The organism is Hungatella effluvii, assembly GCF_003201875.1.
GTDB classification, from domain to species: domain Bacteria; phylum Bacillota; class Clostridia; order Lachnospirales; family Lachnospiraceae; genus Hungatella; species Hungatella effluvii.
This window is the reverse complement of record NZ_QJKD01000007.1, coordinates 1-57,671: the sequence shown is the minus strand read 5'-3', so window position 1 is coordinate 57,671 and position 57,671 is coordinate 1. Positions and strand designations below refer to the sequence as shown.

Genomic DNA, 57,671 nt, shown 5'->3' with positions numbered 1-57,671 from the left:
ACGCCTGTCACCGGAGTAGGGACCATGGTTTCCTCTTCTACCGTTACCATGCAGGAGGCTGTTTTGCCGCCATCCACGGTAGTGGCTGTGATGATAGCCTCACCGGGAGAAACAGCGCTAATCAATCCGTTGTTATCAACTTTTGCGATATCCGGAGCGCTGGAACTCCAGTTAACTGTCTGATTTGTGGCATCTTCAGGCTTAACAACAGCGGATAATTGTGCTGATTCCGGACTTTTGTTCGTGTAGAGAGTCAGAGCTGTATGATTCAGTTCCACGCCCTTCACAGGAATACTATCTGCCCACTCCCGCGAAACATGAATCATATAGGTACGTTTGTCTGCATCACTGTTTTTCACTTCCACAATGATGACAATTGCTCTCCCCTCCACTAATTCAATATCCCCTGAAGCTGCCCCGCTGTTGACAGGGATTCCATTTACGGTAATCGTTTCCTTATTGTGGGCATAAGGGGTTAAGCTCACACGCTCCACGCTGTTGTCAACAAGTACCCCATAGATATTCCTTCCCGGAAAAAAATCAGGATTAAGAGTACCGCTATTTATCGTCAGGTCAGAAAGTGCCGCCCCGTAAACCACCCGCTCTTTTGGCCAGTTTTCCCCATCATAGCCCGTGGCATTGTAAGGCACAAAAAGAATCAGGTTAGGGATATCATCAAAAGCGTTCTTATCTAATGTTGGCGCAACAACGTTTGAGAGAGTCAGTGAGGTTATTCCAGTGCATCCCGAAAATGCTCTTTCGCCAATGGAAGTTATATTGCTTGGAAGCTTTTCCAATGCCAGACTCGAACATTCGTTAAATGCATATTTACCGATGGTCTTCACCTGGTCAGGAAGCTCTGTGAGATTCAGCTTGCGGCAGCCGCTAAAAGCCAACTCATTGATTTGGGTCAGCTGGTCAGGAAGAGAATCCAGTTCAAGATTGATACAGCCGCTGAACGCCGAATTCCCAATCTCTTTTACAGTATTAGGAATCGTCAACAAACTTAGGTTTTCACATTGAAAGAATGCAAAACTCGGGATTCTGGTCAGACCGTCAGGCAATGAGGACAGCTCCAGATTTTTGCAGTTTGAAAATACACCAGTCTCCATGCCGGTCAGATTGTCCGGGAGGGAGGTCAAAGCCAGTTTCGTACAGTTCTTGAACGCTTCTCCTCCAATCGTGGTTATTTGATCTGGCAATTCGTTCAGTAAAAGATTCTCACAGCCCATAAATGCCGAATGTTCAATTGTTTTAAGACTGTTGCAGCCTGAAAAATCCAGGTTACTGAGATTTTTGCAGTCCATAAACGCTTTTTCTTTAATCTTTGTCACACCATCTTCTACAACAACCGATATGATGTCGGCGCTGTCTATATTGGGATTACTCTGCCATCCTGTGGTACCCTCATCATTGGAAATATTCAGCTCTCCGTTATTTTCATCAAAGGAATATCCATCTCCACTAATAGCATATGGGGCCGCCATCAGCGGCTGGGCAGCATTACTGTCTGTTGCTTTGGGGATATTCTGTCCTGAGAAGTCAGGGGTGTCTTCCTGTTCTTTGTTATCTGTTGTATGTATCCCCCGCTCATGCGGGCAATCCAGTTTATAACAGTCCTGCGTATGTTCATGTGGGATATCCGCATCACTTTTGGATGCTGTCTTCTCTTCCACCAAACAGACATATTCTTTTGTGTAACACTTCTTTGTATGAATGTTGTGCCTGCATGTCTTTCCCTCTGTAAAGCCACAGTCAGCAGTGTCTTCCTGGTGATTTGCATAAGTTGGCTTTTCTTCCGCAAGAGAAGTCACTGGCAGTATTCCTGCCAGCATAACTGCCGAAAGCAGCCATGCAATCATTGGTTTACACTTCATTTATTAATCTCCTTTCATCTTTTTATTATTTCATTATATCATATTTCGATATGTTTTTCTTGGATAATATAGAAATGAAAAAAAACACTACAAAATCAATAAATATGGCCTGTCTTCTCTCCAAAAATGGAAACATTAAATTTACACCCTGTAAATATGGATTACGAAACAGCTCCTTCTTGAATTTCAGGTACTTGATTCCAAATAACTCTCCCGACCGGTGTACTTCCGCCTCCAGCAACACTGCAATAACTGCGTACTTCGATACGCTATCCGTCAATTTCGCATTTACGATCTCCTGCTCCGATACTGTAAATATATCATGCAGGCTTATAAAGAAGATATCGGGAAGTATTACAACATGACATACACCGTCTTTGAGGATGAGCGCTATTACATCTGCCATGATGGAAGAGAGCTGCGGGAAGAATCCAACGCAAATATCCAGAATGAGGAAGGGATTTTGAAACGGCAGATCCGTTCGATCCAGACAGAAGGACAATCGGCTAAAGGGATGCAATGAAATTTCGGTTTTTAGAATAACTTATTTTGTTGTTTACGGCCTGTTTTGCCCCAGCGCTCAAAAGTCCCGGGGTAAGTATCTGCCGCTATTGACAATCTGTTCCCTTATTCTGTATAATTGTAAAAATGCAGGGACAGATAAACGAGACAGAAAACGAGTAAAAAGAAAAGAAATTTGGAGGAATGATTCATGATTTATAAAACACACGGCGTATGTTCACAGGAAATTAATTTTGACGTACAGGACAACAAACTCACCAATGTCCGCTTCATCGGCGGATGTTCCGGAAATACACAGGGCCTTGGCCGTCTGATCGAGGGCATGGACGTAGACGAAGCGATCAAACGTCTCGACGGCATTCACTGCGGCCCCAGACCTACCTCCTGCCCGGATCAGCTGGCAAAAGCACTGAAGCAGTATAAGGAATCCCTTTCCTGATGCGAATCCGGATCTGACGCCGTATACAGTTCTACATACGCAACCAGAAATACCGAAAAACAGAGAAATCGCACAGATAATCAGCACTGTATGCAACAGGCCGCAGCGGTCATCCGTATAATGGATGACCGCTGCGGCCTGCCTTTTTTCCATCTTTATCCAGTTCTTCATAAATATTTAAGAAATGGGACGTTCTTGCACTGCCGTTTTTTCTGTGCTACGATATACTTTCGAAAGAAAGGAGTTTTTATCTATGGCAATACCCAAAAAGAGTTCCATCCTGTCGGCGGCTCAGGAGAGTATACGCAAAAATCTGAAATTCGCCACTCTGTCATTTCTGTTTATTATCGCTTACGTCAATGTGTTCCAGAAAGTATTCGGAGCAGAAAATTCCATTGTCGGAGTTATCTTTGCCATCATGATGTCGGCCTCCATGGTCCGCGACTTAACCTCCACACCATTTAAGCATCTGCTTGCGCAGTCTGCGGTCCTGGTGCTGATGGCAGCTGCCGCCTGTCTGGTTGTCACATTAAATCCATGGATCGCTCTTCCAATCAATTTTATCATGATTTTTTTAATCCTGTATCTCTATACGTATGAATACTCCGGACATCTGTATTTTCCTTATATTCTGTCCTACCTGTTCCTGATTTTCATATCCCCCTCCAGCCCGGAACAGCTTCCAAAGCGGATTATGGCCATGGTGACGGGAGCAGTCTGTATCATCCTCTATCAGCTGGTCATGGGACGGAATCGGGCCGCGGAGACGGTTTCCGACGTACTTCTTACGCTGATCGGGGAGGCAAAGCAGTATATATCCTGTCTCTTATCCGGCAGCGAAACACCGGAAAGTCTGGAAGATGTCCGAAAGAATATCCGCCGCCTCAGCCGCATGGTCTACGACAGAAGGCGTAAGGAGCTGTGTATATCCGATGCCAACTTCGCCGTGGTCGATTCCGGGCGCGGCCTGGAATACCTGCTTATTCTGCTGTCTCAGACCGAACATCCGGAAAAATACCAGGATATGCTGGAAAAGACGCTGGTCCAGCTGGACCACTTTGAGGCCTATGTAAATATGAAGACCACGGCTCCTCACCTCATTGCGCGAGATGATTTTATTACGGATGAGAAAGACCTGCATCAGGCAGAATTTTACGACAGCCTGGAGTACATCAGAAATCACCTGGTCCATATGGCGGATCCCGATAAGAAGTCAAATTTCCGTCCGACCCTGCTCTCTCTTTCCATCCGAATTCAGGCCGCATTAAAAATCAGTAAAGTACGCGTCATCTACGCCCTGCGGGTTGCGCTTCTGCTGTCACTCGCAACACTGCTGGTTAAGAGCCTGAATCTTCCTCACGGAAAATGGCTTCTGTTTACCCTTGCCTCAGTCTCTCTCCCTTATGCCGATGATGTGGGGCAGAAGGCCGGGAAACGTTTCTTCGCTACCGTGGCAGGAGGCGTATTCAGTGTGATTCTCTATTCCCTGGTTCCGTCTCCGGCCGGCAGGACCGTCATCATGATGCTGTCCGGCTATTTAAGCTTTTATTTCTCAGATTACACGGGAACATTTACCTGTTCCACCATCGGAGCGCTGGGCGGCGCGGTGTTTATGAGCGCATTTGGCTGGGCGCCTGTAGGGCGGATGCTGCTGATCCGTCTGGCCTACGTGCTGGCCGGAATCGTGATCGCCTACGCCGCCAACTGCCTTCTCTTCCCCTACCACCGCAGCACAGCCACTGAGACACTGCTGAAAAAATACGATTACGCCTCTAAGCTGCTGTCAAAGATCTGCCACCAGGGCGTAACCGACACGCAGTTTTACTACCATCTGGTTATCCAGTCCCAGCTGATCGAGGAAAAACTGTACCAGAATACCTCCGGCGAGGAACGGGAGCTGCTGCATGACAAAATCTCAGAATGCCGGGCGCTGGTGCGGGCGGCTCACCGGAGTTATCCGCAAACGGAAGGCTTAATTCCACAATAAATAAAAAGTATTTGACAAAGTCAACTATTAAGAATATAATTTGACTTAGTCAAATACTTTTTATTTGCTTATTTTTAAGTTTTAATTGAAAGTTAGATTGAAAATTGAAAGGAGCGCTTCCCATGCCAGATTCTCTCGCTTATTATATTACTGCCCTAAGAAAAGATTTAAATGCCTATTCCGATGCTAGACTCAAGCAGTACGGTCTTACGGATGGCCTGTTTTATTATATTATTTACATTGGTAAAAATCCCGGTTGTTCACTCAGTGATGCCGCCCATTTTCTCAGGGCAGACAACGGGCATGTGACCCGGTGCATTGGCAAACTGGAACAGTTAGGCTACGCAGTCCGCACCCGCGACACCGTGGATCACCGGCATTACCATTTAACGCTTACAGTGCAGGGGGAAGTCATTTTCAAGGAACTTCACACTCTGCTTCATGACTGGGACGAGATCGTCTGCCGGAACTTGAACGACGGGCAGAGAGAACAGCTTTTGGAATTGCTCCGGCGCGTCTGCAGCCGGGAAGGCAGTAAAGGGGGGCAGAACCATGTATGAGACTATTAACAGCCCTTTTAAACTGGGAAATGTAACCCTGAAAAACCGAATTATCTTCGCCCCCACCTCCATGGGCCTTAAGGAAGAGGAGTACTTAGAAAAACTGGGCGCCATCGCCCGGGGCGGAACAGCCATGATCATCATCGGGGATGTGCCTGTGCTGAAGAGTCCATTTCTGTCCCTGTACAGCAGGAAAGGATTTCTCCGTTACCGCCGGATCACGGAAACGATTCACAAAAACGGCGCCCTGGCGGCCGCCCAGCTGCACATGTCGGACTCGCAGTTCCGCAGTCTGATCAAATATCTGCCGGGCATGATCACCGGAAAGATCAAACCGGATGAGATGAGAGTCCTTTTAAACGATACGGTATCCGGCTATATAACCGGCCTGACCGACAAAAGAATTGCCGAGATCACACAGGGCTTCGGCAAAGCGGCCGTTTTAGCAAAGGATGCCGGGTTTGATGTCATTCAAATCCACGGCGACCGGATGTGCGGAAGTTTTTCTTCCTCCATTTACAATCAGCGCACAGACCGGTATGGAGGAAGCGCGGAGAACCGGGCACGTTTTGCCTGTGAAGCAGTCGCCGCCGTCCGGAAAACACTTCCCGATATGACCATCGATTATAAGCTGGCAGTCCGCCAGGAAGATCCCCATTATGGGAACGCCGGAGTGCTGAAGGAAGAGCTTCCGGTCTTTGTTCCGCTTTTAGAGCAGGCTGGCGTGAACAGCTTTCACGTCACCCTGGCCAACCATTCCGACCTAAGCGATACCATACCGCCGGCCTCACATCCCTATTTTCACGGTCAGGGCTGCTTTTTACCCTTCTGTGATGAGGTCAGCCGTCTGACCGATTTACCGGTCTGCGGAGTAGGGCGGCTCTGTTCTCCTGATTTCGTGGAAGAACAGTTGAAATCAGGACGAATCCAACTGGCCGCCATGAGCCGCCAGCTGATCGCAGATCCCGAATGGGTTAAGAAAACCTCTTCAGGTGCCGGTTCCCGGATTTTCACCTGCACAGGATGCAACCGGGAGTGCCTGGGAGGTATGCAGGCCCATAAAGGAGTGCATTGTATTCGGGATCGCATAAAAACTGCTAATGAATCACTCTGCCATGAAAGGAAGGTCTTACCATGAAACAGTGAACATACTCATGTATAAATACACGAGCTTCCTGTTTCAGCGCCAATTGCCCTTCTATCTAACAGGTCTTATGCCAGCTCCACAGGCGTTGATTATTCTGTTCGGACCGTCCCGGCCCTACAGGTTATGATTACTTCTATGCTGCCTTTAGATATATCTCATACCCTCTGTTTCTGATATTGATCGCAGCGTTTAAATCTCTGTCCATGCTCATTCCACAGTTGCACTCATAACGGCGGACCGATAACGGCATCATCTTGACCGCGCCGCAACGGCTACAGGTCTTCGAGGATGCATACCACTTTTCGATGCGGATCAGACGCTTTCCTCTCTCCTCCAGTTTGTACTTTAGCATCGTAAGAAATGATCCATACCCGTTATCCATGGTCGCTTTTCCGTTCCCGAACCCTCTGTTTGCCAGCGCCCTCAAGCTTAAGTCTTCCACACACACTAAATCGTACCGATTGGCTATCTCAGTTGATTTTTTGTGCAGATAATCTTTTCTCTGATTGGCTGCCTTTTTTGCAATACGGGCAATTTTCTTCTGCTGTTTCCGGTAATTTACTGACTGCAGCAGCTTCGCTTTCAGCTTCCTCTGCGCCTTTGTCAGCTTCTTCTGGTTCTTTCTATAATAATGAGGCATGCCACAGCACCTGCCTTCTGAGTCCATATACAATCCGTCCGATTTATAGTCCAGTCCAATCACTTGCTCTGGATTAACTGCCTGCGGCATAATCGCAGCCTCATACTCGTAAAGGACTGACACATAATAACTGCCGTCACTTTCCCTTGATACCGTGGCCTGTTTCAGACGCCAGTCTTCCGGTGCCCTTCTGTGCACAACTGCCCCCACCTTCCCAAGCTTTGGCAGCTTGATCTCACCAGCCAGTACGGCAATATTTCCATTCGTATAGTTCGTAGTGTAGGACATACGGCTGTGATGCCTGCTCTTGAATCTGGGATAACCGCCCTGTCTCCTGAAAAATCTCTGGTACGCCGAATCCAGCGCATAGATGGCATTCGTCAGGGCAAATTTATCCACTTGTTTTAGCCATGGCTGCTCCTGTTTGAGAATTCGGTTGCAGTCGTTATTGCAGACAGTCTTATTCCTGTATGCCTTGCCCTGCTGATAGTTCTCCGACTGCAGGGCCAGATAATGATTATAAACAAACCGGCAGCTTCCAAATGTATCCATCAAAAGCTGTTCCTGTTCTGCAGTCGGATAGACACGATACTTATAAGCCCTGTTCATCCTCTTTCCCCCCGTTACCGTTCTTTTTGGGAATCAATATAGTGTTTCACCTGTTCATGGCTTCTGTCACTGACAGTCACTGCGCAGTAAGATGGATTCCAGAGATGGCCTCCCCACAACTGTTTCTTTCATTCCGGATGGTCTAAGAACAGCCTTCTGGCCAGGTTTCCCTTCATGATTTTGACCATGTCTGATATCAGGAACTGTGGGCGGCAGTCCAGGAGCAGATGAATGTGATCCAGCATAACCTCCATCGCCAGGATCTGAAAAGAATACTGGTCCGCCAGTTCTGTCAGCATCACCTTACATTGAATATCGATTCCATCTGTTAATACCTTCTTCCGATATTTGGTACACCAGATAAGATGGTACTGTAAAGAATATACATATCCACGACCATATGTTAATTTTGTTTCCTCTGATATTTCATATACTTTTTCCATAAATCAATTATATCATATGTGCATGAATTGTGCAATAGAATCTTCGAACATATGTTCTGTTTTTGTATAGAAAAATGTCTGACTATTTCAAGTACTATTTCAGATGATTTACTATGTTACAGTCAGGAAACTGACAATGGATTTTTTTAGAGCCGTGCCGACAGACACATATACTTACATGCTGCAAAAGCGAATCCGGAACAAACCCTGCCGGTTAACTCACGATTTAAATCACGAGAATGCACCGGCAAAATTTTCAAAACTCTATGCCTGTCTCTCTTACTTAAGTATTCTGATCATCATCCCGGCTCTTGCTGCCGGAAAAGATTCTTTTGTCCGTTTTCATCTGAACCAGGGATTGGTTCTGTTGATCGCAAACATTCTGTTCGGCTGCATCTCTTTTATTCCGCACATGACTTTAATTGGCGATCTTTTAAACTGCGTCGTTCTGATTCTGGCTGTTATGGGAATTGTGTCCGCCTTTCAGGGGCAGAAGAAGAAGCTGCCTGTTATTGGCAGTATTCAGTTGATTCGGTGATGGTAAATATAAAAATAAAATAGGAAAGGCCGGCATCCATATGGATACCGGCCCCATGCCTACAGATTCTCTGCAAACGTCCTGACCTGTGCAAGCGCCGCGGACTGATAGATACTTCCCTTCTCTACCATACCAGGCGCCGTAAAAGCTCCTTTATTCTCCCACTTCAGGTAATCGCAGATGTCCTTTAACTGGGCCTGGGCTGCGTTATAGACCCCCGGTGAGCCGGAATCCAGCAACATGGCCGCCGAAGTGATGTGAAATCCCGTTTTGGCACACGCATACATCCGGTCGATAAAACACTTGATCTGCGCCGAGATATCGAACCAGTAGATGGGCGATGCCAGCACCAGCATATCCGCCTTATGTACATCCAGCAAAATCTCATTCATATCATCATTCTGCACACAGACGCCGTCATGGGTAAAACAGTACTCGCAGGCCAGACAGGGGCCTACCTTCAGCCGGCTTAACTTCCGCACGGTCACCTCGTGGCCGCTCTCCTTTGCGGCCTGGGCAAACGCATCTGCCAGTATCTCTGTGTTACCGCCTTTTCTCGGGCTTCCAGTTACTACTAAAATGTTCATATTAAAGCCTCCTTCTCCGCTGACCTGCCACGATGCTTCTATGATTAGTATAGGTGGATTGGGGCTGTTTTTCAAGTGTTTTTAGGTGTCTTATTTATTCATTTCCCGACAAGGGACCTTCTCCGAAATAGTATTGTCCGGAAGATCCGATTGTTCTCATAAACGTTCTTATATAGTTGGTCAATTCTTCCTCCACCCCCATGCAGAGATGCATATAATCCACTCCCGGATTTTCATTTATCTGCTTCTCGATTGACTGGATCCCTATGCCAAATGCATCCGTACACACATTCACCTTATTAATACCGCATGCTACAGCTTTCTTTAAATTCTCTTCTCCTGCACCTGAACCGCCATGCAGTACAAGGGGCATGTTAAGAATCTTTTTTAAAAGACGTATTCTTTCAAAATCCAGTTTAGGTGTCTTTCCTTTCGGATAATTCCCATGCGCAGTTCCTACTGCCACTGCAAGTGCATCGACACCGGTTCTGTCTGCAAACTCTTTCGCCTGACCAGGCTCCGTATAGAGCCCGCCATTTTCGTCATCACCGTCCGCGGCCTGGCCGACATGGCCCAGCTCTCCCTCCACGCAGATCCCTAATGGATGCGCCATTTCACAAACCAGACGGGTCCTGGCTATATTCTCCTCATACGGAAGCGCGGAGGCATCTATCATAATGCTCGAAAATCCCCGTTTCATGCACTCACAGATAAAGGTGAAGTCCTGTCCATGATCCAGATTTAAAGCTACAGGTACCAAAGCACGCCCCGCCAGCCGCCGGATCATGGGTACCATATCTTCCGGATGTGCGTGATTTTTCATCTGTCCCATTCCAATGTTAATGATAACCGCAGAATGTTCTGCCTGGGCGGCATTTACTGCAGCCCGTACCATCTCCATGTTGATACTGTTCATCGCCATAACCGCATATCCATGAATATGAGCATGCTCTAAAATAGGTTTCATTGATACATACATCGTTTATCTCGCCTTTCTTCTGTCATTTTTCCCCACATAGCATCCGGATTCCATACAATACGTCCACACACTGCTATCCGGCCCGTTTAACCGCTCCCCCGCCTCTTTCTTTATCGCTTCCATCTCCTGATAAGTACCGATTCTACTCACGGTATCATAAGATTCCATACATCTAAGAGCAGTAAACGCAGCCATATCAAGCGCCTTTTCCGGCGTACAGCCCCGTCTAAAAGAGTTTAAAAATCCGGCTATCGCCGTATCGCCTGCGCCTGTAGCAGAACGAATCTTTTCAGGCTTATAAGGCGTGCACCACAGTTCTCTGCCATTCCATGATTCCCCCCAGGGACAGTGTTCTCCGGTCTTTAATACCATACCTCTTTTTCCGCATTTTAACAAAACTGCCTTAGTCCCCATTTCCAGCGCACGGTCCGCAATGGTAAGAATAAACTCCTCACCCAACACCTCCGTCATATCCCTTCCCCGATATTGCGCTGCCATCTCCTGATATGTCCGGTGCATAAACAGAAAGACTGCCTCTTCTATACTTGGCATAAAAATATCAATATACGGGAGCGCCTTCTCCAGAATCGGCAGCCAATCCGTCTTACCAGCATTCGTATTTAAATCAGGAAGACTCATGTCAACCGATATTCCCAGCCCATACTGTTTCACCTTTTTCAGCATCCGAATAAATTCTTCTCCATTCCGATCATACAGAGTTTTCATAGAAGTAGGATATCCAAAATGAAACCAGTCCGCCTCCTTCAGCAAATCCCCCTGAATATCATCCGCCACAAAGGTCTGGGAAGCCCCTCTGCTGTGAATTGTACTTTTATCTCTTCCCGGAACCGCCAAAGCGATACTCGCGGTGGAAGAGATACCCCCTGCCTCCATAATAAGTGAAGGAACGCCTTCCTTTTTCATCATTTCCCGGATCAGGAATCCTGCTCCATCGTCCCCTGTCTTACTTATGAGAAACACCGGTTCCCCCAACCGATGCAGAGCAATTCCCGTATTCCCCACTTCGCCTCCCATGTAGATACGCATCCCCTGACACTCCGTTACCTTTCCCTCTGCCAGCAGCATATCAGATGTTACAGCGTGCGGAAATACCGGCAGAATATCCAGTACAAGAGACCCGGCAACCACAGTTCTTTTCATCCCTTTACACCTCCTGCCGACAGGCCTTCCACAAACTGATTCTGGTTGAACAGAAATATGATGACCAGAGGTATCAGCGCACATACTGCTCCCGGAATCAGGAATTCATAATTATTTCCATAAGAGCTGATTAAAGAAGCAAGTCCCACGGGAAGTGTGTAGGCAGAATCCGTGGTAAACACAATGAGAGGCCACAGAAATGCGTTCCAGTTGCGCAATGCCAGCAGAATGGTCATTGCGCCGAAGGCCGGGCGCATCAGAGGAGTCATAATCTTAAAATAGATGCCAAACTCAGTACAGCCGTCTACTCGGGCCGCATCCATATAATCCTTACTGATTCCGGATACAAACTGCTGGAAGAAAAACATGGCCGTAGGCTGAATCAGGAAGGGGAGAATGGAACCAGTCTTTGTATTGATCAGCTTCATGTTTATAATCATGCGATATAACGGGATAAGAAGAATTTCCAACGGTATCATCATGACAATCATAGTAAGAGTAAACAGAAACTTTTTTCCCTTAAATTTATACGCTCCCAGCGCATACCCTCCCATAGATGAGAAGAATAAGGAGAGCACCGTCGATACAGCCATAACCAAAATACTGTTCCCATACCATTTTAAGTAAATTCCAGACTTTGTTGTCACTGTATAGATATAATTCTGTATAGAGAGATTATCAAACTGCCAGACCATGGCGATTCCATTTTTAAAAAGTGCACTGGTAGGCTTTAAAGAGGCTATTACCATAAAATATATGGGGAATAGCATCATCACTGCCAGCAGGAGAAACAAACTTCTCACCACAAACCGTATAATTGTTTTTTTCATTTTAAATCCCCCTAATCGTCGTCTCTGAAAAGCCCAAATCCTTTAAGCTGTAAGAGGTTAATAATGAGCACAATACCAAGAAGGACGAATCCGATTGCAGAACCGAATCCCAGATTTCCATACGTAAAGCCCTGTTGGTACAGATATCTGACAATTGTCATCCCCAGGTTTCCCGGCATGGATTCTTTCCAGAATACGTAGCTCTCCCCGAAGGTACGGTACCCTTCGAAGATCAGTATGGTAAAGACGTAGATAATAATTGGTTTTAGCAGGGGAATCGTAATATAAAGCAGTTTCTTAAATTCACCGGCCCCGTCAATCTCGGCCGACTCATAGACATCCCTTGGAATTGTCTGGAGGCCCGACAGGAAATAGATCATATACAGCCCAGCGCTTTTCCAGGTGCTTAAGACCACCATCAGGGTAATACTCCATTTATAATTCAGCATGAAGTTCTGTGACTCGATTCCAAACACATTTAACAGTGAGTTCATAAACGCATTGCCGGAGTCGGAAAACAACATCCGGAATACGATACCTGCCACAATCGTCGAGGCCAGTGTTGGAATAAAAAATACCGCCCTGAAAAAATTTTTTCGCTTAAAAAGTCCTGTGTTGAGTACAACTGCCAAAATCAACGGAAACACAGTAAGTACAACACATTCGACGGCCGTCACAAGTGTTGTTGTCTTAACCGCCGTGAAAAAATCTTTATTCCATAAATTTTTATAGTTGTTCAGTCCCACCCAGGTAAAGCTGTTAAATCCCTTCAGTTTCTGAAAGCTCATTAAAAAGGAGCTGATAATCGGATATAAATTAAAGATCAGGAACGACAGAATGAATGGGATAAGAAATATGTAAGGCGCCGCTTTTTTGCTGTATGCAAGCTTTTTTAAGTATTTCACAACATCATCTCCTTTTAGAAACAGGTGCCGCCAGTCAAATCAGACGGCACCTGCCCGGATACTTTACTTCTGGGAATTCAACGTGTCAGCCGCCCTGTCCAGAGCCTCTTTCGGCGTCGATGTTCCGGCTTCAAAAACAGAATACATCACATCGGAGGATACAATATCAAAGGCTTTTGGAACCATTGGATTATTATGGATCGCGTTGGAATTCTTTAAAGAAGCCGCCACATTACCAAATACATTCTCGTTATTGAAGAATTCCCGATTTACGGAAAGAGCCTCATCCTCCCATACATCGCTTCTGAATGGCGCGAATCCCAGCTGCAGATAGCACTCCTTGTTCGCATCATAGCTCAATTTGCAGAAATATAAAAACTCTTTTGCCAATTCCTGATTTTCGCACTGATTGGTAATAACGGTTCCCGTTCCACCGGTACAAGCACTGGTATACTGCTGCCCCTCTTCCCATACAGGCATTGGTCTTACGGCCAGATGACCGCTTAAGTCAGGCATATACTCTTCAAGCCTCGTCATATACCACAGAGGCATAATCAGGGCACCCATACCGTCATTGTTAAAGAATTCATAGAAATTCTCTGAGGTATTGGAACCGCCCGGCATCGTAACTGCAATTCCATCATCCAGCCAGGATTTTAAATACTCCAGAATCTCCACATTAGTCTCATTATTGATGATGACGTTTCCTTCTTCGTCGAAGAAATCGGATCCTTTCTGAAGTACCATGGACTGGAATGGGTACATGTCTGTAGTTTCAACAGCCGTCATTGGCTTTCCAGTCTTTTCAGCCACGGTCTCCCCCGCCTTAACGAAATCGTCCCATGTTACTATGGAGTCGATATCTACACCTGCTTCTTTCATAATTTTTGTATTGTAAAATACAACATTGGCGCCAGCCTGTGTCGGAGATCCGTATAGCTCCCCATTATAAGAATACATATCCAGCTTACTCTTAATAAACTTGTCTTCCTCATCCTTCACCAGATCTGTGAGAGACACAAATGGTATTTCATCAAAATCATAATACACACCAAAGTGAATGATATTAACATCACAGAAATCGGGTGCCCCCTGCCCCGTCTGCAGCGCTACCAGAAGCTTACTCTGCCTGTCTGACCCACCGACACTGACCAGATCCACCTGAATAGGTTTATCCGGGTTTTCTTTATTCCACGCGTCTATTCGGGATCTGTAAAATGCCTCATGAGCAGATATACACCAGAAACTGAAATCGACGGGTTCTGCCTCCGTTTTAACAGCTTCCGCTGTTGTCTCTTCTCCTGCCTCCTGAGTTGTCTCCTTCGCAGCTTCAGCCGTCGTCGGTTCCACCGCCTTTTCCTGGCTTCCACAGCCGCTTAAGATTCCTGCTGCCAGCATTGCTCCGCACACCAGTGTCATTAATTTTTTCATATCTCCTTCTCCTTTCATTTGTTGTATACATCATTGGATATTTTAATTATTATCACATTTACACAACTTTGTCAAATGTATTTTTACTTTTTTATACATTTATTCTATCATATCTTATTATTTAGCGGTAATACCAAATAATGGAAAGAATTTCTCTTGCTTTTTTTTCATCTATGCTATATGATTATTAATCATGAGGATATATGTTGTATACATTGTTGTTTTTATTTTATCTTTTAATAGCCACTAAGTGCTCATAATAAGGAGGGAAACATGAAAACTGAACGTTCAGAAAGCGAAAAAGGCCGAAACACATTAAAATACAGCACTTACGAATTTATCAAAAACAAGATTATCTGTTGTGAATATGAACCGGGGACATTTCTGAATGAAGAGATACTCTGTGAAGAAACAGGGGTCAGCAGAACCCCTGTCAGAGACGCGCTCGGAAGACTGGAACAGGAAGGGCTCGTTAAAATACTTCCCAAAAAAGGAGTTATGATCTCTAATTTATCCATTAATGACATGAACATGACATATGAATTCCGTCTTCTTCTGGAACCATATATCCTAAAGAATTACGGGAATACCCTGGATACGGATGAGACACTGCGCTACTATCAGCTTTTTTCTGATACAAAGCTTTTAGAAGATAAGTCCCTCTCCGCTACGGCAGATGACGATTTTCATATGTGGATTGTGAACGCCTGCCCCAACACTTATTTTAAAAACAGCTATATTGCTATTCACAATCAAAATCTTCGCTACCGTACCCTGTCTGGTATTCGTTCGAGAGAAAAGGCAGCGGATGAGCAGACTGACCATTTGACAGTTTTAAGCGAATGTCTGAAAGGCAACTGGAATGAGGCTGCAGAAGCCATGCGCCAGCACATTTTAAATTCCAAAGAGACATCATTCCGCCTCTTATTCAGCCAGAATCTGGGAGGAACCTTATGAGCACACTGCGCAACCCGCTGCTGCCAGGCTTTTATCCGGACCCCTCAGTATGCAAAAAAGGGGACGACTATTATCTCGTCACCTCATCCTTTGAATATTTTCCGGGAATTCCAATCTTTCATTCCAGAGATTTTGTCCACTGGCATCAGATTGGACATGTCCTTACCAGAAAGAGTCAGGCAAATTTAGACGGGCTCTGCCCCTCCAGAGGAATCTATGCTGCTACCATACGCTATCATGAAAAGACTGATACATTCTATGTAGTGACTACCCTGGTGGGCAATGCCCCTTATTACGACAATATTAATTTCTATGTCACCGCCTCTGATCCGGCCGGCCCCTGGTCTGATCCTGTGATCATAAAGGGAGCAGAAGGAATCGATCCGACACTTGTATTTGATGGAGATGAAGTCTATTATCTTGGCAACAGAAGGCCAAATCCAGACATCCCGGAATGTGAAAGCCGCCATATCTGGCTTCAGCGCCTGGATCTTCCTACAGGAACACTCGTTGGAGAACGAGTCACCCTTCTGGAGCACGGAGCTCTGTATGATGCCGTGGCTCCCGAAGGGCCGCATCTGTATCACATAAAAGACTGGTATTATCTGATCATTGCCGAAGGCGGTACTGACCATAACCACTGCAGCACCGTATTCCGCAGCCGCTCCATCTTTGGCCCCTACGAATGCAACCCTCGCAATCCCCTGATTACTCATCGGAACCTGAAACGCGATTATCCAATTAACAGCACTGGTCATTCTGATATTATAGAACTGAACGACGGATCATGGTGGGCTGTTCTCTTGGCTTCACGTCCGGATGGCGGCGATTACCGTAATCTGGGACGTGAAACTTTTGCAGTTCCTATGGCATGGGAAGACGGCTGGCCTGTATTCAGTCCTCAGACAGGCTGCGTGGAATTCTCCTATCCAGGGCCTGATCTTCCAGAATGTATCTGGGAGCCGGAACCGGCATGCGATCATTTTCTCACACAGGAGTTAGGAACGTGTTGGAATCTACTAAGAACTCCGGATTATAAAACCTTCAGCCTGAACGATCGGCCCGGCTTCTTAAGGCTGTACCTTAACTCTCACACGCTGACAGAGCCCGCCAGTCCAGCGTTTATTGGAAGACGTCAGCAGCATATGTGCTTTACCGCGAGAACTTATATGGAATTTATTCCAGCCGCTAAAGGCGAAGCCGCAGGAATAACCATGTTTTATAATAACCAGTTTTATTATTCCCTGATGCTCCAAAGCACAGAGACCGGGATCTCCATTGTCCTGGCATGCCAAATCTGTGGTGACAATACCAGACTGTATTCAGCTCCATACGAAAAAGGCTGCGTTTATTTCAAAATTCATATGAGATATCAGTCCATTGATTTTTATTATTCTCAAGATGGTCAGACATGGATACAGGCCGGAACTACCGTATCCGGTACAATCTTAAACAAAGAGACTGCCGGGGGATTTACCGGAACCTATATCGCGCTTTATGCAACGGCAGATGGGAAGGACTCTCAAAATCATGCTGATTTTGACTGGTTTGAATATACCGGAGAAACAAACTGAAAGCCGGCGGGACAGTGGCGTACATTCCTGTACTTTCACTGCCCTGCCGGCTTTCAGTTCCTATGTTAAGCAGGATTCGTCTTATGCCGTCAAAATCTCCACCAACGCCCCCTTAATCTCTCCATCAATCTCCATTGCCTGCAGCTCCGAAAGAAAGACCTTCAAACTCTTCCCTTCCCTGATCCGCTTAAACAACATTTCCTTTGTCTCAAACTCGATCTCCGCCTGATTCAGAAACTCAAAGACAAGTTTCTCCACCGGGTTTTCAGAAAGCTTCATGTTTGTCTCAAACCTTACAACCAGCGTTTTTGCTGCGCTAACCTGATCGATCTCCAGGGTCAGTGTTCTGCTGTCCGCATCATAGGACTTTCTGTATACGGTTTCCTCTCCATTCAGACTCACACAGCACTCTGTATCCGTCACCGCGGCAAACTCCAGAACGAAATTTCTTTTCTCAGGTATTAATTCCAGCGCTCCCCTGGCCGAATCGATGGTAAAGGTCTGTTTCTCCCCCTCCCAGTCAAGCTTCATCTCCGTCGTCACGCATACGCCCTGCTCGTAATCACACGTCTCATTGTCATCCTCATACAGCGTAAATGCGCCATCCGCGCCTCCAAAGATCAGGATTCGCAGAGCCTCCGGGTTTTTCGTCACATCGGCGGCCCCGGTGCTGTCCGTCATGGGAATCACACCTCCGGCCTTCACCAGTACCGGAATCGTCTCCAGCGGCCGGTAGAGTTCCATGACTCTTCCGCCTTCATACACCATATGATTAAAGAAATCAATATAAGTTCCTTCCGGAATCCATACACGCACCTTTGCCTCGTTAATCTTCCGAATCCTGGGCGCGGTGATGGGCGCCACGATCATCTCGCTTCCGAAGTAATACTGATTGGCCACCTCGTAGGCCTCCGCCGCTTCCGGATGCCGATAATACATCGGCATAATCATCGGCTCTGCCGACTCACTCGCCCGGTAGTTCATGGTATAAAGGTAAGGCATCAGACGGTGGCGCAGGCGCAGGAACTCTCCCATCACAACCTCCGTCTCCTTCTTAAACCGCCACGGCTCTTTCCCGTTAAACTCGCTGCAGGAACTGTGAAGCCGCATAATTGGAGAAAATACGCCGAACTGCGTCCACCGCGCCTCCATCTCATCGTCTTTATAGCCCCGCATGTGGCCTCCAATATCATGACTCCACCAGCCATAGCCTATATTGGATGCATTTGCCGTAAAATACGGCTGGAACTCAAGAGATTCCCATGTGGTGATCGTATCTCCGGAAAATCCTACCGGATACCTGTGGCTTCCCGGACCCGCATATCGGGAAAATGTCATCGGGCGTTTTCCTTCCCTCTTACTGTCCAGAAAATGGTAGTGATTCAGCATCCAAAGCGGATCCAGCCCCGGAATCCTGCTGTTATTCCCCTGCTGCCAGTCCACCCACCAGAAATCCACGCCCATTTCCTCATAAGGATGGTGCGCATACTCAAGATAAGCCTCCAGAAAAGCCGGATCCGCGATATCAAAGTTAATCGGATCTTCCTTTTCCCAGTCCACGCCCAGCGCTCTGGCCATATCCGGATACATTTCCTCAAAGCCCCGGACGCCTTCCGCCGGATGGACATTCAGAGTCGTCCGCATCCCGCGTTTATGCAGCGTCTGAAGAAAACGCTTCGGATCGGGAAACAAACTACGATTCCACGTATACCCGGTCCATCCGCTGCCATATTTCGGATCGATATCCACCAGATGCCAGTCCATATCGATGACAGCCACCGTAAATGGAATATCTTCACGCTCGAACCGATCCATTAAAGCCAGATACGATTCCTCCGTATACTTATAGTACCTGCTCCACCAGTTCCCGAGGACAAAACGAGGAAGCATGGGGGATCTGCCGCTGAGATGGTAAAAGTCCTTCAGGCATTCCAGATAGTCATGGCCGTAACCGAAGAAATAGATGTCCTCGCCCCTGCCGCATCTCGGCTCTACCCAGCCGTCCTCTGTCAGGAGCATGCTTTTTCCATCATCAAGAACAGAATATCCAAACCGGGAAAGAACTCCGTGCTCCAGTTCCGTAGAGCCATCCACCTCGTCCAGCGTTCTTGCTGTCCCCTTCAGATCATGAATTTCCTCAGAGTAATGCCAGATGCTGTGATATGCGCTTAAGTTTCCGATCACCTGGATGCTCAATCCATTTTTAGAGAATTTTTTCTCATCATAAATCAGATGAATCCGCTTTGTCAGGATCTCAATTCCGTCTTCCGTCTTAATGACCCGGTACTGGGTTGGTTTAAAATCACGGTTCCACGCCATCTGTGAGGGACGGTCTTCAAAATGGCCGTTTTCCTGATATTCCAGCCGGATCAGTCCGTCCGTCAGCACGCTGATGCGGTAGCAGTCTCCCAGCACTATATTTTCCCCGCAGGCCGCAGGGTTTGTCTTAACCTTAAAAATATCTCTCATCACCATATTCTCCTTCTGCCATTAACCATTCCTGTCTTTAACCCTTCACTGCCGACGCGGCAATTCCTGCGATAAACTGTTTCTGGAAGAATAGGTAAACCGCCAGAACCGGTATGATTGAAATCGTAGTAGCTGCAAACAGTGCGCCGTAATCTGTGGAATACTGCCCGTTAAACATCTTAAGACCAACGGACAGAAGCTGTTTCCTGCTGTCATCAATAACCAGATACGGCCAGAGGAAATCTTCCCACGCCCATAAAAACTGGAATATCGCAATACTGGAAATCCCGTTCTTTGACATGGGGATCACAATCTTATGGAAAATATAAAACTCATTCGCACCGTCAATTCTGGCGGCCTCCAGTATTTCATTGGGGACGGATGCAATATGCTGTTTCATCATGAAGATACCGAAGCCGGAAAATGACGCAGGTACAATCAGAGCGGCATAGGAGTTCATCCATCCAAACGCCTTGATCATGGAATATCTCGGAATGATGGTGACACACCATGGAATCATCATGGTCGCCAGCACAAGGCCGAAGAGGGCGTCTCTGCCTTTAAACTTATATTTGCTGAGTACAAACCCGCACAGAGTGCTGGTATAGATCACGATCACCGTGATGGCCAGCGTAATAAAGATACTGTTTGCAAAGAATCTCATGAAGTTAAAATGAGCATTCATGGACACGTAATTCCCCGCCGTAAACAGCTTTGGCAGGAAAGTCTGATGCAGGGCCACAATTTCACTGTTTTTCTTAAAAGAGGAGGCCAGCATCCATAAAAACGGATACACGGTCACGACTCCCAGTACCAGTAAAACAAGATTCAGTACGATACTGCTTACCTTCTTTTTCATGACATCTCCTCCTTATTCCGAATCCCCGGATACCCGGAATGACAGCCAGGTAAATACCGCGGTGATGACAAACAGCACAAAGGACATCGCGGATGCATATCCGAAATTATACTTCACGAACGCCTCATTATAAATAATATAAGAGGAGAGGTAGGTGGCTGTTCCCGGACCGCCTTCCGTCAGGATCAGCACCTGTACATACGCCTGGATATAGGAAATGATGGACGTAATCACCACAAACAGCGTCATGGGCTTCAACAGCGGAAGCGTTAAATACTTGAAGGTCTGCCAAGAAGACGCCCCATCCACTCTCGCCGCCTCCATGGCATCGCTGGGAAGGGAGTAGAGACCTGCCATAAACATGACGACCGCATAGCCGAAATCCTTCCAGATCGTCATAATCATAATGGCAAGCAGCGCCGTCTTCGGATTCATCAGCCAGTTGATATCAAGTCCCAAAATCTGGTTGATGGCACCAATCTGCGGATTATACAGGAATTTCCACACAAATGCCACCGCCACCATCGGCGTAACCACCGGCATGTAATAAATTGCGCGGAAAAAGCTTTTGTGCTTAATCAGGTTTGAGTAGATCGCTATAGCAATAGCAAGGCCCAGCCCCACCCGGAAAAAGATAACTACAACAGAAAATATCAGGGTATTGAGCATGGATTTGCCGAAAAGAGCGCTGGTAAATACACTGATATAATTTTCTATACCATTGAACCGGTAAATACCGCTCAGCGGATTCCATTCGTGAAAGCTGCCTGCAAATGCGATCCCAATCGGCACCAGTAAAAATACCGTGTAGAACAGAATCATTCCGGTTACTGTGATATTGCGGAGCAGGATCTCACTTTTGCTCTGCAGGGGATTTGTTTTTCGGAACATGATTTTCCCTCCTCTTAACAGGGGGATGCCGCCGCATTTCCTGAACTGAATAGCGAAATGGAAAGCGGCATTCCCGGTGACGGCGTCTTACTCCGCGTATTTATAAAGGCTTTCTACTGATTCAAAACTGCTGTTCTTCATATCGTTATGTATGGTCTCTTCCGCCTCGGCCAACGCATCGTCAATGGACATGCCGTTAAAGAATACATTTTCACCGGCGGTCTTTAAAGATGTCTCCATGGTCGCCGGCATCGGGCCCGGCCAGATGTAACGGTCGATGTGATCGGCCAGAACCGCCATGGACGGATTGGCCAGAATCTCCGCATCCTCAGCCAGTGATTTCTTCGCCGGGAAGGTGCTCATGGCAATGTTGAACTTCTTCTGAATGTCATTGTTCGCCAGGAAATACTTCACAATATCCTGCGCAACGGCCTGCTGATCCGCCGGAGCATTCTTATTGATACCAAAGGTAGACTCGCCGTTATACCGGTTATAAGCATATGGATTTTCCTCAAATACCGGGATTTCAAAGACGCCAAAGTTGATATCCGGGAAGTTTGTCTTTAACGTGTTGTTAAAATGGCCCCACTGGATTGTCATGGCTGACTGTCCCTGTCCAAAGCTGTCCGCGCCCTCTGCTCCGAAATCCTTGGAACCGACTCCGTCAACCTCGTATAAATCCACCAGAAGCTGCATAACCTCCTTCATGGCGTCATTATTGACAGTAGCTGTCTTTTTGTCATCTTCGAATAAATCCTGGCCCAGCTGGTAATTCAAGCCCAGAAGGTAATTCTGATGGAAGGTTCCGTTAAAGTTTAACCCGGCCTGTACAAAGCTGTTTCCCTCTTTGATGGTCAGCTTCTTCGCCACTTCCCGCATCTCATCCCAGGTCTTTGGATAATCCGCGTCTGTGAGCCCCGCGGCCTCCCACATGTCCTTGTTGTAGTAAACAGAGCCTGTCATGATGCCGTAATCAATATAGTAAACCTCGCCGTCGATGACATGGGCGCTCACGCCGTTAAAATCCGCATCCAGATCGTCTGACGATACTTCATACGGGGCCATATAGTTAATCAGGTTTTCATGCTGGCTGTTATGTACATTGAAAATTGCAGGTCCGTTTGCACCGCCAAGTGAAAGAGGAAGTTTTGTCCAGTAGTCGTCCCATGGATTGTTGACCAGTTTGATGGAAACATTGGGGTGAATTGCTGTATAACCGTCGATCAGCTCTTGAAACAGATTGTCACTGCCCCATTCCCAGAATTCAACGGAAATGTCTTTTCCATCGTTAATTGGCTGCGACGGATCATACTTTACCGTATCGCCAAACGGTTCTGTCGGCACGTTTACTGCTGCGCTCTCCGCAGCCTTTTTTTCGCCCGAGCTGCCGCATCCCGTAAGACTTGTCACCATCATCGCTGCAGCCAGGCCGGCTGCTATCCAGCATTTCTTCATTTTAAACTCCTCCTTGTTCTTTTCGCGCGGTCTCCGTTTCAGTCTCTGGTTTCTGAAAATGGTAATCGCTGCAATTGGTTTCGTTAAGGTTTAGCGTTAAATCTAACATGAGAATACCACTCGAACGAGGTACTGTCAATATTATTTTTGTATTTTGTTATTTTTAAATAGTTTAAACCCATTTAAACTATGCATTTATACTAAAGTGAAATAAAATACAATTGCGTTTTTTAACTTCATAGTGTATAATATATTTAGCGCTAAATATAACTTAAGAAAAGGGGGAGAAAAACATGACTTTAAAAGATATTGCAGAAAAAGCCGGTGTCAGCATGATGACCGTGTCCAACGTAATCAACGGAAAGCACAGCCGCGTTTCTGCCGCAACCATAGAAAAAGTAAATTCCATTATAAAAGAATACAATTACGTTCCGAACCTGTCCGCAAGAAGCCTGACGATTAAATCTTCCCATATTATAGGAGTCATTGTTCCTTTGGATGACAAGGAGGACAACGGAACTTCGGTTAGCTACTTTGACAATCCGTACGTCAGCTCCATGATCGGCGTGATTGAAAGAGAGCTGCGTGACAACGGATACTTCGTCATGATACGCGCAGTCCGGTCTCAGGATGATTTGTCTATATTGATGCGCAACTGGAACGTTGACGGCGCAATCTTCCTCTATCCCCGCCTGGGAGACCGTTTTGAGGATTCCATCAACGCGATTGTTGCAGAGAATCATCTTCCCGTAGTCCTTTTCGATGCGAGAACAGACAATCCGGAGGTCATCAATGTCTGTTCCGACGACCGAAAGGGCTGCTACCTCTCGACTCGCTATCTCATTAACCGCGGACATAAAAAAATTGCCTTCGTGGCAAATTACGAAGGCAATCCTCTTTTAACAGACCGTTTCGAAGGCTACCGGGCCGCCATGGAAGAAAGCGGACTTGGTTGTGATCCGGACTGTATTTTTTCCTATTCTCCCTCATACGAGGAAGGGGTCGCCGCCGGCAAGGCCATCGCGGCAAGCGCCCTTAAGATCACCGGGCTTGTCACCACGGCTGATATCTGCGCCATCGGCATCATGGAGGGCGCCAGACTGGGAGGGTTGCGGATTCCCACAGACCTCTCCGTCATCGGCTACGATAACCTGGCGGTCTCCACCTACACGACACCAAAACTGACGACCATATCACAGAATGTAATTAAGAAAGCGGAAACAGCCATGGAGCTGCTGCTGGAAAAACTGCGTACAGGGTATGTGGAACAGCCGCATGTCCAGCTGGATGTGGAGCTGGTGGAGCGGCAGTCTACTCTGTCGCTGCTGTAGTGCCTGAGGGCAGCTGGCAATCAGCCGAGCCAAAAAAACAGGGAGCCTTATGCTCCCCGTTTTCTGTCCATCACCTTGCAGTACGCGACGGCCACGATCGTACTGGCCAGCGTAGCCACAATTGCCGGTCCTACCACTGCCGCCGGATTCGTGCTCCCATACTGACTCCGGTACGCAATCATGTTGACCGGAATCAACTGAAGGGATGAGATATTAATAATTAAAAATGTACACATTTCATTGCTGGCTGTTCCCAGCGGTACGGCGCGTGGTAACTTCTGCATCTGACGTTTCTTATAGCCAGCCAGACTATTTTTTCCTGACTCTGTCTGTTCTTCCTCCCGCCGCTCCTCCTCCAGCTCCTGGAGGGATTCCATGGCCTTTAACCCGGCCGGCGTAGCGGCCCAGCCCAGGCCCAGGATGTTGGCAATGATATTCGTGGCGATGTGATCCATGGCGGGATGATCCTTCGGTATTCTGGGAAAAAGAAAACGAAGCACCGGCCCCATCCTCCGGGACAACCGTTCAATCAGGCCAGACTTCTGCCCGATCTCCATGATCCCGGTCCAGAAGGACATCACTCCCAACATTGTGATACACAGCATGACGGCTTCCTTTGCCGACGAGAGCGCCCCATCGGTAACCGCGCTTAAATTTCCATGGAACGCCGCCCATAAAACGCCTACCACCATCATAAACGCCCAGAGATAATTTAACATACTAATTCAACCGCCGTGGTGATTTTATTGCTATTTTATGATTTTCGAAATTGTTTTATAACCGAATATTATTTAACTTTTTTTCATTAACCTTTAACTATAGAATTTCTGTCCAATATATCAACTTTTTTATTGATACATCAATTCCTATACAATTCATAATATACTTTTTTTCCATTTCTTATCATTCTAACAATTCTTCTTTCTCTCAATCTGCTTAATGCAACAGATGCTCCTGCTATAGTACCGATTCTGGTTATCTGCGTTACCTGTTTCGCTGTAATAAATCCATTTTCTTTAATATATTGATATATCAATTTATCAGTTTTATTAAGAACTGGATCCGACTCTGCATAGTCATTGAAATCCATTTGTATAGGCATTTCTTTATACTCCAAATTTAAGGAATACTTTGTCCAACGTCGTTTTTTTTAGCAATCAGCATATTCTTTTCAATTAATACAGCTAACTTTTTCCCTACATCTACAGAATGCTTATTTAGAATTGATTGTAATCGTTCATTAGTAACCTGTTGCTCCAGATAAGCGGTTGCAAGTATGTTTTCCAGTATTACCCTAAAACTAACCAAACAAAAAAGCCATGGAACCTTATCTCTCCATGGCCTTTACTTTCACTACTAATACCTGTTTTCTTTTATTCTCCCATCAAGTCCCTCATTACCTCATCCACCGTTTCAATCCGCTCCGCCCGAAATGCATTGCTTCCGCAGAACACAAGCCCTTCATCCGTATTCCCTTCCGCGGAATTCACCAGTGCCTTGGTGATACAGTAGGGAATCGTCTTCTTATCGCATTTCTCGAGACACTGATAGCAATGTTCCAGCTTAAACGGAGTCTGCCCGACACCGCTTAAGAATGCGTTATTGATCGCCCGTCCAGGCATGCCTACGGGACTCTTTGTGATTACGATATTTTCCTTTGAGGTGTTAAGATACGCCTGCTTAAATTCGTCCGGAGCGTCACATTCCTCTGTGGTCACAAAACGCGTCGCCACCTGGACGCCGTCAGCTCCCAGCTCCATCTGATGCATCACATCCTCATGGCTGTAGATTCCGCCCGCCGTCACGACAGGAATCTCTGTCTGGTACTTCTCGGCATACTCTCCTACCAGGCGGATAATTCCTCTGACCTCTTCGTCGTAGGCAGCCTGATCATACGTGTGCTCTACATCCGCAGTATCCACGCCCAGTGTCTCCAGTGATTCACGGGAAAAGCCCAGGTGACCTCCCGCAAGCGGCCCCTCTACCACGACCATATCGGGAACGCGGTGAAACTTACGGTCCCACATCTTTAAGATTACCATGGCAGACTTGACAGAGGATACGATCGGGGCGATCTTTGTCTTTACCTTTTCCCCGGCCGCGCCCATCTCTGCCGCAGCCTCGGCCAGATATGCCGGAAGGCTAGCGGGAAGACCGGCTCCGGAGATAATAATGTCCGCTCCTGCCTTAACCGCTTCCTTCACATACAGTGCATAGCTTTTCGTCGCCACCATGATATTAAATCCAATCACGCCTTCCGGAGAGATATCCCTGGCCTTCTTAAATTCTTTTCCAATTGCCCTCAAATTCGCTTCCAGCGAATGATCTGCAAAATCCGGTTCCCTAAATCCGATCTGCGCGGTAGAAATGATTCCCATGCCCCCTGCCTTTGCAACTGAGCCCGCCAGTGAGGAGAGGCTGATTCCAACCCCCATCCCGCCCTGTATAATCGGTTTTGGAACTACAAGTTCTCCTATTACCAATGGTTTTAAATTTCCCATCACATTCTCCTAAATCTGTCATATCGCCCAGAGGCAATTTCTTCTTTTGGCATTGCAGCGTATTTTGCAAAAAAAGCCTCCATGGCACTGTCCATTTCCTTTGCCAGATCTGTTAAATTCTCCGCTGATGCCGGTTCTTCCTCAGCTATAATTCTTTCGATCAGCCCCAGTTCCATCAAATCCCTGGCAGTGATCTTCATGACACGCGCCGCATCGCTGGCCTTCTTGCTGTCCTTGTAAAGAATGGAGGCAAATCCCTCCGGAGACAGAATCGAATAGATTGCATTTTCCAGCATCCATACCTCATTGGCCACAGCCATAGCCAGCGCTCCGCCGCTTCCGCCCTCTCCAATTACAATAGAGAGCATCGGAACGGTGATATCTGCCATTTCAAATAAATTTCTGGCAATTGCCTCGCCCTGGCCGCGCTCTTCCGCCTCCAGACCGCAGAACGCGCCCGGCGTATCCACAAAACAGATGACAGGGCGGCCGAAAGTCTCCGCCTGTTTCATAAGGCGCAACGCCTTCCGGTAACCTTCCGGAGACGGCATTCCGAAGTTGCGCTTAATATTGTCTTTCGTGTTTTTTCCTTTTTCCTGGCCAATGACCGTCACCGGCATACCGTGGAAAAAGGCTAATCCGCCCACGACGGCTCCGTCGTCGCCAAAGTAACGGTCTCCGTGGAACTCCATAAAATCATCAAATACCGCATTGATATAGTCGCTGGCAACAGGGCGTTCCGCACTTCTTGAAAGCTGTACGGTATCCCATGGACTCTTTTTATTCCTGCGGTTTTTCGTCTTCTTCTCTTTTCCACTGAGTCCAGCGGGCTGGGAACAGTTATCCACAAGGAAAGATGTGTTTTCACCGTTATCTTCCTGTTTATGTGGATGATGGAGCTTTAAAATAGCGGAAATTGTGGATTTCATGTCCTCGCGCTTTACAATTTTATCCACAAAACCGTGATCCTGTAAGAACTCAGAGCGCTGGAATCCCTCCGGCAGCTTCTGGCCAATGGTCTGCTCAATCACTCTGGGGCCCGCAAAGCCGATTAAGGCTCCCGGCTCTGCAAGAATGATATCCCCCAGCATTGCAAAGCTGGCGGTCACGCCGCCGGTCGTAGGATCGGTCAGAACACTGACAAACAGCTGGCCTGCGTTGTGATGGCGCTTTAATGCCGCGGAGGTCTTGGCCATCTGCATCAGAGATACGATTCCTTCCTGCATTCTGGCGCCGCCGGAACAGGCAAAAATAATAACGGGAAGCTGTTCCTTTGTGGCTCGCTCTACCGCTCTCGCAATCTTTTCTCCGACAACGTGGCCCATACTGCTCATAATGAATCTGGCGTCGCAGACGCCTAAGACTGCCGGCTCGCCGCCTATGGTACATTTTCCGGTTACAATGGCTTCATTTAACTTTGTTTTTTCCCTGGCGGCCTCTATTTTCTTTTCGTATCCGGGGAAATCCAGGGGATTGGCAAATTCCATCTCTTTATCCCATTCCTCAAAGCTGCCCGCGTCCGCGGTCATCTCAATTCTGCGATAAGCGTGGACACGGAAATAACCTTTGCATTTCGGACAGATATAAAAGTTGTTTCTGACATCCTCCGCGTAAATAGGCTGACCGCATTTGTTGCACTTTCTCCACAGACCCGCCGGGATGTTCGGTTCGTCTGCCTTGTCGGGCGTTTTATATTTGCTGTCGATTAGTGTATAGGTTTTTTTGAACATGTCTTTTAACATGGTTTTGCTCCTTTAAGAAAGAAAAAATGAGGGGGGATGGGGGTGGCCGTAAGGAGAGGGATAGGGGGAGATGCAGCCGCAGTGGACAGCCATGGAACACCTTTGGCGTCCCATGGCTGCCGGGCATTCGCCCCATACCCAGATGAAACTCCGCATTCCAAGATACAAGCGAGCTTGCATCTTGGAATACGAAATTTCATCTGGGTGCACTGCTCATTGTTAACGCACATATTCCGCGAAATACTTTGGAATGAAATCTGTATCAATGTCGCCATCCTGATATGCTTCATGACTCAAAATATCGAATTGAAAGTCTACGTTTGTCTCGATTCCCTCTATAATCAATTCTCCCAGCGCACTTCGCATCTTGGCAATTGCCTCTGTTCGGTTTTTTCCATGGACAATCAGCTTCATCAACATGGAATCGTAGTTTGCCGGTACTCTGTAGTCATTGTAAATATGCGTGTCAACACGGACTCCATTGCCTCCCGGCACGTGAACATTTGTGATCAGACCCGGACACGGCATGAAGTTCTTTTCCGGGTTCTCGGCATTGATTCTGCACTCAATGGCATGGCCCGTAATCTTTACATCTTCCTGGGATACGCTTAAAGGCTCTCCTGCCGCCACACGGATCTGTTCTTTGATTAAATCCAGTCCGGATACCAGTTCCGTTACCGGATGCTCTACCTGGATTCTCGTGTTCATTTCCATAAAATAAAAGTTCTTGTGCTTATCCAGCAGAAATTCAATGGTTCCCGCATTCTCATAGCCTACAGCCTTCGCCGCCTGTACCGCCGTCTCCCCCATCTTCTTACGCAGCTCTTCTGAAATAGCTGCTGACGGGGATTCCTCCAGCACCTTCTGGTGGCGTCTCTGAATAGAACAGTCGCGTTCTCCCAAATGGACAACATTTCCCAACTTATCCGCCATGATCTGAAACTCGATATGTCTGGGCTTCTCGATATATTTCTCAATATACATTGTGTCATCAGAAAATCCCTTGATCGACTCCATCTGGGCGTTCTGGAAATTTGCATCGAAATCTTCCGGTCCTCTGGAGATACGCATACCCTTTCCGCCGCCGCCTGACGATGCCTTAATCATCACCGGATATCCGATCTTTTCCGCTACGAGACGGGCTTCCTCCACCTCGTGAACAGCCTCCTTACCGCCCGGAACGACCGGGACTCCGGCCTCCATCATGGTCTTTCTCGCCTCAGATTTATTGCCCATTTTATTGATAATGTCAGCGGATGGACCGATAAATGTTATATTGCATTTTTCACACAGTTCGGCAAATCTGGCATTTTCCGAGAGAAAACCAAAGCCCGGATGGATGGCATCCGCTTTCATCGCCACTGTAGCGGTCAAAATCCGCTCCATATTTAAGTAACTCTGGGTGGATGGCGCGGGACCGATGCAGATGGCTTCATCCGCCAGAAGCGTATGCAGACAATCCCGGTCTGCCTCGGAATAGACCGCCACGGTCTTGATTCCCATTTCCCTGCATGCCCGAATAATACGCACCGCGATCTCGCCGCGGTTAGCAATTAATATTTTATCAAACATATGACGACCACCTATCCAATCATAAATGTCAGTTCCGCGGAAGCGGCAATTTTTCCGTCAACCGTTGCTACAGCCCTGCCGATGCCTACCGGCCCCTTGCGCTTGATAATTTCACATTCCAGACGCATGCGGTCGCCGGGAACCACCTTATACTTGAACTTCGCCTTGTCAATACCTCCAAAGAATACCAGCTTTCCCTTATTCGCCTCTTCGCTTAAAATAGCGACGGCTCCTACCTGTGCCAGCGCCTCAATTCTCAGCACGCCCGGCATAACCGGTTCCTGGGGGAAATGCCCCTGGAAATACGGCTCATCAAACGTAACACATTTATATCCTACGGCGCGGACGCCCGGTTCCAGCTCTTCAATGCAGTCTACCAGCAGAAACGGATGTCTGTGCGGAATAATTGCTTCAATTTCCTTAATACCTAACATGACTCTCTCTCCTCTTTATGAAAAAAGAGCCTCAACCATTTTTAACCCAGTCATCATTTAAAAATCGGCTGAACCTCTCTTTAACTTTTTCTTTCCTGTCAATCACAGCCCTGTATCACTTCTTATCGGATTCTGAACAGGGGCTGGCCATACTCCACCACATTTTCGTTGGTGACCAGAACAGCTTCCACAACGCCGTCAAACTCGCTCTCAATTTCATTCATCAGCTTCATGGCCTCGATGATTCCAAGGGTCTGCCCCTTCTTTACCGTGTCCCCAACCTTGACAAACGGCTCAGCATCCGGTGAAGAGGAGTTATAAAAGGTTCCCACTAACGGTGACGCCACGATCTTATCGGAGTCAATAGCTGCGGCCGTGTTTTCCGCGGTCTGCGCGCCTTTACCGCTGCCGGCCGGCGCAGTAAATTCCGCTGCCGGAATCGCTGCCATCTCTGCAGCCACGCCTGACGCCGGTATCATCTGCTGCACCGTGCTGTTTCCTGCTACAGTTATAATCTGTTCTTTTTCCTTCTTGATGGAAAGCTTTAAGTTGCCTTCCTCTATCTTAAAGCTGGTCAGGCCATTCTCTGACACAGCCTGCATCAGTCTGATGATATCATTAATCTCCATATTAGGCCTCCTACTGCTCGAATTTCTTCACTAAAATACTGGCATTATGACCGCCAAATCCAAGAGAGTTGCTGATTGCCACATTGACATTACAGGAAACACCCTCGCCCTTCGTGTAGTCTAAATCACAGCCTTCACCCTCGGTCTCAAGACCTGCCGTAGCATGAACAAAGCCGTCCTGGATTGATTTCACACAGGCAATAAACTCTACTCCGCCTGCAGCGCCCAGCAGATGGCCGATCATGGACTTGGTCGAATTGATCTTTACCTGCTTCGCGTGATCACCAAGCGCTGATTTGATCGCCATGGTCTCAAATAAATCATTGTGATGCGTGCTGGTTCCGTGTGCATTGACGTAATCCACATCTTCCGGTCTGATGCCTCCGTCACTGATGGCATTCATCATCGCTCTGGCAGCTCCGCTTCCGTCTTCCGCCGGAGATGTGATATGGTAAGCGTCACACGTTGATCCGTATCCGATCATCTCGGCATAAATTGTCGCATTTCTAGCAAGTGCGTGCTCTAAGGATTCCAGGATAACAACACCTGCGCCTTCGCCCATCACGAAACCGCTTCTGTCCTGATCGAACGGGATGGATGCACGAAGCGGATCGGTTGCCGTCGTGAGAGCTGTCAGGGATGTAAAGCCTGCCACGCCGATCGGAGCAATACTGGCTTCTGTTCCTCCTGCAACCATAACATCCGCCTCACCGTACTGAATGGAGCGGAAGGCTTCACCGATGGAATGAGTACCTGTCGCACAGGCAGTTACCACGTTAAAGCATTTTCCCTTTAATCCGAACTGGATTGCCACATTACCGGCAGCCATGTTGCAAATCATCATGGGCACCAGAAGAGGATTCACGCGGCCCGGCCCCTTATCCAGAAGCTTACTGTGTTCCCGTTCCATGGCCTGAAGACTTCCGATACCGGAACCCAGACAGACTCCTACGCGGTACGGGTCCTCCTTCTCCATGTCGATGCCGGAGTTCTCCAGCGCCTCCTTTGAAGCGGCTACTGCAAACTGGGAGAAACGTTCCATACGTTTTGCAGCCTTCGGATCCATATAGTTCTTAGCGTCAAAATCCTTTACTTCAGCTGCAAGCTTTGCCTTGTAATCGGTTGTATCAAACTGGGTAATCGGTCCGATTCCCACTTTTTTTTCTTTCAATCCGTTCCAGAAACTCTCTACATCATTTCCGATCGGTGTAATTGCTCCCATACCTGTTACTACAACTCTTGTCCTCATATCGTTCTCTCCTTATTACATGGCCATTCCGCCGTCCACGCAGATCACCTGTCCGGTAATGTAGCCGGCTGCGCCGGAGGCCAGAAACGCCACCGCATCGGCAATATCCTCAGTGGTTCCAAAATGTTTCATCGGGATCTGCTCCGTCGCCCCTGCCTTTACGGCATCGGACAGAACCTCCGTCATTTCCGTCTCAATAAATCCAGGCGCCACCGCATTTACGGTGATTCCCCTGCTGGCCACTTCCCTGGCAAAGGATTTCGTCAGTCCGATCACACCGGCTTTGGCCGCGCAGTAATTGGCCTGCCCCGCATTACCAAGCACACCGGAAACGGAAGAAATGTTGATAATTCTGCCGCCTCTCTGTTTAATCATCTGGCGCGCAACATGCTTCATACAGTTAAACACACCTTTTAAGTTGGTATCGATGACCGCATCAAAATCTTCTTCCGACATCTTCATCAAAAGATTATCCTTCGTGATTCCCGCGTTATTTACCAGAATATCGATAGAGCCATACTTCTTAATAACGCCGTCCATCATGGCCGCAACGCTGTCAAAATCAGAAACGCTGCACTGGATGGCTTCCGCATGACCTCCGACTGCTGTAATTTCATTTACTACCTCTTCCGCCCGTTTAGCGGAACCATTATAATTAACAATGACAGTTGCGCCTTCTGCGGCCAGACGCAGCGCAATCGCCCGCCCGATTCCTCTTCCGGCTCCGGTCACAACAGCTGTTTTTCCTTCTAACATTCCGGCATCCTCCTCGCTATGAGCACTTAGCGCCTGTCTTTTAGGCGCTTACGTGCGATGCATGTCACCTCCACTTGGTGAGGTCCTTCACGAACCTAGTGGAGTGACTCGCTATAGTTTTTCAATATCTTCCAGTTTTTCTATATTAATGACTTTTACATCTCTTGTTATCTTTCTCATGAATCCGGCCAGTGTCTTTCCCGGCCCAATTTCTATAAATGTATCCACTCCATCCTGCAGCATGGTTTCCACACTCTGCTGCCATCTGACGGAAGAAGACACCTGCCTCTCTAAAAGCGGTCTCACGTCCTCTGCCTTCGTCACATACTGAGCCGTGACATTAGCCACATACGGGATAACCGGGGTGTTGATCCGGGCATCGGCCAGAACCTCGCCCAGCTTCCTTCCGGCTTCCGCAAGCATGGCAGAATGAAACGGTCCGCTGACATTTAACATGACGGCACGCTTTGCCCCCGCTTCCAGGAGCTTCTCATTGGCGGCTTCCACAGCTTCCTTCCGTCCGGAGATCACGATCTGTCCCGGGCAGTTGTAGTTGGCGATGGAAACGCCGTCGATCGCGCTTATCACATCTTCAATCTTAGACGCGTCGAGGGCCAGGATGGCGGCCATGGCTCCGAGTCCAACCGGAACCGCCTCCTGCATGAGGATTCCCCTCTGTCTTACGGTACGGATCGCATCCGCGTCGCTCATCACGCCCGCGGCGGCAAGCGCAGGGTATTCTCCCAGGCTCAGCCCGGCAGCCACATCGGGCTTCACGCCTTTTGCCTCTTCCAGGACACGCATCATGGCGATGCTGGTGGTTACCATGGCGGCCTGTGTGTATTCCGTGATATCCAGCCTGTCGTTCTTCTCAAAACACAGCTCCGGCACGGAAAAACCAAGCAGCTCTGACGCCATGTCAAAGAGCTCTTTTCCGGTCTTTGTATTCTCATAAAAATCCTGACCCATTCCACAGTACTGTGCGCCCTGTCCCGGGAAAATAAATGCAGTCTTGCTCATAATCCGTAACTCCTTTTTCCATTGCTGGTTCGGCGGTTCCCCGTCCGTTCCTTCATTTTTAATTACCAGTTCGGCAGCTTCTGTATCCGTCCCATTATTTTCAATTATCGGTTCAGCAGTTTCTCCGCCTGTTCCATCATCTCATCAATCATTTCCTTACAGGTCTGTGTCTTATAAATCATACCTGCAATCTGGCCTGCCATGACGGTACCGTTCGTGATATCGCCTTCCTGTACGGCCTCTCTCAGCTTTCCGAGAGTTAAGTACTCCAGTTCCTCGAAGCTCTTGCCTTCCTGCTCCAGCTTTACGTATTCCCTGGTCATCTGATTCCTTAAGCATCTGACCGGATGGCCGTGGGAGCGTCCCGTAACCGCCGAATCGATGTCCTTTGCCTTGATAATGCGCTGCTTGTAGTTCTCGTGCACAATGGATTCATCCGAAACCACAAATCTCGTTCCGATCTGTACCGCCTCCGCTCCGAGCATAAATGCCGCGGCGATTCCACGTCCGTCACCGATACCGCCGGCTGCGATAACCGGTATGGATACAGCGTCTACGACCTGCGGAACCAGCGTCATCGTTGTCTGCTCGCCAATATGGCCGCCGGATTCGCATCCTTCCGCCACAACCGCATCCGCACCGTAGCGTTCCATTCTCTTAGCCAGTGCTACAGAAGCCACAACCGGTATAATTTTGACCCCGGCGGCCTTCCACATCTCAATATACTTCTCCGGGTTTCCGGCTCCGGTGGTTACCACACCGATTCCTTCTTCCACGACTACCTTTGCTATCTCATCGGCATGAGGGCTCAGCAGCATGACATTGACTCCGATTGGTTTCTTTGTCAGAGCTTTTGCCTTGCGGATCTCCTCTCTGACCACCTCGGCCGGTGCGTTTGCACCGCCGATCAGTCCCAGCCCGCCAGCTTCCGATACAGCAGCAGCCAGATGATGTTCCGCAACCCAGGCCATTCCACCCTGAATAATCGGGTGTTTAATTCCTAAAAGTTCCGTTATTCTGGTATTCATCAGCCTTCCACGCCCTTTGCTTTTAAGTAGTCCATAACCGCGCTTACGGTCGTCAGCTTCTCTAAATCCTCAGAAGGAATCTCGACTGAATACTCATCCTCCAGAGCCATAACAAGTTCGAATAAATCCAGGGAATCCGCTCCTAAATCCTCTTTAAAGGAAGACTCTGCCAATACGGCCTCTGCGTCTACATTTAACTGCTCTGCGATAATTTCTTTCATCTTCTCTAACATGGTTTCATTCTCCTCTTCATTTTCCATCTTTTATTCCATTGATTTTTTAATATTTATCTAATTACTTTGATTTTCAAAGTATTAGTCTTTTTAATTACCACTCCAGAAGAGTGGTTCCCCAGGTCAACCCTGCACCAAAACCGGCTAATAGCAATTTGTCGCCCGGTTTCAATTTTCCTTCGCGATTCAGCTCATCTAAAAGGATGGGCACAGACGCTCCGGAAGTATTACCATACCGCTCTAAATTCGCTGGAAACTTTTCCATCGGTAATTTAAGTCTTTTCGCTATGGATTCGGAAATCCGGTAATTGGACTGATGCAGAATAAAATATTTAATTTCTTCTAATTCGGTTCCGCTCCCGGCAATCGTCTTCTTAATTGCCTCCGGCACGGTCTTAACCGCAAATCTGAAAACTTCCTGGCCATCCATGGTCATATAGCCTAATTCCGGTTTCTTTCCTGTCAGGAAATTTCCCGTAGTGCGTCCACCGCATTTCAGAACGCCGCCTTTCGTTCCGTCCGACCCCATGGTCAGCCCCATGACTCCGGTGTCCTCTGCCCTCACAACAACCGCTCCCGCACCGTCTCCGAAGAGAACGCAGGTGCTCCGGTCGTTCCAGTCCACCAACTTGCTGAGTGTATCCGCTCCGATCACAAGCCCCGTACGGTAGATTCCCGCCGTCAAAAAGCTATGTACCGTGTTTAAAGCGAAGACAAATCCCGAACACGCGGCGCTTAAGTCAAACGCCACCGCATTGACCGCGCCGACCGCGGCCTGTACTTCGCAGGCGCCACTTGGAAAACAGCAGTCACCCGAGGAAGTGGCAAGGACGATAATGTCCAGTTCTTCCGGTTTTATTCCGGACTGCTCAATCGCCAGCTTCGCCGCCTCCGCCGCCAGATCGGAGGTTCCTGATTCTGCCGCCGCAATTCTTCTTTCCCGGATTCCGGTTCTCGGTCTGATCCATTCGTCGCTGGTATCCACGATCTTTGCAAGATCATCATTGGTTACCACCTGTTTCGGTACAGCCGAACCTGTTCCTATAATTCTAGTCGTCATAATTTCCCCCATTCGTGCTGTGATTCACACATCCAGGTAAATGGGAAAACCCGTGGTTTTCACCTGTCTCTGATATTTTTCGTTTCAAATATTTTGATATTCAAACCAATTCTATACAATCCCGATTCGTTTGTCAAGAAAAATTTTTAAAATAACAGCCGCCTGTGATATGCCACATCGTTCAAGAAATTTTTTCGGACAAATGGTAAAATAGAACAACAAACAGAAAAGGAAGTAAGACAAATGGATTTACAGAACGAAAAATGTGTCATGGTCATCGACGAGACACTCCCCACCGGCCTGATTGCCAACACCGCCGGAATTATGGGAATCACGCTTGGCAAGGAGATGCCGGACACCGTGGGGCCTGACGTCACGGACAAGACAGGCTGCTCCCACCGGGGCATCATCCAGTTTCCTGTCCCCATACTAAAGGCTGACGGAGCCAAAATACGGGAGCTCCGGAAACAGCTTTACCGGCCGGAATATGCGGAACTGACTGTGGTAGATTTTTCCGACACGGCACAGAGCTGCAAGACCTACGATGAATTTATCGATAAGGCTGCCGCCACCGAGGAAGATACCTTCTCCTATCTCGGAATTGCCATCTGCGGACCTAAAAAAGCGGTGAATAAGCTGACAGGAAATCTCCCATTGCTTCGATAAATGAACATGTATTCCAGGTATTACCCCAACACCAGGATGCAAAGAGGCCGGATCTTTGGAATCCAGCCTCTTTGCATATTTAATTTTTACTTCATCTACACACCATATCCGGATCCTCTTACTTCATCAGCTGCTGGTAGACATCCCGTTTACTGATTCCCCGGTCCTTCGCCACCATACGCATGGCCTCTTTTCGTTCAATTCCCTGCTTCTCATACAGATCCATATGCTCTTCCAGAGACATCTCCTCAAACGATTTCATCCGTTCTTCCTTTATTTCACCGATGCTCTTCCCCTCGATAACAATGACGCACTCGCCTCTCGGCTCCTCCGTCTCATAGGCCGCCAGCGCATCTTCAAACGTAGTCTGAAACGCCGTCTCATACCGTTTCGTCAGTTCCCTGCATATGGTGATTCTCCGGTTTCCCAGGGCCACTCTCAGTTCCTCCAGCGTCCTGACAAGCCGGTGGGGCGCTTCATATATAATAATCGTTCTCGTCTCCCGCTTCAGTTCCTCTAAAATCCACTGCTTTTCCTTCTTATCAGAAGGGAGAAATGCCTCAAAGCAGAAACGCCTCGTAGCCAGTCCAGATATGGTCAGAGCCGTAATGCAGGCCGCAGGCCCGGGCAGAGATGTAAGCGGTACTCCCGCCTCATGGCACTGTCTCACCAGCTCTTCGCCCGGATCAGAGATTCCGGGTGTTCCCGCATCTGTAATTAATGCGATGGAAACCCCATTTTTCATCTGCTCCACCAGATATCTGGCCTTGTCCACCTTATTGTATTCATGATAGCTCGTCATGGGCGTCTTAATATTAAAGTGGTTTAGCAGCTTAATGCTGTGCCGGGTGTCCTCCGCGGCAATTAAGTCCACTTCCTTTAATGTATTCAAAACCCGCAGGGTAATATCATCCAGATTCCCAATAGGCGTCGCACATAGATACAGCTTTCCTGTTTTCTGATCCTTTACCTGTTCTTCCATCTTCTTTTCCAACTTTTCTGCTATTTTTCGGGCCGTTTGACCGGCCTGTTTCTTCTATTCATTAGTAGTTATACTTTAACACAGAGGGCGAGACTTTTCAAGGAAAGGCGGAAATATGGCAGGGCGGAAAACACCAATCCCCTGGTTCTCCGCCCTGCCATATTCACCTAATTCGCCAAATTCTCCCCATTGCTGGCAATACATAATGATCATTTTCTCAATACCCGTAAATATCATAAATCTCCTGCGTATACACCCCCGGCTCCCGATATACCACAATCGGCGCCTCCACCTTAATCATGGATTTACCGCCGCGCACGGCTTCTATCAGGACCATATTGGCCTCTTTGTCCACAAATGGATGGACCATCTTCATCCGCTTCGGCTCCAGCTTATACTTCGTCAGCGCCGTAATAATTTCTATCAGGCGGTGAGGCCGGTGCACCATGTAGAAGCGCCCACCCGGCCGCAGAAGCTTCGCCGCCTCCCTCGCCACATCGTCCAGCGTACAGAGCACCTCATGGCGGGCGATCGCCTTGGGCAGATCGGGATTTTTAAGTCCATGGGCATCGTTCATATAGGGCGGATTCGAGGTCACCACGTCAAAGGAAGCCGCGCCAAACAGCCGGCTGGCTTCCTTGATATCGCCCTTTACGATCGAGACCTTCTCTTCCAGGTGATTGAGCGCCACACTGCGCGCGGCCATCTCCGCCACCTCATCCTGAATCTCCAGTCCCGTATAATGTTCGCCTTCATATTTCGCTTCCAGAAGAATCGGTATAATTCCTGTCCCGGTTCCCAGATCGACGGCCTTTTCCCCCGGCTTCACCGCCGCGAAACTGGATAAAAGCACCGCATCCATACCGAAGCAGAACCCGTCCTTCTTCTGTATAATCTGATAGCCGTTTCTCTGTAAATCGTCAAGCCGTTCCTCAGCCTTAAGCTCAATTATCATCTAACTTGGATTTCCCTTCCTTCTTCTCAAGGGCTTCCAGAGCCTTCAGCTCTGCATCCGCTACAGAGCCTTTATCCTTGCGCCGCCTCGGTTTAAACTTCAACTGATCCACACGGTATTCTCTGATTTCCTTCTCATCCTTTGTGATGACGATGACCTTCACCAGCTGACGCAGCACGCTGACCGAGTGAACCTCACCCTTCAGTCCGTCGTCTGTAGTCACATAATCGCCCACATTCGGAAGCTTGCTGTTTAAGTCCTCGTACGTCTCTTCCTCATTCTTCAGACAGCACATGAGCCTCCCGCAGACACCGGAGATCTTCGTCGGATTCAGCGACAGGTTCTGCTCCTTCGCCATCTTGATTGAAACAGGGATAAACTCCGATAAGTAAGAGTGGCAGCACAGCGGCCTGCCGCAGATACCGATTCCTCCCACAATCTTCGTCTCGTCTCTGACGCCGACCTGACGAAGCTCAATTCTCGTTTTAAATACCGACGCCAGATCCTTCACCAGTTCGCGAAAATCGATTCTACCATCCGCGGTAAAGTAAAACAGCACCTTGTTGTTGTCAAAGGTATATTCCGCATCGATCAGCTTCATCTGAAGCCCGTGTTTCCTGATCTTTTCCTTACAGATCCGGAACGCTTCCCTTTCCTTCTCGTGGTTTTTTAACTCCACATCCTCGTCTTCTCTCGTCGCCATCCGGATCACAGACTTAAGCGGCTGGACGACCTTGTCATCCGGCACCTCTCTGCTTCCCAGCACTACATAACCGTATTCAATCCCTCTCGCCGTCTCCACAATCACGTGGTCACCCGTATGAATATCCCGGCCGGCCGGATCAAAATAATAGATCTTCCCCGCATTGCGGAATCTTACACCAATCACTTTTATCATCAATCAGTTCTCCTTCATTACCAGTAACATGAGCTCCATGGCCAGTTCCATATTCACATTGGCATTCAGCCTGATCCCCGCCTTATCAATGGACTGGAGAATCTTTTCAATCCCATCGTAGGCGCTGGAGGCGCTCATTTCCTTAATTGTATTATACTCTTCCTTAAACACCAGAAGATTAATATCCTGTGTCACCTTATACATCAGCACATCCCGGTACCATAGCTGCATAAAATCGAGGCAGTCATAGATGTCCAGACTCTCATCCTTCAGCTTCTTGATATAGTCCAGAAGCTCCGTAATATCCATATCCTTCAAATGCTTCAGCATATGCAGAAGCTCGGTATACATCAGCTGAAAATCCTCCGAAGAGGCCAGATGGATCGCCTTTCCCAGATTTCCTCTCGCAAACGCGGCGTAAATCTCCGCCTTCACCTCAGGAATCCCCAGAGATTCCATCAGATACGTCCTGACTACGCTGTCCTGAAGCGGCTTCAGCTTTAACTGCACGCATCTGGAGAGAATCGTCGGCAGAAATGCCTCCTGATTCGTAGTCAGCAGCATGATAATCGCATAGGACGGCGGTTCCTCGATGGTCTTAAGCAGGGCATTCTGTGCCTGTGCCGTCATCTTTTCCGCTTCATCCACGATGTATATCTTATAATAGCTGCTGTAGGGCCGTACCATGATTGTATCATTAATTTGTTCCCTGATATCGTCAACGCCGATGCTGTTCGGCTTTTCATGATTTACAAAAATCAAGTCCGGATGGTTGCCGCTCATCACCTGCTTGCAGGCATGGCACTGCATACACGGTTCCTTCTTCCCCTTTTCACAGAGAAGCGTCATGGCAAATGCATTCGCCAGCGACTTACGTCCCATTCCTGCCTCACCTGTCAGAATATACGCATGAGATACATGATTTGTCTCTATAGCCTTCTTAAAATGTTCCTTTATCATCTCATGACCGATTATATCGTTAAATCCTGGCATTGGGGCACCTCCGTCTCAAAATATACGGATTTATTATAGCATATAAAATTCATACTCACAAGAAATAAGTGCTGGTAATTCCCGCACAAAAAGAAACAGACGGCCCCATACGGCAGCCGTCTTAAGCATTTAATTCAGTTCCATCCTCTCACCAGCCTTCACCCGGTAAGAAATCCCGTCCTTCTCAAAATATACGTCCACTGCGGCAGGATTCCACACCATAGACCCATCGGCGCTGAACAGCAGCCGGTCATACGCCGTCATATAATCATACAGCTCCAGGTTTGTCGCATACCAGATCTCATCCCGGTTTCCGGTATACGCAGCAAATCTCTCAATCACCTCCCAGTTCCCCTCCTCCTCAAACTCATAGCTGTGTCCCCAGAGATAGAACAGCCAGGAGCCGTACTTTGGCGTCTCCTCCACAAATTTTCCCGCCAGTTCCATCAGACGCTCATCCCGGTGATGGCACGTGGCCGTCAGACGGAGCCAGTCGGACGGAAGCCGGAAATCCCATGTCGAAACCGTTGTTCTCGCATAGGCGATTCCCGCCTGCACAAGCGTATCGACCACCCTGTCACTGGTAGTACCGAAGGGATAAGCCATACCCCTGACAATTGTATGAAACTGCCGCTCCAGATTCTCCCGGTCCTTCATCACCTCCGCCGTACAGAGATTCACCGGAAGCTGCTCCAGAAACGGATGTGTCAGCCCATGAACCGCCACCTCCATACCGCTGCCGCCGTAGAGCTCCGTCACCGCCTTTTCCGTCATCCTTCTGTGCACCGTACCCGGCGGGTATACCGTACCCTCTTCCGCGTAAAGCCCGCTGTTTAAGTTAAATGTGCCCTTTAATCCATGCTGCTTCATGATTTCGATCAGACGGATATCCTGTTCCACTCCGTCGTCATAGCTTAACGTCAGCGCCTTCTTTTTTCCCTTTGGAAACTGAATAAAGATACTTCCCATGATTTTCGTCCCTTTCCTCCTGGTTCGTATAATAATAACCTTAATACTACACGCAATCCCCTTATCTGTACAGAACCGCTTCCATATCCCTGCAAATTTCCTCCAGGCATTCCCTCAAATCATCATTCCTGTATCTCCTGATAATTCCGCATCTTACCAGGTTTTCTTCCTTAAAATCCTCTTCATCCGCCAGAAATCTCCGGCAGAGTTCCTTATACTTCGGTTCCTTCTGCCCCTTTTCCCGCTCCAGCGCACGTTCCAGCCTCACGCCGTCATCCACCTCGATATAGACAGGAACCAGCCCATTTTCACCGAAATACTCTCTCATCTTCTCATAAGACTCCAGCGTCCCGATCATCAAATAAGAGTCCCTGTCATCCAGACAGATCTGCCCGTCATCCACGGTAAAATAACTCCACGGTCCATACACAGTCTGATACGTCCGTTCCTCAATCAGCCTTTTCTCCCTGCGGAAGTCATCCAGCCGTTCCACCGTCGAAAAATGGTACTCCACCCCCTCTGTCTCCCCATCCCGGATTGGCCTCGTCGTATAAAGAACCACCGTCTTTAATTCCGGTATCCGTTCCCGCAGTTCTTTATAAATCGTATCCTTCCCGGATGCGCTTTTTCCCATCACATAAAAAATCTTTCCCATGTTTCATTCCTCAGTTTTTTCTAAAATAATAGTATCTAATTCTCCGCTCCTGCTGCCGTCAAAACCGCCTCCACCTCCGGATCCGCCGTTCCCTGGACCGGAAGGCCCCTGTGCTTATACTGCCGGATCATCTCCACCAATTCCGGTTTTAATACTTCTCCCGGCGCCACAATCGGAATTCCCGGCGGATAGATGTAGATAAACTCCCCGGATACCATTCCCTCACACGCATCGAGAGGGACGGACTGCCCCGGAGAGTCCATCGCCTGTGCGATCGTCATAGCAATCTCCGGCCATCCACAACCGCGTTCCTTTTCCATCCCGTTATCCACAATTCCATAGTCTCTTTCCCCTGTGTTATCCCCGTTTATCCCCGTAAAGCCTGATGCGGCAGTCCCACAGTCTCCCGCATCCCTCCTCCGCTCATGATCGATCTCCAGGAAAGCCCGGCACAATCGGTCCAACCCCTCATCCGTATCAGCCACCGTAGTAATCGCCGTCACATAATCCGGTCCGCACATTTCCATTTCCAGATGGTATCTGTTCCGAAGCAGCTCCGTAAGCTCCGGTCCGGTCAGGCCGCTGCTTCCCACAGAAACCACGATTTTAGACATATCCACATCAAAGACCTGGCACCGCCCTTTCACTCCGTCAAGAAGAGCCAGACACTCCATCTCCCCCATCCGCCGCCGGATACGGTTCAGCCTGCCGCTAAAGGCCTTCATCTCATCTCTTCCCGCTTTCTCCATCCATCGGATACAATTTTCAATAGCGGCCATCAACACATACGATGGGCTGCTGCTCTGGAACATGTGTACATACCGGTCAATTCTGCTTATATCCGCAAATCCCGCTTTCACATGCATGACCGCGGTCTGAGTCAGAGAAGGCAGCGTCTTATGGAGACTCTGTATCACCACATCCGCCCCCAGCTCCAGCGCAGAAATCGGGAATCCCGACTCCCCTCCAAAGGGGAAATGCGCCCCGTGAGCCTCATCCACAATCAGTGGAATCCCCCATTCATGGACGATTTTCGCAATTGTGCCGATATCCGAGACAATTCCGTCATACGTGGGAGATACCACCAGCACGGCCTCCGTCTCCGGATGGGTTATCAACAGCCGCCGCACATCCTCCGGCGATAATCCACCCTGAATCCCAAATTCCGGGATTGTCTGTGGATAAATATATTCCGCCCTCAAATGGCCCAAATACACGCCATGATACGCCGATTTATGGCAGTTCCGGCTCATGAGAATAGTGCCTCCATGGGAGACAGAGCCGCAGACCGCGCTCAAAATACCGCAGCTGCTTCCATTCACAAGATAATACGTCCGGTCCGCCCCATATACATTTCCCGCCCACTCCATAGATTCCTTCAGAATCCCTTCCGGGTGGTGAAGATTATCAAATCCCTCAATCTCGGTAATATCCACAGAAAACGGATTAGGAAAATCCCCTGCAAATCCGGCCCCCGCCTGCCTCTTATGCCCCGGCATATGAAACGGATAGGCGTCAGATTCCCCATATTCCATTAATCGGTCCAGCAGATACTTCTCCATCTCCATCCTCCAGATAACTTTCTGTTACAGTTTTCTTCCAGATTAGCAGATCAATGGTGAAATGTCAAATTATCACTCCTTCACAGGCAGGTATTGGCAACAGTTCAGCCTTCACTTCCAGCTGCCCGGCCTGGCGCCTTCGTTTCCTGGACCTTTCCTGTGACTTTGCAGGGCATTAGCAGTTCTTAATGCGCAGAATTTTTCGTTCAGGGGAAATCCCCACCTGTCTGAGCGCAGCGAGTTTGGGGATTATCACTGGTTTTTAGAAAAATCCTGCACATTTAGAAATGCTTATGCCCGAAACCGGAACTGGAAAGGTCCAGGAAACGAAGGCGCCGGGCCGGGCAGCTGGAAGTGAAGGCTGAACTGTTACAGGTATTGCTTTGCAATCCTATCCTCCGGCTTTCTGTCCGTCAGATAGAGAACCAGGAGAAATATCCATTCCAGAGGCTTCATCACCAGATATGTAATATCCGCCGCCAGAGGCGTCCTGATATGCTTTGCCACCGGATATCCATACGTATCATACACATGGCGCACGAAGCGGTGAAAACGCGGTGTACGCTCCTCAAGCACCTGCTCAAATGCATTTGCCACACACAGCTGCCGGTTCACCACGATCCGATGCCCATGCCGGACTCCCATCCGTTTGGGTTTCACCAGTTTCTCATGTCCCCCGGCCGCCACCGTACAGAGATAATGGCCATCGCTGTAAACTGTCGGCGGTGATATCCGCTGTGACAGCATCCAGTCGCTTGTCTCTGTAAATGCCTTCACCGCGGCGGATGGTTCCTGCCCAAACAGCACGAGAACCGCAATACAGATTCCCAGCACCGGCCACACCATAAGAAACGCCAGTGCCGGCCAGCAGCTGCTCTTTACCAGCAGGCGCCGCAATCCCGTCAACTTTTCGAAATCTTTTCCCTCATCCTCTTCCTTCTGTTCCTTTAACAGGGTCTTCACCACAGAAGCCGACAACAGAATTACATTCAGCGGAAATACAGCGAGATAAACAGATAATTCATCCGCCCGCCCCAGCACCTGGATAATCCACATCACACAGACCGCGCATCCAATATACAAAAATGATATACTCAGAATCTTAACCAGCGGCGGCAGCCTTTTAGACGCCAGCTTTAGCAGAAAATACCCCAGAAGCCCCAGAGAAACCAGAACAAGAACTGTAACTACATAGTGCTCCGACACAGGAGTATGGATTGCAGAGTCACTGGTAAACAGCTGCTCCTGCCATTCGCCCCCGATTCCCATATAATCATACAGTATAGCGGAAAACAGCGGTCCCAGAATCCATGTAAGCACCTCTGCCGCATTTTTAAATTTCCCCGGTTCTGCAAGAATAAAATATAAATTCATGAAAGTCAGAATAATCGGAACTATAAAAAACAGAAACAGCAGCCCCAACAGTATGATACTTCCAAAAAGTTCTCCTGCCAAATCAGCCATTATTCCATCCCCCCATTTCTGAACGATTGTATTGCCTTTTCAAACGAAAGATTCCATGTCCTGAAATCCGCAGCCCCCACCTGATAGTTCTTTGAAATAACCCATCTGTAATACTCCTTTAAAAATTCCGTTCTCCCGCCGGAATAAAACCGTCCGAGAACCGCATCATCTTCAAGCGCCTCAAGCACTACAGGAACTGCATCCGCCGAAAGCGCCTGAGTCATATACGTAAAATCGCTGTCAGACCATTCACCCGCATGAACCACATTATAGTCCGCAATCACCCGGTCCGGTCTCATATACGAAAATCCCACAAAAAATACAGATATCATTACAAGGCACCATCCAAACAGCGGAAATCGGTTCCTGTAGATCAAAATAACCACACCAACCATCATACATGCCAGCAACAGCAGGAACCACAGCACCAGAACCCGCAGATACGTCAGGTGATACTCCCCAACATACAAAACCATCCGGTATGCCGCGGATGCGATCATCACATACGTACATCCGCAGATGACAGTCAGAACGCCATTTAAGAAATTGCTTCTCTTAAAGAACTTCAGGTTCATAAGCACCATAACCAGATTCATCACAGCCACAAACAAAAGCTGAAAAAATCCCTGCCGCGCATAGGACGAGTACGTCACCCCCTCAGGCAGACTGCCTTTTCCGAGAAAAAGGTAAATAACCTGTATTCCGCTAAAGAACAGATACAGCAGAGCAATCGCGCTCATGCACGTAATAGCGGGAACCGGTTCGTGGGTTCTCATCGTCTTTTCTTCCCCGGAGATCTGATCCATACAGGCTCCGCAGATCAGGCAATAGACTCCAAATGCCCCAAAAGCAGTCATGGAGACCATAATGAGAATAGTCCATACATTCAGAACCGTCTCCATCCAGTGAACCACCATGGATCCAAACACTACATCCGCCCGCCCCAGAAGAAATCCGGCCACCAGCAGGATTGGCAGCGCCGCCGCCAGCCCCATGAACACCCGTGATACCGTTCTGTACTTTTTCAAATTGACCTTCTTAAAAAATTCGTTACCCTGAAAAAACGGATAGACAACTGCCGCAATCACACAACAGAGATAGACTGCCATAGAAGATAAATACTTACCGATACTCCACTCCCTGTCTTTATAAAACTGGTGAATCACAAAAATAACCACCAGCAAAAATTCAGCCGTCTTAATCAGCATAATAAGCAGCGGATCCGCAGTCCTGCAGACCGCAATCCCCAGCAAAACAGCAGTAACAATCAAAAAACACGATTCCCGTTTCCACTCTATCGAAAGCCTCCTAATCATCCAGGCCAGCACACCATAAATCCCCCCAATCATAATCGGATACGTAATTCCACTGGAATTCTTATACATACAAAATGTATACAGTATTCCAAATGCCAGAGCCACCCCCATAAATATCGGAAAGTTCTGTGTGATAACCTCCTGCTTTCCCCTACGCCAAGCTGGAACAGGCGCTTCTTTTATCTCCTTTTTTATATCTTCTTTTTCCTGTATTATCTGACTGCTATCTCCGTTTTGCTTCTCAGGTTTTACCTGATGTTCAGGTATCTTCTGATTTCCAATTTCCTCCTGACTTTCAATTTTCACCATTTTACCCTCTTTCTCCAGAATTTTCCCACTCATCGAACTTCCTCCTTCTTATCATTGCAATTCTTCATCCAATACTTCTCTTTCCTGTAACATACCATAGTATATATTAAATTTCAATATTTATTTATTGATATTCAATAATTTAATATTGTATTATAATAAAACGTAAGGATTTCTTTCGTTTTTCCTTTCTTTACATTTTTTCATATCAGCCTTATAATAGATATCAAAATCAAACCAGGAGGTGATTCATTGTGAGAACAATCGAATTTAAGATGGAGCGCCCCGGACTCGTCAAAGCGGGTGATGAAGTATCCATTATCGAGAGGGAAGGAACCAGCAGCTACAGCTATATCATCGATCCGGCCGTTGCCATGTCCGGCTGCTATACCGGCCGTGACCGTATCAAATCCGACCACGGAATCGTAAAAGAAGTCAAGCACAACGACAGAGGCTACTATGTGATTGTAGAATTTGACGAATAAAGAAAAGGATCCGGGACGCAGCGTCTCCAGATCCTTTTTACTTTATCAATTATTTATTCTCCTCAATCCCGTTTTCCCTCATAAGCCAGTAAATTCCATAAGCAGGTATCTCCACCCCTTTCGCCTCCATCGTTCTCCCCGAGATCAGATCCGTATACATCCCATCCTCCTCGTTAATCCACGCGACTTTATCGAATTCACTGAAATTAAATAGGGCAATTACCTTCTCCTCCCCGTACTCTCTCACCAGGCCCAGGATGGAATCATCCCACGTGTCAATGGTCCACACCTGCGCATCCGTGCAGAAAACCGGAACCTGTGCCCGGATCGTCTCCAGCTTCCTAATGCCGTCGAAAATCTTTTCCTGAAGACTGCCCTTCACACTGCGTTTTTTCTCCAGATCCCACCGGAAATCGCCTCTGTGCAGATAACGGGAGTCATCCCATTTTTTTGGATTCTCGTGGTAGGTATAATCATTCTCCTGACCAATCTCATCGCCGCTGTAGATCACCGGAATCCCCGACTGCGACAACATATACGCATGAAGCATCAGATCCAGCCTAACAGCCTTTTCAAGGGCTTCTGCGTCCCTCTCAAACGCGGCCTTTTCAATACCGCATAACGATGCCGTCGTTCCGCACAATCTTGCATCCCCGGACTCAGGGTCTGAATTGTACAACTCTCCCCGTCCAAACGATCCCGGATACTGCCCGGTCAGAAAATCATTCAAATACTTTTTATGGCTGACCTCATTGATCCCGAATTGTTTCAGCCACGGATAATCCAGCCCCCATCCGATATCGTCGTGACAGCGCAGATAATTTAAGAAAACGTAATCCTTCGGCAGACCGCTCACCACATTCATCTGCTGGCGAAGCAGCCGGATATCCTTTGTCGCCACACTGTTCCAGGTAGCCGCCATGGTGGTTACATTATAAAGCATGTGACACTCCGGCTTCTCCACGCTGCCGAAATACGGAACCACCTTATCCGGTTCCATCACCACCTCGCCGAGCAGAAGGACCCCCGGACACACAATCTCACAGATAATTCTCATAATCCGCACAATGGTGTGCACCTGCGGCAGATTCCTGCAGTTCGTCCCCAGCTGTTTCCAGATGTAAGGAACCGCATCAATACGGATTACATCAATCCCCCGGTTCACCAGGTTCAGCATATTTTGGGCCATCTCGTTCAGCACAACCGGATTCCAGTAATTCAAATCCCACTGATAGGGATAAAATGTGGTCATCACATATTTTCCCGCCTCCTGCACCCAGGTAAAATTCCCCGGAGCCGTAGTTGGAAATACCTCCGGCACTGTCCGTTCAAACTGTGCCGGAAGATCGTAATTATCGTAGAAGAAGTACCGGCTCTGATACTCCGGATCGCCCGCCTTCGCCTTTCTGGCCCATTCGTGGTCCTCCGAGGTATGGTTCATCACAAAGTCCAGACAGATGCTCACACCCCGTTTATGGCACTCCTTTGCCAGACACTCTAAGTCCTCCATAGTCCCCAGATCAGGCCTCACCTTCCGGAAATCAGATACCGCGTATCCGCCGTCGCTCCTGCCCTCCGGCGTATCGAGAAGCGGCATCAGATGCAGATAATTGACCCCGCATTCCTCAATATAGTCCAGATGCTTTAAAACCCCGTTTAAATCCCCGGCAAATGCATCCACATACATCATCATACCGACCATCCGGTTTCCTTTATACCACTGCGGATCCTTCGCCCGCTCCCGGTCCATCGTCTTAAGAGCCGCCTTCCTCTCCGTATAAAACCGGTACATCTGTCCGCACAGCTGCTTAAACGCCTCATCCTGATTTTTATATAACTCGCAGTAGAGCCACTTCAGCTCGTCATAATACCTGTCAAACCTTTTCTCATATTCCTTACAGTAGTCCATCTCACCATATCTCCTCGCCAAACACGCGCTATAATCTCTAAATATTTACAGACGTTTCATAATCACTGTACTATTTGTATTATTCTACCGTAAACAGCTTCACCTTTCGATCCGACACGATCACATTTCCAATCCCATATACCGCATTTGAGATAACGTACTCGCCGTCATTTACAAAAACCTCAATCAGATTGGAATCCACCAGAATCTCCACATGGCCGCCCTTCTTCATCTCCGGCGTCTCAAACTGCATTCTGCACTCCCTGTCATTTCCCGCAGTCAGGCTCCGGTCCGTACAGATTCGATTTCCTTTCCGGTAAATCCGGTATCCGCCGACATCGATACCATCTCCATCCTCTAAATCTGCCTCTGCCCGATATCCCGCTTCCGCAGCCTCCTTCGGCGTATCAATCGCTCTGCTGTAGGCCTTCCTGACCGCCGGATGCATCCGGAAATAAATATGGCCATCCTCCACTTCCACCACTCTGGGACTGCACATCATCCCGATCCATTCACCGCCGACCGTCTCTGGCATACGGACCCATGCAGCCATCACTCTCCGGCCATCCCGATCCACCGTGCTCTGCGCCGCATAGAGATCCAGACCATAATCGAGAAACTGGTATTGATCCGGCATCGTCATGGTACAGCTCTCTTCCTCAAAGTCCACAACCATGCAGATATTCTGATTCTCTTCTTTATACCCATCCTTTAAAAATCCCATAGGGGAAAATGACAAAACCTTTCCCCCCTTCGTCTCATAGTAATCCGGGCACTCCCACATCCATCCAAAACCGCTTTTTGACACGGCATTCACAAACGACCAGTTTATCAGATCAGCGCTGCGGTAAAAGAGCAGTCTGCCATTACCGTCATTTCCATGGGTCCCCAGCACCATATACCAGGCATCCTCCCCGCGCCACACCTTAGGATCCCTCGTATGAGCTGCATCGCCCATTTCCCGTTCCCAGATCGGAGCAATAATCTCTCTTTTATCCTTTATATTATCAAAATGAATTCCATCCTCCGATGTAATCATCATCTGTGCCGAGACAAACTGATCATCCAGACAGAGATTCGTGTCCTCGGGATCCTCTAAAAGATAACTGACACCGGTATAGTACAGATATAATTTCCCGTCCTGTTCCACCGCACTTCCGGAAAAACACCCATCCCGGTCCCCGCGCTTACTTGGAAATAAGGCAATTCCTTTATGTTCCCAGTGCACCAGGTCTTCACTCACCGCGTGTCCCCAGTGCATTCTCCCCCACCTCGGTCCATAGGGAAAGCACTGGTAAAACATATGGTACTTTCCCTTGTAATAAATAAATCCATTCGGATCATTCATCCAGCATCCCGGAGCCTTTATATGTATTGTATTAGTTGTCATCGTATGCAGCCTCTCCTTACCAATCATCTATTTTACTGCTCCAGCCACCACGCCGCTGATAATCTGCTTCTGAAGCGCAATATACAGGATTAACACCGGTATTACGCATAACAGCAGTCCAGCCATAATCGTGCCGTAATCCGCCGAATACGTGCCGTAGAAGCTGTAAGTGGAAAGAGGCAGCGTCAGCAGCTTCTTATCCGACAGCACCAGAGACGGCAACAGGAAATCATTCCAGAACGCCAGTGAATTTAAGATCACCATCGTGGAAATAATCGGCTTCAGCAGTGGAAAAACAATTCTGAAAAATGTCTGGGCGTGGGTACATCCGTCGATATTCGCGGCCTCCTCCAGCGCTACCGGAACATTTCCCTTAATAAACCCATGAAACATAAACACGGACATCGCCATGGAAAATCCCGTATGCATAAATACCAGCGTGCTCCTGTGATTCAGCACATTCAGCTTACCGCCATAGATACTCACCAGCGGAATCATAATCGCCTGGAACGGAATAATCATGGAAGCCACCATCAAAACAAAGGCAGTCCTGGAAATCGCATTGTTATTCCGCACGATATAGTAGGCCAGCATAGCCGCCAGCAGCGTAACGAGCGCCGTTGCAAACACCGTAACAATCAGGGAATTCTTAAATGCGTTCAAAAAATCCATCTGAACAAACGCCTTCACGAAGTTATCAAACGACAGTCCCTTAATTGTATACAGCCAGGAAAATGGACTCTTGATAATATCCCGCTTCTGCTTTAGGGAATTGATCACCACCATGTAGAATGGGAACATGTAAAGAATAAATATCACGATCAGTCCTGCTGTAGCCACAAGCTCCGATTTCTTTCTCTTCTTACCGCTTCCTGCTTTCTCTCCCGCCATTATGCTTCCACCTCCTTCTTCTTGGTCAAATAAACCTGAATGCCGCTGATGCAGGCCACAATCACGAACAGGATCAGCGCCTCCGCCTGGCCCACACCAAACCGTCTCGATGTAAACGCCTTTTCATACACATGCATGGCCGCCATCTCCGTCGTCCCGTAAGGCGCACCCGCTGTTAAGGAAAGATTCACATCGTATACCATGAATGCCCTGGACAGCGTCAGGAACAGGCATATGGTAATGGAGGACATCATAAGAGGCATGATAATACTCTTCATTTTCGTCCATCCCGAAGCACCGTCAATCGTAGCTGCTTCCATCACATCATCACTCAGTCCCATAAAACCGGCCACATAGATAAGAATCATATATCCGGACAGCTGCCACACCGTAACAATCACCAGTGCGATAAATGCCTTCGTCGGTTCCGAAAGCCAGGATGCCTCAAACAGTCCCCAGCCCGTAGCATCACCGATCCCCACAAATACTCTTGAAAATACGAACTGCCAGATGTATCCCAGAACGATGCCCCCGATCAGGTTCGGTGTAAAAAATCCGGCCCTGAAAAAGTTCTGTCCCTTAATCCCTCTGGTCAGCAGATAGGCGATCATAAACGCCAGCACATTTACAAATACCACCACCACGATCACATACTTAAAGGTCAGAAGCAGAGACGACCAGAACTGTCCATCCTTCATAACCCCGGCAAAATTCTGCAGACCGATAAAATTCTTCACATCCGAAACGCCGTTCCAGTCCGTCATGGTCAAATAAACGCCGTAGATAAACGGAACAATCACAACTGCAAAAAAGCAGAATAATCCGGGCAATGCAAATATACAGAAATCTTTCCCTTTGCTCTTTGATTTCATCCTGGACACCTCTCTCCTATCTCTGTTCTTCCCAATAGTTCTCAATCGACTGAATCAGTTCCTCCCGGCTGCTTCTGCCCGCCAGGTACTTCTGCATGGATGCTCCCAGAACCGCCCAGTGGTCATTTGGAACGATAGCAGACGCATTAAACGCCCTCTCTTCATGAACCCGGTTGTAAATATCCCGGCTCAGTGGATCAGCCGGTTCATAAGGATTATTCTGAAATGGCGGAATCAGATTACACGTCTTCACGATCATCTGCTGTCCGATCTCACTGAATACAATCCAGTTTAAGAACTCCCTGGCTGCCGCTCTCTCCTGATCCGAGACGACGCGCCCGTCTATCATAATCTGTTTAGACGGAGACGCCTGGATCTCCCGATTGGCAAAATCCTCAGGATCGTTATTTAAAAAGTATGGAAGAAAGCCATACGCATCCGAATTTTCCGCACCAGCCTCCGAAAGATTCGGCCATGCCCAGTTGCCGTTAAACCAAAAAGCGGTCTTTCCATCCACCAGATCGATGGCCATCTCGTCATAATCGGCCCCCAGCGGATCCTTTCTCGCCACGTTATACTCCCTTAAAATATCAAACATATTTAAAAACTGATTCATACGGTCATAAGAATTTAAATCCAGTGTCCCTTCCTTGATCGCCTCGATAACCTCCTGGGCGCCCTCAGAAGTCCCGTCATACGTCTCATAGATATACTGGAGCTGGTGCGCTCCCAGAGACCAGTCTTCCTTTGCCACAGAAACAGGCCGTTTCATGCCGGCCTCCGTCAGCTGATCCAAAAGTGCCGCAAACTCATCCAAGGTCGTAACAGACAGAGGATCGAATTCCCTTCCCAGAGTTTCTTCGATCACCGACCGATTATAAATCAGCCCGCGGCCTTCAATACAGAGCGGGAAGCTATATATCTTTCCATTCACCTCTGTCAGATAGCCTTCCGCTTCCGCAGTCCAGGGTTCTCCTGTCAGATCAACCGCTTTTTCCTCAGCCAGTGCTATCACATCGGTAGTATCCAGAATTGCCATTGTAGGCGGCGTCCCCGAGTTATACATGCTGACAACCTTAGTATAAGGAGAATCCCCATCTGTAACCGGCATAACCTCCACGTGGACTCCCGATTTCTTCTCATATTCCTCTGCCATCTTCGTCAAAGCCACCTGTATCTCCGCCTTGGAATTCAAAAGCGTGATTTTCGTACCCGACAGAGAAGCGTCATATTCAAATGTATCCACCGACGTGTCAATCGGCTCTTCCTGTACCACCTCATTCGGATCATCCGGATCACTGGCAAATCCAAATCTGCATCCCGTCAGCATCAGGACCGCCGTCACCATCATAACTCCGATTTTAGTGGCCTTCGCACCAATACCTTTCATCATCCTCATTCCTCCTTTAACGCTGCAATTTTATCGGCCTCATTTTGTGTAACCGGTAAAGTAACCGGTTACTTTATGTTTTTATCATAACACCTATTTAGTCAATTTGTCAATATACAAACTACTTTTCGTTAAACTGCCTTAATACGGCAAACACAATTTGTACGATATTCACAAAACCGGTTACTTAACCGATTACTCTTGAACCACTCATCTATTTTTGTTATACTAAATAAAGAGGATGGAGCGAAATTCCAGACAGTCACAGGAATCTTCACTGGCAAGAAAACTCCTTTTCATAAAAATACCCTACATTTTGAAAAGAGGCATCAAGGATGACACAAAAAAAAAATATAACCTTTGACGATATTGCACAATACACTCATTTTTCCAAGACAACGATATCCAGATACTTTAATAATCCGGACTCCCTCACACTTGAGAACCAGCAGATCATTTCCGACGCTCTGGTAAAGCTTAACTATAAAGAAAACAAGGTAGCCCGCATCCTTGCCAACGGCAAGACAGAATTTGTCGGTATCCTGATTCCGAACCTTTATCTGCACTATTATTCAGAAATGCTGAATCAGATCCTTGCCACATACGAGACGTACGGATACAAGTTTCTGGTATTCATCGGCCACGAGAATGCGGAGACGGAGCGCCAGTACATTCAGGAGCTTCTGGCCTATAAGATTGAGGGCCTCATTGTCCTGAGCCACACGCTGTCCTCCAGGGAACTGGCAGACCTTCAGATCCCCATTGTCACCATAGAACGGGAAGACCAGTATGTCTGCAGCATCAACACCGATAATTACATGGGCGCCATACAGGCCACCAGCCTCCTGGCCAGACATAACTGTGACATACTGATCCATATCAATACACCGACAGCCGATAACATCCCCGCCTACGGGCGAATCCAGGGCTTCATGGATTTCTGCAAAGAAAATAATATAAAAAACCGTATATTCTGCCACAAAACAGAGAACACCTACGATTCCTCTCTCCAGTACTTAAAAGATATCCTGGAGGAACTGGAGACCACTTATACCGGCATGCGAAAAGGCATCTTCGTATCCAACGACACCCATGCCAATATCCTGTTAAACTTAATTGTCCGTAAATACGGCAGGCTGCCTGACGACTATTATATCATAGGCTTTGACGACTCCCCGGTTGCCAGGGAAGCGGTTATCCCGATCAGCACAATAGGACAGCAGATAGACCGCATAGCCAATGAGGCGGTAAGTCTCCTTGTCAGCCAGATGAATGAACGAAAAAAAAGAAAACCAGTTCCCCTGAAGGAACCAATCCATAAAACAATCACTCCCATTCTAATCCGAAGAGAGACCACAGAAAAAGAAGATCTGCCAGAAAACCGTTAATCCGGTTTCCTGGCAGATCTTTTTATGACAGTACCTCAACTCTGTTTCTTCCATTCTTCTTCGCCTGATACAGCGCCTTATCCGATAGACAGACCAGATCATCCATCTGCACCTTACCTTCCCCATGCCAGGTATAGACACCAATACTTATGGTAACCGCGCCCTCTTCCTCGCCATTGATTTTAAAGCGGCATTCAGCGATCCTCTCTCGTATTGTCTCCGCCATTTCCACCGCTTCATCCCGATCCCACCGGAACAGGCAGATAAAAAATTCCTCCCCGCCAAAACGAATAGCCGCCACATCATTATCCTGGCAGCATTCCCGGATAATCTCTGCAATCTTCTTCAGACACACATCGCCTGCAATATGACCATACCGGTCGTTAAACTGCTTAAAATAATCGATATCCAGCATCATACACGAGATCGTACCGGATTCCTCTTCCAGTTTCTTTATTTTCTCCCCGATAAACCACTCCATATACCTCCGGTTATTCATATCTGTCAGCTCATCAACCATGGCCTGATGGCTCAGAATCTCATTTACCCTGGTAATCTCCTCGTACTGTTTTCGGATGGTCACCTCCTGCTTTGTGACAATCACCTTATTCCGATAAAGCGAATAAGAGATAGCTGTAGAAATACCCGCAATCGAAAAACTGTTTATAATATTGCTGAAAATATTATTCTCAATCGTCTGGATTCCCGGCAGACAGATATTTAAAAAAACAAATGCTGCCATAAAAATAACTCCAGCCTTCAACGGCTCCAAAAAACCAAGTGCTGCCACCGACAGCATCATATATGTAAATACGCTTAAATCATTTCCTCCCAGCTGATCGTTCAAAGTAACACAACAGCCCCAGAAGCAGATAAATGCCGCGTAAACCAGCTCAGCATGAAGATACAGATGATAATTTTTCTTTTCCCTCCTCCAGAAATTCCGATTCAGGATCATGGCAATTCCCGTAACCAGAAAAAGAGTCAGATACAAGATACAGTAAATAGCTCTCCTCTGTGTCTTAAACGGGCCACCCGGTTTCGCAGCCATCAGTATCAGCATTAAAAGTTGAAATACCACAACGAATACGCTGATGATCTTCCAGGCGCGATTGACACTCTCGGCTCGTTTCTTTTCAATTTCAGCCCGATACTTTTCCTCCAACGGCAGTCCCCCCTATCGCATTACTTCATCATACATTATAATAGAGTTTTCAAAAAAATAAAACAAAGATAAAAAAAGCCTTGAAACAGAAATTGTTTCAAGGCTTCATTTCGATGAGACACCGGGGACTCGAACCCCGGACAACTTGATTAAAAGTCAAGTGCTCTACCACCTGAGCTAGTATCCCATAATGCCCAAAGTCGGAATCGAACCAACGACACGAGGATTTTCAGTCCTCTGCTCTACCAACTGAGCTATCTGGGCATGTACATCTGTAAGCATACTTAAAGTTCTCACAAAAAATTGCGGGGGCAGGATTTGAACCTGCGACCTTCGGGTTATGAGCCCGACGAGCTTCCAGACTGCTCCACCCCGCGTTATTAAATTATATTCGACATACTATCTTTTTAGAAGTATATCGAGTGGATGGTGGTGGATTCGAACCACCGAAGCAATTTGCAGCAGATTTACAGTCTGTCCCCTTTGGCCACTCGGGAAACCATCCATATTATTTACTATTTAGTTTTATTTGATTCATGCAAGCCGATGATCGGACTCGAACCGATAACCTGCTGATTACAAATCAGCTGCTCTGCCAATTGAGCCACATCGGCGAATTACTCATTCGGACTATACACAATGAATGGGACCTACAGGGCTCGAACCTGTGACCCTCTGCTTGTAAGGCAGATGCTCTCCCAGCTGAGCTAAGATCCCACATGCGAAATATTCTGTTAAAACGACCCGGATGGGATTCGAACCCACGACCTCCGCCGTGACAGGGCGGCGCTCTAACCAGCTGAGCCACCAGGCCAAACCTGTTTTGAAGGTTTTACATATACCCTCAAAACCACACATTGTACATATCTTTCATCCGTTCTTACTTCCTCTGCCATTTCTGACAACCTAAACCAACTTGGTTAAGCCCTCGACCTATTAGTGACAGTCAGCTGCACATGTTGCCATGCTTCCACCTCTGCCCTATCTACCTCGTCGT

Annotated in this window: 51 protein-coding genes, 7 tRNA genes and 1 pseudogene (1 of these 59 running past the window's edge); 12 read left to right on the top strand and 47 right to left on the bottom strand. The window is 47.9% G+C overall.

All coding sequences use genetic code 11. The features are described from left to right. Window positions 1-1,877, bottom strand: the 5' portion of a protein-coding gene (locus DFR60_RS14480; protein ID WP_110323508.1) for a leucine-rich repeat protein. 1,180 nt of this gene lie to the left of the window's left edge; the window shows 1,877 of its 3,057 coding nt (coding positions 1-1,877); its start codon is at window positions 1,875-1,877; its stop codon lies off the left edge, out of view. Window positions 1,878-2,238: 361 nt separating this feature from the next. Between DFR60_RS14480 and DFR60_RS14470 the strand changes: the two genes are divergently transcribed. The 5 genes from DFR60_RS14470 to bilR all read left to right on the top strand — a co-directional run bounded on the left by DFR60_RS14470 (window position 2,239) and on the right by bilR (window position 6,523). Further along, a complete protein-coding gene (locus DFR60_RS14470; protein ID WP_207659540.1) occupies window positions 2,239-2,400 on the top strand; it encodes a hypothetical protein in 162 nt (53 codons plus the stop codon). Window positions 2,401-2,589: 189 nt separating this feature from the next. Then, entirely contained in the window at window positions 2,590-2,838 is a 249-nt protein-coding gene (locus DFR60_RS14465) for a TIGR03905 family TSCPD domain-containing protein (protein WP_002605485.1), read from the top strand. A 253-nt stretch (window positions 2,839-3,091) separates the two neighbouring features. Then, on the top strand, window positions 3,092-4,825 hold the full coding sequence (locus DFR60_RS14460) for an FUSC family protein (protein WP_110323504.1): 1,734 nt from the start codon (window positions 3,092-3,094) through the stop codon (window positions 4,823-4,825). A 122-nt stretch (window positions 4,826-4,947) separates the two neighbouring features. Further along, window positions 4,948-5,385 carry a bilirubin utilization transcriptional regulator BilQ gene (bilQ, locus tag DFR60_RS14455; protein ID WP_110323503.1) on the top strand — a complete coding sequence of 146 codons (438 nt, stop codon included), beginning with the start codon at window positions 4,948-4,950 and terminating at the stop codon, window positions 5,383-5,385. Continuing rightward, window positions 5,378-6,523 (top strand): bilirubin reductase, encoded by a 1,146-nt coding sequence (gene bilR, locus DFR60_RS14450; protein ID WP_110323502.1) that lies wholly within the window; start codon window positions 5,378-5,380, stop codon window positions 6,521-6,523. The genes bilQ and bilR overlap by 8 nt, the downstream gene beginning before the upstream one ends. A 142-nt stretch (window positions 6,524-6,665) precedes the next feature. Here bilR and DFR60_RS14445 read toward each other — a convergent pair whose 3' ends face one another. Together DFR60_RS14445 and tnpA are read right to left on the bottom strand one after the other, a co-directional pair. After that, window positions 6,666-7,781 (bottom strand): RNA-guided endonuclease TnpB family protein, encoded by a 1,116-nt coding sequence (locus tag DFR60_RS14445; RefSeq protein ID WP_110323501.1) that lies wholly within the window; start codon window positions 7,779-7,781, stop codon window positions 6,666-6,668. Window positions 7,782-7,795: 14 nt separating this feature from the next. Further along, a pseudogene (gene tnpA, locus DFR60_RS14440) lies at window positions 7,796-8,224 on the bottom strand (IS200/IS605 family transposase). Between the two features lie 136 nt (window positions 8,225-8,360). On the opposite strand from tnpA, the gene DFR60_RS30905 reads away from it, so the two are divergent. Beyond that, window positions 8,361-8,762: a DUF4870 domain-containing protein gene (locus DFR60_RS30905; RefSeq protein WP_243005076.1), complete on the top strand. Its 402-nt coding sequence runs from the start codon at window positions 8,361-8,363 to the stop codon at window positions 8,760-8,762. 59 nt (window positions 8,763-8,821) lie between these two features. Here DFR60_RS30905 and DFR60_RS14430 read toward each other — a convergent pair whose 3' ends face one another. From DFR60_RS14430 to DFR60_RS14405, 6 genes are all read right to left on the bottom strand, one after another. Next, window positions 8,822-9,349 carry a flavodoxin family protein gene (locus DFR60_RS14430; RefSeq protein ID WP_002605480.1) on the bottom strand — a complete coding sequence of 176 codons (528 nt, stop codon included), beginning with the start codon at window positions 9,347-9,349 and terminating at the stop codon, window positions 8,822-8,824. A 94-nt stretch (window positions 9,350-9,443) separates the two neighbouring features. Next, window positions 9,444-10,328 carry a class II fructose-bisphosphate aldolase gene (locus tag DFR60_RS14425; RefSeq protein ID WP_110323500.1) on the bottom strand — a complete coding sequence of 295 codons (885 nt, stop codon included), beginning with the start codon at window positions 10,326-10,328 and terminating at the stop codon, window positions 9,444-9,446. Window positions 10,329-10,331: 3 nt separating this feature from the next. Continuing rightward, window positions 10,332-11,489 (bottom strand): carbohydrate kinase family protein, encoded by a 1,158-nt coding sequence (locus tag DFR60_RS14420; protein ID WP_110323499.1) that lies wholly within the window; start codon window positions 11,487-11,489, stop codon window positions 10,332-10,334. Beyond that, the gene (locus tag DFR60_RS14415; RefSeq protein ID WP_110323498.1) at window positions 11,486-12,319 is read right to left on the bottom strand and encodes a carbohydrate ABC transporter permease; all 834 of its coding nucleotides are present in this window, start codon (window positions 12,317-12,319) and stop codon (window positions 11,486-11,488) included. Before DFR60_RS14415 ends, DFR60_RS14420 begins: the two co-directional genes overlap by 4 nt. 11 nt (window positions 12,320-12,330) lie before the next feature. Next, entirely contained in the window at window positions 12,331-13,224 is an 894-nt protein-coding gene (locus tag DFR60_RS14410) for a carbohydrate ABC transporter permease (protein WP_110323497.1), read from the bottom strand. A 63-nt stretch (window positions 13,225-13,287) separates the two neighbouring features. Further along, a complete protein-coding gene (locus tag DFR60_RS14405) occupies window positions 13,288-14,655 on the bottom strand; it encodes an ABC transporter substrate-binding protein (RefSeq protein ID WP_167437602.1) in 1,368 nt (455 codons plus the stop codon). A gap of 273 nt (window positions 14,656-14,928) precedes the next feature. On the opposite strand from DFR60_RS14405, the gene DFR60_RS14400 reads away from it, so the two are divergent. Then, entirely contained in the window at window positions 14,929-15,612 is a 684-nt protein-coding gene (locus DFR60_RS14400) for a GntR family transcriptional regulator (protein WP_110323494.1), read from the top strand. After that, window positions 15,609-17,186, top strand: coding sequence for a glycoside hydrolase family 43 protein (locus tag DFR60_RS14395; RefSeq protein ID WP_110323493.1), 1,578 nt, complete (start codon window positions 15,609-15,611; stop codon window positions 17,184-17,186). The genes DFR60_RS14400 and DFR60_RS14395 overlap by 4 nt, the downstream gene beginning before the upstream one ends. Window positions 17,187-17,267: 81 nt before the next feature. On the opposite strand, the gene DFR60_RS14390 is transcribed toward DFR60_RS14395, so the two are convergent. The 4 genes from DFR60_RS14390 to DFR60_RS14375 all read right to left on the bottom strand — a co-directional run bounded on the left by DFR60_RS14390 (window position 17,268) and on the right by DFR60_RS14375 (window position 22,860). After that, a complete protein-coding gene (locus DFR60_RS14390; RefSeq protein WP_110323492.1) occupies window positions 17,268-19,655 on the bottom strand; it encodes a glycoside hydrolase family 31 protein in 2,388 nt (795 codons plus the stop codon). A 37-nt stretch (window positions 19,656-19,692) separates the two neighbouring features. Beyond that, entirely contained in the window at window positions 19,693-20,514 is an 822-nt protein-coding gene (locus DFR60_RS14385; protein ID WP_002605471.1) for a carbohydrate ABC transporter permease, read from the bottom strand. Window positions 20,515-20,526: 12 nt separating this feature from the next. Next, window positions 20,527-21,405: a carbohydrate ABC transporter permease gene (locus DFR60_RS14380; protein ID WP_110323491.1), complete on the bottom strand. Its 879-nt coding sequence runs from the start codon at window positions 21,403-21,405 to the stop codon at window positions 20,527-20,529. Between the two features lie 87 nt (window positions 21,406-21,492). Next, entirely contained in the window at window positions 21,493-22,860 is a 1,368-nt protein-coding gene (locus DFR60_RS14375; protein WP_110323490.1) for an extracellular solute-binding protein, read from the bottom strand. 293 nt (window positions 22,861-23,153) lie between these two features. On the opposite strand from DFR60_RS14375, the gene DFR60_RS14370 reads away from it, so the two are divergent. Then, a complete protein-coding gene (locus tag DFR60_RS14370) occupies window positions 23,154-24,191 on the top strand; it encodes a LacI family DNA-binding transcriptional regulator (RefSeq protein WP_110323489.1) in 1,038 nt (345 codons plus the stop codon). A 47-nt stretch (window positions 24,192-24,238) separates the two neighbouring features. On the opposite strand, the gene DFR60_RS14365 is transcribed toward DFR60_RS14370, so the two are convergent. From DFR60_RS14365 to DFR60_RS14300, 12 genes are all read right to left on the bottom strand, one after another. Continuing rightward, complete coding sequence (locus tag DFR60_RS14365) at window positions 24,239-24,910, bottom strand: nucleoside recognition domain-containing protein (protein WP_110323488.1); 672 nt, start codon at window positions 24,908-24,910, stop codon at window positions 24,239-24,241. 654 nt (window positions 24,911-25,564) lie between these two features. Further along, on the bottom strand, window positions 25,565-26,692 hold the full coding sequence (locus DFR60_RS14350) for an NAD(P)H-dependent flavin oxidoreductase (RefSeq protein WP_110323485.1): 1,128 nt from the start codon (window positions 26,690-26,692) through the stop codon (window positions 25,565-25,567). After that, window positions 26,692-28,434 (bottom strand): acetyl-CoA carboxylase carboxyltransferase subunit alpha, encoded by a 1,743-nt coding sequence (locus DFR60_RS14345; RefSeq protein WP_110323484.1) that lies wholly within the window; start codon window positions 28,432-28,434, stop codon window positions 26,692-26,694. The genes DFR60_RS14350 and DFR60_RS14345 overlap by 1 nt, the downstream gene beginning before the upstream one ends. 219 nt (window positions 28,435-28,653) lie before the next feature. Continuing rightward, window positions 28,654-30,006: an acetyl-CoA carboxylase biotin carboxylase subunit gene (locus DFR60_RS14340; RefSeq protein WP_110323483.1), complete on the bottom strand. Its 1,353-nt coding sequence runs from the start codon at window positions 30,004-30,006 to the stop codon at window positions 28,654-28,656. A gap of 11 nt (window positions 30,007-30,017) precedes the next feature. Then, the gene (gene fabZ / locus DFR60_RS14335; protein ID WP_110323482.1) at window positions 30,018-30,440 is read right to left on the bottom strand and encodes a 3-hydroxyacyl-ACP dehydratase FabZ; all 423 of its coding nucleotides are present in this window, start codon (window positions 30,438-30,440) and stop codon (window positions 30,018-30,020) included. A gap of 122 nt (window positions 30,441-30,562) precedes the next feature. Then, a complete protein-coding gene (accB, locus tag DFR60_RS14330; RefSeq protein WP_110323481.1) occupies window positions 30,563-31,069 on the bottom strand; it encodes an acetyl-CoA carboxylase biotin carboxyl carrier protein in 507 nt (168 codons plus the stop codon). A 10-nt stretch (window positions 31,070-31,079) separates the two neighbouring features. Then, a complete protein-coding gene (fabF, locus tag DFR60_RS14325) occupies window positions 31,080-32,318 on the bottom strand; it encodes a beta-ketoacyl-ACP synthase II (RefSeq protein WP_110323480.1) in 1,239 nt (412 codons plus the stop codon). Window positions 32,319-32,333: 15 nt separating this feature from the next. Beyond that, window positions 32,334-33,074: a 3-oxoacyl-[acyl-carrier-protein] reductase gene (gene fabG, locus DFR60_RS14320; RefSeq protein ID WP_110323479.1), complete on the bottom strand. Its 741-nt coding sequence runs from the start codon at window positions 33,072-33,074 to the stop codon at window positions 32,334-32,336. A 111-nt stretch (window positions 33,075-33,185) separates the two neighbouring features. Next, window positions 33,186-34,094 (bottom strand): ACP S-malonyltransferase, encoded by a 909-nt coding sequence (fabD, locus tag DFR60_RS14315; protein WP_110323478.1) that lies wholly within the window; start codon window positions 34,092-34,094, stop codon window positions 33,186-33,188. A gap of 104 nt (window positions 34,095-34,198) precedes the next feature. Continuing rightward, the gene (gene fabK / locus DFR60_RS14310) at window positions 34,199-35,122 is read right to left on the bottom strand and encodes an enoyl-[acyl-carrier-protein] reductase FabK (RefSeq protein WP_002605458.1); all 924 of its coding nucleotides are present in this window, start codon (window positions 35,120-35,122) and stop codon (window positions 34,199-34,201) included. Further along, window positions 35,122-35,355: an acyl carrier protein gene (gene acpP, locus DFR60_RS14305; protein WP_025529601.1), complete on the bottom strand. Its 234-nt coding sequence runs from the start codon at window positions 35,353-35,355 to the stop codon at window positions 35,122-35,124. The genes fabK and acpP overlap by 1 nt, the downstream gene beginning before the upstream one ends. 94 nt (window positions 35,356-35,449) lie before the next feature. Then, entirely contained in the window at window positions 35,450-36,415 is a 966-nt protein-coding gene (locus DFR60_RS14300; protein WP_110323477.1) for a beta-ketoacyl-ACP synthase III, read from the bottom strand. A gap of 243 nt (window positions 36,416-36,658) precedes the next feature. Here DFR60_RS14300 and DFR60_RS14295 point away from each other — a divergent pair, with 243 nt between their 5' ends. Then, window positions 36,659-37,081 (top strand): DUF2000 domain-containing protein, encoded by a 423-nt coding sequence (locus DFR60_RS14295; protein WP_002605455.1) that lies wholly within the window; start codon window positions 36,659-36,661, stop codon window positions 37,079-37,081. Window positions 37,082-37,199: 118 nt separating this feature from the next. Here the strand turns inward: DFR60_RS14295 and rsmI are convergent, their stop codons facing one another. The 9 genes from rsmI to DFR60_RS14250 all read right to left on the bottom strand — a co-directional run bounded on the left by rsmI (window position 37,200) and on the right by DFR60_RS14250 (window position 47,217). Further along, the gene (rsmI, locus tag DFR60_RS14290) at window positions 37,200-38,063 is read right to left on the bottom strand and encodes a 16S rRNA (cytidine(1402)-2'-O)-methyltransferase (protein ID WP_110323730.1); all 864 of its coding nucleotides are present in this window, start codon (window positions 38,061-38,063) and stop codon (window positions 37,200-37,202) included. Between the two features lie 217 nt (window positions 38,064-38,280). Beyond that, window positions 38,281-39,018: a tRNA1(Val) (adenine(37)-N6)-methyltransferase gene (locus tag DFR60_RS14285; RefSeq protein ID WP_110323476.1), complete on the bottom strand. Its 738-nt coding sequence runs from the start codon at window positions 39,016-39,018 to the stop codon at window positions 38,281-38,283. Next, complete coding sequence (locus tag DFR60_RS14280) at window positions 39,008-39,916, bottom strand: PSP1 domain-containing protein (protein ID WP_110323475.1); 909 nt, start codon at window positions 39,914-39,916, stop codon at window positions 39,008-39,010. Before DFR60_RS14280 ends, DFR60_RS14285 begins: the two co-directional genes overlap by 11 nt. Before the next feature lie 3 nt (window positions 39,917-39,919). Then, complete coding sequence (holB, locus tag DFR60_RS14275; protein WP_025529599.1) at window positions 39,920-40,909, bottom strand: DNA polymerase III subunit delta'; 990 nt, start codon at window positions 40,907-40,909, stop codon at window positions 39,920-39,922. Window positions 40,910-41,038: 129 nt separating this feature from the next. Then, complete coding sequence (locus DFR60_RS14270; protein ID WP_110323474.1) at window positions 41,039-41,878, bottom strand: polysaccharide deacetylase family protein; 840 nt, start codon at window positions 41,876-41,878, stop codon at window positions 41,039-41,041. 61 nt (window positions 41,879-41,939) lie between these two features. After that, entirely contained in the window at window positions 41,940-42,533 is a 594-nt protein-coding gene (locus tag DFR60_RS14265; RefSeq protein ID WP_110323473.1) for a nucleoside/nucleotide kinase family protein, read from the bottom strand. Between the two features lie 35 nt (window positions 42,534-42,568). Then, the gene (locus DFR60_RS14260) at window positions 42,569-44,101 is read right to left on the bottom strand and encodes an aminotransferase class I/II-fold pyridoxal phosphate-dependent enzyme (RefSeq protein ID WP_110323472.1); all 1,533 of its coding nucleotides are present in this window, start codon (window positions 44,099-44,101) and stop codon (window positions 42,569-42,571) included. A 363-nt stretch (window positions 44,102-44,464) separates the two neighbouring features. Next, window positions 44,465-45,559: a DUF6688 domain-containing protein gene (locus tag DFR60_RS14255; protein ID WP_110323471.1), complete on the bottom strand. Its 1,095-nt coding sequence runs from the start codon at window positions 45,557-45,559 to the stop codon at window positions 44,465-44,467. After that, entirely contained in the window at window positions 45,559-47,217 is a 1,659-nt protein-coding gene (locus DFR60_RS14250) for a DUF4153 domain-containing protein (protein WP_110323470.1), read from the bottom strand. Before DFR60_RS14250 ends, DFR60_RS14255 begins: the two co-directional genes overlap by 1 nt. 221 nt (window positions 47,218-47,438) lie before the next feature. On the opposite strand from DFR60_RS14250, the gene DFR60_RS14245 reads away from it, so the two are divergent. Then, entirely contained in the window at window positions 47,439-47,669 is a 231-nt protein-coding gene (locus tag DFR60_RS14245) for a hypothetical protein (RefSeq protein ID WP_002605435.1), read from the top strand. A gap of 49 nt (window positions 47,670-47,718) precedes the next feature. Here DFR60_RS14245 and DFR60_RS14240 read toward each other — a convergent pair whose 3' ends face one another. From DFR60_RS14240 to DFR60_RS14220, 5 genes are all read right to left on the bottom strand, one after another. After that, window positions 47,719-49,578, bottom strand: coding sequence for an amylosucrase (locus tag DFR60_RS14240; RefSeq protein ID WP_110323469.1), 1,860 nt, complete (start codon window positions 49,576-49,578; stop codon window positions 47,719-47,721). A 79-nt stretch (window positions 49,579-49,657) separates the two neighbouring features. Further along, a complete protein-coding gene (locus tag DFR60_RS14235) occupies window positions 49,658-50,968 on the bottom strand; it encodes a glycoside hydrolase family 32 protein (protein WP_110323729.1) in 1,311 nt (436 codons plus the stop codon). Between the two features lie 27 nt (window positions 50,969-50,995). Then, window positions 50,996-51,859, bottom strand: a complete 864-nt coding sequence (locus tag DFR60_RS14230) for a carbohydrate ABC transporter permease (RefSeq protein ID WP_110323468.1) — start codon at window positions 51,857-51,859, stop codon at window positions 50,996-50,998. Continuing rightward, window positions 51,859-52,731 carry a carbohydrate ABC transporter permease gene (locus DFR60_RS14225; protein ID WP_034533408.1) on the bottom strand — a complete coding sequence of 291 codons (873 nt, stop codon included), beginning with the start codon at window positions 52,729-52,731 and terminating at the stop codon, window positions 51,859-51,861. Before DFR60_RS14225 ends, DFR60_RS14230 begins: the two co-directional genes overlap by 1 nt. Before the next feature lie 16 nt (window positions 52,732-52,747). Continuing rightward, window positions 52,748-54,121: an ABC transporter substrate-binding protein gene (locus tag DFR60_RS14220; RefSeq protein ID WP_110323728.1), complete on the bottom strand. Its 1,374-nt coding sequence runs from the start codon at window positions 54,119-54,121 to the stop codon at window positions 52,748-52,750. Between the two features lie 335 nt (window positions 54,122-54,456). On the opposite strand from DFR60_RS14220, the gene DFR60_RS14215 reads away from it, so the two are divergent. Next, window positions 54,457-55,509, top strand: a complete 1,053-nt coding sequence (locus DFR60_RS14215) for a LacI family DNA-binding transcriptional regulator (RefSeq protein WP_110323467.1) — start codon at window positions 54,457-54,459, stop codon at window positions 55,507-55,509. Between the two features lie 22 nt (window positions 55,510-55,531). Here DFR60_RS14215 and DFR60_RS14210 read toward each other — a convergent pair whose 3' ends face one another. The 8 genes from DFR60_RS14210 to DFR60_RS14175 form a co-directional block, all read right to left on the bottom strand. Further along, window positions 55,532-56,674: a GGDEF domain-containing protein gene (locus tag DFR60_RS14210; RefSeq protein WP_110323466.1), complete on the bottom strand. Its 1,143-nt coding sequence runs from the start codon at window positions 56,672-56,674 to the stop codon at window positions 55,532-55,534. A 114-nt stretch (window positions 56,675-56,788) separates the two neighbouring features. Continuing rightward, a tRNA-Lys gene (locus DFR60_RS14205) sits at window positions 56,789-56,861 on the bottom strand. A gap of 4 nt (window positions 56,862-56,865) precedes the next feature. Beyond that, window positions 56,866-56,938 (bottom strand) — tRNA-Phe (locus DFR60_RS14200). Between the two features lie 39 nt (window positions 56,939-56,977). After that, window positions 56,978-57,051, bottom strand: a tRNA-Met gene (locus DFR60_RS14195). Window positions 57,052-57,097: 46 nt separating this feature from the next. Beyond that, window positions 57,098-57,179, bottom strand: a tRNA-Tyr gene (locus tag DFR60_RS14190). Window positions 57,180-57,215: 36 nt separating this feature from the next. Further along, window positions 57,216-57,288: transfer RNA gene (locus DFR60_RS14185), tRNA-Thr, on the bottom strand. 30 nt (window positions 57,289-57,318) lie between these two features. Then, window positions 57,319-57,391, bottom strand: a tRNA-Val gene (locus DFR60_RS14180). 23 nt (window positions 57,392-57,414) lie between these two features. Beyond that, window positions 57,415-57,488 (bottom strand) — tRNA-Asp (locus DFR60_RS14175). Window positions 57,489-57,671: the final 183 nt, after the last annotated feature.

Excerpts from the sequence above, each read along its gene's own strand:
- DFR60_RS14470 (WP_207659540.1), top strand. The coding sequence starts at position 2,239 with ATGACATACACCGTCTTTGAGGATGAGCGCTATTACATCTGCCATGAT.
- DFR60_RS14465 (WP_002605485.1), top strand. The coding sequence starts at position 2,590 with ATGATTTATAAAACACACGGCGTATGTTCACAGGAAATTAATTTTGAC.
- DFR60_RS14460 (WP_110323504.1), top strand. The coding sequence starts at position 3,092 with ATGGCAATACCCAAAAAGAGTTCCATCCTGTCGGCGGCTCAGGAGAGT.
- bilQ (WP_110323503.1), top strand. The coding sequence starts at position 4,948 with ATGCCAGATTCTCTCGCTTATTATATTACTGCCCTAAGAAAAGATTTA.
- bilR (WP_110323502.1), top strand. The coding sequence starts at position 5,378 with ATGTATGAGACTATTAACAGCCCTTTTAAACTGGGAAATGTAACCCTG.
- DFR60_RS14445 (WP_110323501.1), bottom strand. The coding sequence starts at position 7,781 with ATGAACAGGGCTTATAAGTATCGTGTCTATCCGACTGCAGAACAGGAA.
- DFR60_RS30905 (WP_243005076.1), top strand. The coding sequence starts at position 8,361 with ATGGATTTTTTTAGAGCCGTGCCGACAGACACATATACTTACATGCTG.
- DFR60_RS14430 (WP_002605480.1), bottom strand. The coding sequence starts at position 9,349 with ATGAACATTTTAGTAGTAACTGGAAGCCCGAGAAAAGGCGGTAACACA.
- DFR60_RS14425 (WP_110323500.1), bottom strand. The coding sequence starts at position 10,328 with ATGTATGTATCAATGAAACCTATTTTAGAGCATGCTCATATTCATGGA.
- DFR60_RS14420 (WP_110323499.1), bottom strand. The coding sequence starts at position 11,489 with ATGAAAAGAACTGTGGTTGCCGGGTCTCTTGTACTGGATATTCTGCCG.
- DFR60_RS14415 (WP_110323498.1), bottom strand. The coding sequence starts at position 12,319 with ATGAAAAAAACAATTATACGGTTTGTGGTGAGAAGTTTGTTTCTCCTG.
- DFR60_RS14405 (WP_167437602.1), bottom strand. The coding sequence starts at position 14,655 with ATGAAAAAATTAATGACACTGGTGTGCGGAGCAATGCTGGCAGCAGGA.
- DFR60_RS14400 (WP_110323494.1), top strand. The coding sequence starts at position 14,929 with ATGAAAACTGAACGTTCAGAAAGCGAAAAAGGCCGAAACACATTAAAA.
- DFR60_RS14395 (WP_110323493.1), top strand. The coding sequence starts at position 15,609 with ATGAGCACACTGCGCAACCCGCTGCTGCCAGGCTTTTATCCGGACCCC.
- DFR60_RS14390 (WP_110323492.1), bottom strand. The coding sequence starts at position 19,655 with ATGAGAGATATTTTTAAGGTTAAGACAAACCCTGCGGCCTGCGGGGAA.
- DFR60_RS14385 (WP_002605471.1), bottom strand. The coding sequence starts at position 20,514 with ATGAAAAAGAAGGTAAGCAGTATCGTACTGAATCTTGTTTTACTGGTA.
- DFR60_RS14380 (WP_110323491.1), bottom strand. The coding sequence starts at position 21,405 with ATGTTCCGAAAAACAAATCCCCTGCAGAGCAAAAGTGAGATCCTGCTC.
- DFR60_RS14375 (WP_110323490.1), bottom strand. The coding sequence starts at position 22,860 with ATGAAGAAATGCTGGATAGCAGCCGGCCTGGCTGCAGCGATGATGGTG.
- DFR60_RS14370 (WP_110323489.1), top strand. The coding sequence starts at position 23,154 with ATGACTTTAAAAGATATTGCAGAAAAAGCCGGTGTCAGCATGATGACC.
- DFR60_RS14365 (WP_110323488.1), bottom strand. The coding sequence starts at position 24,910 with ATGTTAAATTATCTCTGGGCGTTTATGATGGTGGTAGGCGTTTTATGG.
- DFR60_RS14350 (WP_110323485.1), bottom strand. The coding sequence starts at position 26,692 with ATGGGAAATTTAAAACCATTGGTAATAGGAGAACTTGTAGTTCCAAAA.
- DFR60_RS14345 (WP_110323484.1), bottom strand. The coding sequence starts at position 28,434 with ATGTTAAAAGACATGTTCAAAAAAACCTATACACTAATCGACAGCAAA.
- DFR60_RS14340 (WP_110323483.1), bottom strand. The coding sequence starts at position 30,006 with ATGTTTGATAAAATATTAATTGCTAACCGCGGCGAGATCGCGGTGCGT.
- fabZ (WP_110323482.1), bottom strand. The coding sequence starts at position 30,440 with ATGTTAGGTATTAAGGAAATTGAAGCAATTATTCCGCACAGACATCCG.
- accB (WP_110323481.1), bottom strand. The coding sequence starts at position 31,069 with ATGGAGATTAATGATATCATCAGACTGATGCAGGCTGTGTCAGAGAAT.
- fabF (WP_110323480.1), bottom strand. The coding sequence starts at position 32,318 with ATGAGGACAAGAGTTGTAGTAACAGGTATGGGAGCAATTACACCGATC.
- fabG (WP_110323479.1), bottom strand. The coding sequence starts at position 33,074 with ATGTTAGAAGGAAAAACAGCTGTTGTGACCGGAGCCGGAAGAGGAATC.
- fabD (WP_110323478.1), bottom strand. The coding sequence starts at position 34,094 with ATGAGCAAGACTGCATTTATTTTCCCGGGACAGGGCGCACAGTACTGT.
- fabK (WP_002605458.1), bottom strand. The coding sequence starts at position 35,122 with ATGAATACCAGAATAACGGAACTTTTAGGAATTAAACACCCGATTATT.
- acpP (WP_025529601.1), bottom strand. The coding sequence starts at position 35,355 with ATGTTAGAGAAGATGAAAGAAATTATCGCAGAGCAGTTAAATGTAGAC.
- DFR60_RS14300 (WP_110323477.1), bottom strand. The coding sequence starts at position 36,415 with ATGACGACTAGAATTATAGGAACAGGTTCGGCTGTACCGAAACAGGTG.
- DFR60_RS14295 (WP_002605455.1), top strand. The coding sequence starts at position 36,659 with ATGGATTTACAGAACGAAAAATGTGTCATGGTCATCGACGAGACACTC.
- rsmI (WP_110323730.1), bottom strand. The coding sequence starts at position 38,063 with ATGGAAGAACAGGTAAAGGATCAGAAAACAGGAAAGCTGTATCTATGT.
- DFR60_RS14285 (WP_110323476.1), bottom strand. The coding sequence starts at position 39,018 with ATGATAATTGAGCTTAAGGCTGAGGAACGGCTTGACGATTTACAGAGA.
- DFR60_RS14280 (WP_110323475.1), bottom strand. The coding sequence starts at position 39,916 with ATGATAAAAGTGATTGGTGTAAGATTCCGCAATGCGGGGAAGATCTAT.
- holB (WP_025529599.1), bottom strand. The coding sequence starts at position 40,909 with ATGCCAGGATTTAACGATATAATCGGTCATGAGATGATAAAGGAACAT.
- DFR60_RS14270 (WP_110323474.1), bottom strand. The coding sequence starts at position 41,878 with ATGGGAAGTATCTTTATTCAGTTTCCAAAGGGAAAAAAGAAGGCGCTG.
- DFR60_RS14265 (WP_110323473.1), bottom strand. The coding sequence starts at position 42,533 with ATGGGAAAGATTTTTTATGTGATGGGAAAAAGCGCATCCGGGAAGGAT.
- DFR60_RS14260 (WP_110323472.1), bottom strand. The coding sequence starts at position 44,101 with ATGGAGATGGAGAAGTATCTGCTGGACCGATTAATGGAATATGGGGAA.
- DFR60_RS14255 (WP_110323471.1), bottom strand. The coding sequence starts at position 45,559 with ATGGCTGATTTGGCAGGAGAACTTTTTGGAAGTATCATACTGTTGGGG.
- DFR60_RS14250 (WP_110323470.1), bottom strand. The coding sequence starts at position 47,217 with ATGAGTGGGAAAATTCTGGAGAAAGAGGGTAAAATGGTGAAAATTGAA.
- DFR60_RS14240 (WP_110323469.1), bottom strand. The coding sequence starts at position 49,578 with ATGGACTACTGTAAGGAATATGAGAAAAGGTTTGACAGGTATTATGAC.
- DFR60_RS14235 (WP_110323729.1), bottom strand. The coding sequence starts at position 50,968 with ATGACAACTAATACAATACATATAAAGGCTCCGGGATGCTGGATGAAT.
- DFR60_RS14230 (WP_110323468.1), bottom strand. The coding sequence starts at position 51,859 with ATGGCGGGAGAGAAAGCAGGAAGCGGTAAGAAGAGAAAGAAATCGGAG.
- DFR60_RS14225 (WP_034533408.1), bottom strand. The coding sequence starts at position 52,731 with ATGAAATCAAAGAGCAAAGGGAAAGATTTCTGTATATTTGCATTGCCC.
- DFR60_RS14220 (WP_110323728.1), bottom strand. The coding sequence starts at position 54,121 with ATGAAAGGTATTGGTGCGAAGGCCACTAAAATCGGAGTTATGATGGTG.
- DFR60_RS14215 (WP_110323467.1), top strand. The coding sequence starts at position 54,457 with ATGACACAAAAAAAAAATATAACCTTTGACGATATTGCACAATACACT.